This is a genomic window from Streptomyces sp. NPDC104831, assembly GCF_055583025.1.
The window spans coordinates 1-57,671 of record NZ_JBVJOT010000033.1 but is presented as its reverse complement, the minus strand read 5'-3'; the positions used below and the strand labels follow the sequence as shown (position 1 = coordinate 57,671).

Genomic DNA, 57,671 nt, shown 5'->3' with positions numbered 1-57,671 from the left:
CTGCGGGCGCTGCCGGCCGCGCGGCTGGGGCTGCTGCGGGCGGGGCTGGGGGGCCGGGCGCGGCTGCTGCTGGGGCCGGGGGGCGACCTGCCGCTGGGGGCGGCGGCGCAGCGGGTCCTCGTCCGGGCCGAGGTACTGGACCTGCGTCTGGTCGTTGCGGTCCCGGGCGGCGCGCAGCTGCGTCTGCCAGGGGTGCGGCTGCTCGGGCTGCTGCCCCTGCTGGTCCGGCGGCACCGGGGGCAGGACGGCCGTGGGGTCCGCGGCGCCCGTGTGGGGCAGCACGGCCGTCGGGTCGGCGGCGCCGGCCGGGCCGCCGGTGTGCGGCAGCACGCTGGTCGCGGCGTTCGGGTCGTACGCCCCCTGCGGCGCGTTCGCCGGCAGCACCTGGGTGGGGTCGGCGGCGCCGGGCACGTCCGGGACGGCGGTCGGGGCCGGGTCCGGGGCGAGGAGCGCGCCGACGCCGTCGGCGGCCGCGATCTGCGCGGCGTTCGCGTGCACGCCGACGCCCTCGGCGACGACCCGCAGGGCCCGGGCGAGGTTCTCCGCGCCGGGCCGCTCGTCCGGGTTCTTGCGCAGGCAGCGCTCTATGACCGTCCACAGCGGGTCCGGGACGGTGGAGGGGCGGCGCGGCTCGGCGCTCAGGTGCTGGTGCAGCACCTCCAAGGCGGTGCTCCCGGCGAACGGCGGACGGCCGGTGACCAGCTCGTACAGCAGGATGCCGGCGCCGTAGACGTCCACGGCGGAGGTCTGCGGGCGGCCCTCGGCGGACTCCGGGGCGACGTAGGCGGGCGTGCCGACGAACTCGTGGGTCCGGGTCAGGCCCGGGGAGTCGGCGAGGCGCGCGATGCCGAAGTCGGTCAGCATCGGGTGCATCTCGCCGCCGTGCTGCCGGAGCAGCACGTTGGCGGGCTTCAGGTCGCGGTGGACGACGCCGTCGGCGTGGCTCGCGGCGAGGGCGTCGGCGATCTGGGCGGTCAGCAGGGCGGCGGCGACCGGGGTGAAGGGGCCGTTCTCGCGCAGGTAGCGGTGCAGGTCGGGGCCGTCGACGAGGTCCATGACCAGGGCCAGCAGATCGCCCTCGACGACCAGGTCGCGGACCCGGACGATGTTCGGGTGGGTGAGCCGGAGCAGTACGGAGCGCTCGCGCAGGAAGCGCATCACGATGTCCGGGTCGCTCGCCAGCTCCTCCTTGAGGACCTTGATCGCGACCGTTTCCCCCGGCTGTCCGGGCACGGCGGCCTCGGCGCCCGCCGTCTCCCTCTGGCGGGCACGCCAGACAGTGCCTGTGGCGCCGCGTCCGAGCGGCTCCTCAAGCAGGTACTTGCTGCCGACTGGCCGCACGTCACGCGCTCCCTGCTGGTTGCTGTCGCTTGCTTCCCGGTCCCGGAGTCCCGGTGTTCCGCCCCACTGTAGTGCCGTGCTACGGGGCACCACGTACGCGTTCCCGGGCATCCTCGGGCGTCCGGGACGGGGTTCGACGGGAAGACGCGGGACGCGGTCCTCCGGTTGCCCGGGACCGGACGTGACCGATCTCAACTGATCGCCGACGGGTTCCGGGTCCGGCACTTTTGGGGGCAGAGCCGACCAATCAAGATCACTTGTCACCGGGTTCCGGGCGCGTGGCCGACGGCAGGTGCGAGGATGCCTCCAGCAGTCCGCCGGGACGGTGCCGGCGGCTGCTGGCCGACGTGCTCGTGTGGGGTGGGGGGAAGTCCGCGCCCGCGCAGACCCGCGCAGAAGGGACCGCTGACGCCGATGCAGATCCGGCTGACCGTCGTAGACCCGCTCGGTCCGCCCCCGCAACGGGGCCGCGCCGTGTGCCGCGACGTGCTGGTCACGGCGCCCGTGGGCACGGAGCTGGGCGCGGTGGCGTCGGCGCTGGCCGGGGCGGTCGCGGGCGAGGGGGGCGCGGGGCGGGAGGCCGGCGCGTCCGTGGTGCTGTACGCGGGCGAGGAGCGCCTCGATCCGCGCCGGTACACGCTCGGTGAGCCGCCGCTGGTCGACGGGGCCGTGCTGTCCCTGGGGGTTCCGGCGGCGCCCGAGCCGCGTCCCGAGCTGGACGACGCGCCGACGCGGCTGCACGTGGTGGCGGGGCCGGACGCGGGCGGGGTCCATCTGCTGCACGGCGGCCGGATCACCGTGGGCCGCTCCGCCGACGCGGACGTACCGCTGGACGACCCCGACGTCTCCCGGCTGCACTGCGCGGTCACCGTCGGCGCGGACGGCCGTGTCTCGGTCGCCGACCTCGGCTCCACGAACGGCACGTCCCTGGACGGCACCCGGGTGACCGGCCGGCCGGTCCCGGTCCCCGCGGGCGGCCTGCTGCGGGTCGGCGAGTCCGCCCTGCGGGTGACCGCGTCGGGCGGGGCGGCGATACGGGTGCGGGCGGTGCCGGACGGGGAGGGGTGCGTACGGGTCGCCGTGGGCGGGGCCGGGGCCTCCTCGGCGGACGCGGGCGGCCCCGGCGGAGGGGTCGCGCCGTCGGCGACCGCGGCGCCGGGCGCGGACACGGTGCCGTCCCCGGGCGCGGGGCACCGCGGTGGGGCGGCGGGCGGCGGCCGGATTCCCTCCCCCGCCGGGGAGGCCCGCCACGGCTACGGCTCGTGGGGCGCCGCGGCCGGGGCGCAGGAGCACCGGCGCGGGCAGTCCCCGGTGGTGCCGGGGCAGGCCGGGGCGCCGGACGTGGAGAACCGGGGCACGGGCTCCGCCGCGCCGGGCAGGGCGTCCGGCCGTGACACCACCCACGCGGGACGCTTCGGAGCGCACGCCGGAGCACCCTGCGTCGAGAACGCGCGCGCGGACCGGGACCCACGCCCCGGCGCACGCAAGGACACCCCGGTCAGGGGCACGGACGCGCCCAGGGGCACCCACCCCGCGCCCGCCGACCCCGCCCGAGGACCCCGCCCCGGATCCCCCGACGCGCCGTACGGCGGCCACCCCGGGCACGCCGACGCCTCACCCGGCGACCACCCCGGATACGCCGGCCCCTCCTACGGCACCCCTCCCGGACCCGCCGCCGGGTCACCGGGCACGCACCCGGGCCCCGCCGACGCTCCCTACGGCCACCGCCCCGGACCCGCCGACGCCTCACCCGGCAGCGGACCGGGGTACGCCGACGGGTCCCGGGGCACCGTCCCCGGCCCCGGCGACCACCCCGGATACGCCGGCCCCTCCTACGGCACCCCTCCCGCGCCCGCCGCCGGGCCGCGCGGGGCGTACCCGGGGTCGGGCGACGCCCCGCAGGGAACCCGCCCCCGGTCCGACGCCCCGCAGGGCGCCCGTGACAAGCCGGCCGGCGCCCCGCAGGGGGGCCGGCGGCGCGGGTTCGGGGCCTGGGCGCGGCGGCTGGCCGGCGGGCGTGGGGAACAGGCGGCCGGTGCCGAGGTGTACGAGAACGCCCCCGGTCCCGCCGCCGTCGGCGCCCCCGCCGCCGATGCCGCGGGCCGGCCGGACACCTGGCCGGACCCGGCGGCGCTGCTGCTGACGGCGCTGGGGCCCGGGCCCCGGCTGTGGGAGCGCGGGCCGGGTCACCCGGAGGCGCTGACCGTGCGGCTCGGCACGGCGGACCGGAGCGCGCCGGACGGCTCGGGCCTGCTGCCCGCCGTACCCGTGACCGCCGCGCTGCGCGAGGCCGGCGCGCTGGGCCTCGCCGGTCCGCGCCCCCGGCTGTCCGGGCTGGCCCGCGCCGTGCTGGCCCAGCTCGCCGCGCTGCACTCCCCCGACCTGCTGGAGATCGTGCTGATCAGCGCGGACCACTCCCGGCCGGTGGAGGACCGTACGGCGGAGTGGGCCTGGCTCGGCTGGCTCCCGCACGTCCGGCCGGGCCACGGCCAGGACTGCCGCCTGCTGCTGGCCTACGACCGCGAGCAGGCCGCGGCCCGCACGGAGGAGCTGCTGCGCCGGCTGGACGACCACACGGCGACGGCCGGGGAGTACGGGGCGGCCCGGTCCCGGGACGCCGCGACGGGCCCGGCCGGCATATCCGTACCCGCCCCCGCTCCCGCCCCCGTCCCGGGCGGCCCCGGCGGTTTCGCCCCCGCCGGTTCCCACGGCCCGTTCACCCTCGTCGTCGTGGACGGGGACCCGGGCGGCCCCGCCCTGCGGGACGCCCTCGCCCGGCTGGCCGTGGCCGGGCCGGAAGCCGGGATCCACGTGGTGTGTCTCGCCGAGACCGAGCCCGCCTCCCCCGTCTCCCCCGTGGCCCGGACCTACGAGACCGCGTGCGCGGTGACGCCCGCCTTCCGGCACTGCGGTGCCGTCGCGCTGCTCAGCGGGGACGTCGCCACCGCGCTGCAACTGCTGCGGGTCGGCCCCGGCGGCCCGGTCGGACCGGGCACACACGCCACCGTGGACGCCGTCTCCGCGGCCTGGGCGCAGCGGTTCGCGCGGGCCCTGGCGCCGCTGCGCCCGGACGGCCCGGACGACGAGCCGCACGCGCGCGTTTCCGCGCCGCTGCCCCGGTCGGCCCGGCTCCTGGACGAACTGGGGCTGGCCCGCGCCACCCCGGCGTCGCTCATGGCGCGCTGGGCGGACGCGGCGGACGACACCGAGTCGCCGGGCGGCCGGGCGCGGGCGGTGCTCGGTGCGGGGCCGCGCGGCCCGGTCACCGCCGACCTCGTGGCGGACGGGCCGCACCTGCTCGTCGAGGGCCCGCCCGGCAGCGGCCGTACCGAGCTGCTGCGGACCGTGGTCGCCTCGCTGGCCGCCGCCGAGCGGCCGGACCGGCTGGCCGTGGTGCTGCTCGACGGCCGGGACGGCGTCGGCACGGGCGCCGGCCGCGGCGAGGGACTGCGGGCGTGCACGGACATCCCGCACGTGACCACCCACCTGATCGCGGGCGACCCCGTGCGCATGCGGGAGTTCGCCCAGGCGCTGAGCGCCGAGCTGAAGCGCCGCGCGGAGCTGCTGGGCCGGACGGACTTCGCCCGGTGGCACGCCGGACGCGAGGTGTCCGGCCGGCTGGTGGCCCAGCGCACCCACGCCCCGGGGCCGGCCTCCGGGGACATAGAGGCACCGCCCAGCTCCACCATCCGGCTGCGGCCGGGCGCGGCGGCCCGCCGCCGCGCCGCCGCCGCGCCGCCGCTGCCCCGCCTGGTGGTGGTCGTGGACGACCTCGACGCCCTGGTCTCCCCGGCGCTCGGCTCGCCGGGCCGGCCCGCCGCCGGTTCGGTGGTCCGGGCGCTGGAGGCGGTGGCCCGCGACGGCGACCGGCTCGGGGTGCACCTGGTGGCGGCGACCGGGGCCGACGGCCGTACGGCGGAGTCGGAGCCGGCCCGCCGGGCGGCCCTGCGGGTCGAGCTGGACGCGCCGCAGCCGGGGCCGGAGCAGCCGGCGCCGGGGCGGGGCCGGCTGGCGTACGCGGACGGCCCCGCCGTGGGCTTCCAGGGCGGGCGGGTCACCGGCCGCATCCCGCGCACCGCGACCCAGCGGCCCACGGTGGTCCCGCTGGACTGGCAGCGCATGGGCGACCCGCCGGCCCGCCGGCCGGTACGGGAGCTGGGCAACGGCCCGACCGACCTGGCGCTGCTGGCGAGCGCGGTGGAGCGGGCGGCCCGCGAGGTCGCGGCGACGGAGGTCCCCTCGCTCCTCTAGAGCTGTCGACTCCCCGGCATACGGCCCCGGTCACGAGCCGATCACGATACGCCGGTCGGTGCCGCAGGTGCTCTTGCCCGTGTCGAGCGGCCCGGCGTACACCGGACCGCACGGGACAGAGTTCTTACGTTCAACGAGCGTTCAGCGAAGAACGACGAACGGGGAAGTGATGCACAGCAAGAGCAGCACATTCCGGGCCCCCAGGGCCGTCACCGCGCTCGCCGCCCTGCTCGCGGGGGCCCTGGCGCTCACCGCGTGCTCCAGCGGTGACGACGAGAAGAAGGACACCGGGGGGAAGACCGGCGCGGCCACCGGTTCCACCGTCCGCCTGCCGAAGCTGGACGGCGCGAAGCTGGAGGTGTCCGCCGTCTGGACGGGCGGCGAGCAGGCCAACTTCAAGAAGGTCCTGGCGGAGTTCGAGAAGCGGACCGGCGCGTCGGTCACCTTCGTGCCCGCGCAGGACCCGATCATCAACTTCCTCGGTTCGAAGATCGCGGGCGGCCAGCCGCCGGACGTCGCGCTGCTGCCGCAGCCCGGCGCCATCAAGCAGGCCGTGCAGAAGGGCTGGGCCAAGCCGCTGGGCGCCGAGGCGCAGAAGGAGCTGGCGGAGAACTACTCCCAGGGCTGGCAGGACATCGGCAAGGTCGGCGGCAAGCAGTACGGCGTCTACTACAAGGCCGCCAACAAGTCGCTGATCTGGTACAACGCCCAGGTCTTCGAGAACGCGGGAGCGAAGGAACCGAAGACCTGGCAGGACCTGCTGACCGCCTCGCGGGCCGTGTACGACTCCGGGGTCACGCCGTTCTCCGTGGCCGGCGCGGACGGCTGGCCGCTGACCGACTGGTTCGAGAACATCTACCTCTCCCAGGCGGGGCCGGAGAAGTACGACCAGCTGGCCCAGCACAAGATCAAGTGGACCGATCCCTCGGTGAAGCGGGCGCTGACCACCCTCGCCCAGCTCTGGGGGAAGAAGGAGTACCTGGCGGGTGGTCAGAACGGCGCCCTGCAGACCGAGTTCCCGCAGTCGGTCACCCAGACCTTCACCGGCGGCGACCAGCCGAAGTCCGCGATGGTCTACGAAGGCGACTTCGTGCAGGTGAACATCGGCGAGACCAAGGCGAAGGTGGGCACGGACGCGAAGGTGTTCCCCTTCCCGGCGGTCGGCGACGCCGCGCCGGTGGTCTCCGGCGGTGACGCGGCGGTCGTCCTGAAGGACTCCAAGGCGGCGCAGGCCCTGGTCACCTTCCTCGCCTCCCCGGACGCGGCCGCCGTCCAGGCCGCGCTGGGCGGTTACCTCTCCCCGAACAAGAACGTGCCGTCCTCCGCGTACCCGAACGCGGTGCAGCGGAAGATCGCCGAGGCGCTGGTCGAGGCCGGCGACGACTTCCGCTTCGACATGTCCGACCAGGCCCCGCAGGCCTTCGGCGGCACGCCGGGCAAGGGCGAGTGGAAGGACCTCCAGGACTTCCTGAAGAACCCGTCCGACGTCGCGGGCGCCCAGGCCAGGCTGGAGCGGGACGCGGCGGCGGCCTACGGGAACGGGGGCTGATCCGCGCATGGCGTCGGCAGCGGCGGCCGGGGCCCCACCGGGCCCCGCCGCGCCCCGCGGTCGCAAGAGCGTGACCGGCACCCGCAAGACCGTGGCAGCGCTGTTCCTGCTGCCCGCGCTGGTGCTGCTCGGCGCGCTCGTGGTCTACCCGATCGGGTACTCGGTCGTCCGCAGCTTCTCGGGCTCCTCCGGTGAGGGCTTCGTCGGCTTCGACAACTACACGACGCTGTTCACCGACGACGGCATCCGGACGGCGCTGAAGAACAACGTCATCTGGGTGGTGTTCGCGCCGACGGTCGCCACCGCGCTCGGCCTGGTCTTCGCGGTGCTGACCGAACGGGTGCGCTGGGGAACGGCGTTCAAGCTCGTCGTCTTCATGCCGATGGCGATCTCGATGCTGGCCGCCGGGATCATCTTCCGGCTGGTGTACGACCAGGATCCGGACAAGGGGGTCGCCAACGCGGTCTGGGTGGGCGTGCACGACACGTTCGCGCAGTCGTCGGCGTTCCCCAAGGCGCATCCGGGCCGCCGGTCGCCGCTCGTGGCGGACGGCGGGGGCTTCCTCACCAAGGACGCCGTGCACGCCGGGCAGCCGGTCGCCCTGCCGCTGGTCGGCGTGGCCCCCGACCGGCTCCCGGACGGCGTGCGGAAGGCCGCCGCCGCGCGGCCGGAGCCCGGCAGGGTCACCGGCACCGCCTGGCAGGACTTCACCCGGGGCAAGGGCGTCGGCAGGCTCGGCGCGCCCGATCCGTCCGAGGTGGGGTACGCCGGGATGCGGATCGAGGCGGTGAAGGACGGCAAGGTGGTGGCCTCCGCCAAGGCGTCCGGCGACGGCACGTTCACCCTGCCCGCCGCCGCCGACGGGGCCCGGCTCCGGCTGCCGGCGGACAACTTCCGGGAGCCGTACGACGGGGTCGGCTGGCTCGGCCCGGCGCTGGTCACCCCGGCGATCATCGGGGCGTACGTGTGGATGTGGGCCGGCTTCGCCATGGTGCTGATCGCGGCCGGACTCGCGGGCGTGCCCCGGGAGCTGCTGGAGGCGGCACGAGTGGACGGCGCCTCCGAGTGGCAGGTGTTCCGCAAGGTCACCGTGCCGCTGCTGGCACCGGTGCTGGCGGTCGTCGTCGTCACACTGATGATCAATGTGCTGAAGGTGTTCGACCTGGTCTTCATCATCGCGCCCGGCTCCTCCCAGGACGACGCGAACGTGCTGGCGCTGGAGCTGTACCGCAAGGGCTTCTCGGAAGGGCGGCCGGGCGTCGCGAGCGCGATCTCGGTGTTCCTGCTGCTGCTGGTGATCCCGGTGATGCTGTTCAACATCCGCAGGCTGCGGCGGGAGGTGCGGCGATGACGGTGACCGCCTCACGCGTCCGGAAGGCCGGTCCGGTCCGGGCGGTCCCCGCCCGGCGGTCGGTCGGCTCCCGGATCGCGGAGAAGCTGGGCGGCGGGCTGGTCCGCGTGGTGCTGATCGTCGTGGGCCTGTTCTGGCTCGTGCCCACCATCGGCCTGCTCGTCTCCTCGCTGCGCTCGCCGCAGGACATGAGCGCGAGCGGCTGGTGGACGGTGTTCACCGAGCCGTCCCAGCTCACCGTGGACAGCTACCGGAAGCTGCTGGAGAACCCCGACATCACCGGCTCGCTGGTGAACACCGTACTGATCACGGTCCCGGCGACGCTCCTGGTCGTGGTGATCGGGGCGCTGGCCGGATACGCGTTCGCGTGGATGGAGTTCCCGGGCCGGGACTGGTGGTTCCTGGGCGTGGTGAGCCTGCTGGTGGTGCCCGTGCAGGTGGCGCTGATCCCGATCGCGGAACTCTTCGGGAAGATCGGCCTGTTCGGGTCGATCCTCGGGGTGATCCTGTTCCACACCGGGTTCGGGCTGCCGTTCGCGGTGTTCCTGCTGCGGAACTTCTTCGCGGAGATCCCGCGCGAACTGCTGGAGGCGGCCCGCCTGGACGGCGCCGGCGAACTCCGGCTCTTCGCACGGGTGGTGCTGCCGCTGGGCGGTCCCGCGATCGCGAGCCTCGGCATCTTCCAGTTCCTGTGGGTGTGGAACGACATGCTGGTCGCGCTGGTGTTCACCAAGTCGGGCACCCAGCCGATCACGGTCGCCCTGCAGACGCAGGTCCGGCAGTTCGGCAACAACATCGACGTGCTGGCGCCCGGCGCGTTCCTCTCCATGGTGATCCCGCTGGCCGTGTTCTTCGCGTTCCAGCGGCAGTTCGTGACCGGTGTGATGGCGGGCGCGGTGAAGTAACCGCGTCCACGCGTCACTTCAGGGGGCGGGCCCGTCGCGGCCCGCCCCCTTCGCGTCGGCCGGTGTAGCCCGAATGCCGTACCCGCCGTAACCGATTCACTCCTTCGGCCGTTCCCGGACCACCACGCCCGCGCCGAGCGACCCCTGGATGTCCCGTGCCCCGGTTCCGTCTCACCGTCCCCGCGTACCAGGTCCGGGCGCGTCCCCCCGGGGAGCGCGCGTCCGCGCCGCCGGGCCACGCGCTCGCCCCGGCGCGCCGGGGCCCGGTCACCGCGCCACGACCCGCCGGTCCGCTCCCCGTCACCGGGAGCCGCTGAACACCGTTGGACCTTCCGGGAGTTCCCATGCCCCTCGGCTCGACCCGGCCCGCCCCGAGCCGGCCGTCCACCCGGCGTCCGGCGGGACGGCCCGGCCGTGCCGCATGACGCCGGAAAGACTCGACGACAGAAAGAACGGAATGCCCCGCTTCAGCATCATCGTCCCCTCCCACGGAGTCGCCGGGCGGCTGTCCCAGGCGCTGGACTCGGTCCTCGGCCAGTCCTTCGACGACCTCCAGCTGATCCCGGTCTGCGACGGCCCCGACGCCTCCGCGGCCGAGGTCGCCGCCGGGTACGCCGGGCGGGACGCCCGGGTGACCCCCGTCCACTCGCCGCCCTCCGCCGGGCTCAGCGGGGCGCGCAACGCCGGGATGCGGGCGGCGACCGGCACCTATGTGCTGTTCCTGGACGGCGACGACCTGCTGCTGCCGGGAGCGCTGGCGGCGGTGGACGCCCGGCTGTCGGAGGTCGCCGGGGTGGACGTGCTGTACTGCGGGCACGAGCGCGCCCCCTGGTGGGAGGGCGAGCCGGTCAGCCCGGCCGGACCGCTGCCGGCGCAGGCCCCGGGCGGCGCCTTCGCCCCCGCCGAGCTGCCCGGGCTGACCGGCGTCCGGCTGCCCGCCTGGAGCGCCGTGTACCGCGGGGCCTTCCTCGCCGAGCGGGACCTGTCCTTTCCCGACGGGCACTTCACCGACCTCGGCTGGGGCGGGCTGGTGACCGTCGCGGCCGGGCGGATCGCGGTGCTGCGCCGGGCCGTCGTACGGCACCGGCCGCGCCGTCAGGGCAGCCGGCTCCGGCTGCCGGGCCCGCACCAGCACACCCTGCTGGACCAGGTGGAGCGGGTGCTGACCCGGGCGGCCGAGCAGGGGCTGGGGGCCGAGCGGACCGGGCCGCTGTTCGACCAGGTGTTCGCCGTGGTGCTGAAGACGGCGTCCTGCCCGGAGCGGCTGCCCTCCGGGCACCGGGCGTTCTTCCGCCGCGCGGCCCGGCTGTACCGGCTGCACCGGCCGGCCGGCCACCGGGTGCCGGACGGCCGCCTCGGTGTGCAGCACCGGCTGCTGGCGCTGGGGGCGTACGACGCGTTCCGCGCGCTGCGCGGCGCGCACCGCGCGGCCGGTGGCGCCGTCGCGCGGCTGCCGCGCCCGCGCATGGCCCGCACCCGGCTGCGCTACGCCCGCGACCTGCGCCGCCCGCTCGACGCGAACCTCGCCGTGTACTGCGCCTACTGGGGCCGGGGCTACACCTGCAACCCGGCCGCGATCCACGCCAAGGCCCGGGAACTCGCCCCGCACCTGCGCTCGGTGTTCCTGGTCGAGGCCGGCCGGGAACACACCCTGCCGGACGGCGTCGAGTACGCGGTGATCGGCTCGCGCCGCTCCTGGGAAGTGCTGGCCCGGGCCGCGTACCTGGTCAACAACGCGAACTTCGCCGAGGGCGTCGTCAAGCGGCCGGGCAGCGTGCACCTGCAGACCCAGCACGGCACCCCGCTGAAGACGATGGGCGTGGACCAGTCGACGTACCCGGTGGTGGCCGCGCGGTCCGGGAGCTTCGGCAGACTGCTGGGCCGGGTCGACCGCTGGGACTTCAACCTGTCCGCCAACCGCCACTCCACCCAGATGTGGGAGCGCGCCTTCCCCGGCTCCTACGAACACCTGGAGTACGGCTATCCGCGCAACGACGTCTACTACACGGCGACCGCCCGTGACGTGGCCCGGATCCGCCGCGAGCTGGGCGTCCCGGAGGGCCGCACGGCCGTGCTGTACGCGCCGACCCACCGCGACCACCACACCGGTTTCGAGCCCGGCCTGGACCTGGAGGCGTTCTGCCGGGCGGCCGGGAAGGACGTCGTCGTGCTGCTGCGCGCCCACTACTTCTACGACCGGGGCGGCTCGCGCGGCTCGGACCGGATCATCGACGTCACCGCGCACGGCTCGGCGGAGGACGTGTGCCTGGCCGCCGACGCGCTGATCACCGACTACTCGTCCATCATGTTCGACTACGCCAACCTGGACCGGCCGATCGTGATCTACGCCGACGACTGGGAGGTGTACCGGGAGACCCGGGGCGTCTACTTCGACCTGATGGCCGAGCCGCCCGGACCGGTCGCCCGGACCCCCGAGGAGCTGGCCGCCGTGTTCCGCGACGGTTCGTACGCCGGTCCCGCGGCGCGGGCGCTGCGGGCCGCGTTCCGGGAGCGGTTCTGCCAGTTCGACGACGGGCGGGCCGCCGAGCGGGTGGTGCGCCGGGTGCTGCTCGGCGAGCCGCCGGAGGCACTGCCGCCCGTGCTCCCGCTCGCGCAGCGCGTTCCCGCCCCCGCCGCCGCGACCCTCGTGAGGAGCTGACCCGCCGTGCCCCGCTTCAGTGTGATCGTGCCCTGCTACAAGGTGCAGGGCTTCCTGCGCGAGTGCCTGGACTCGGTGCTCGGGCAGTGCTTCGGGGACTTCGAGCTGATCGCCGTGGACGACCGCTCCCCGGACGGCTGCGGCGCGATCCTGGACGAGTACGCCGGCCGGGACCCGCGCGTGAAGGTGCTGCACCTGCCGGAGAACGTGGGCCTGGGCATGGCCCGCAACGCCGGGCTCCCGCACGCCACCGGGGACTACCTGCTCTTCCTGGACAGCGACGACACCCTCACCCCGGGCGCGCTGCGGGCCGTGGCCGACCGGCTCGCGGAGAGCGCCGACCCGGACGTGCTGGTCTTCGACTACGCGCGCGCCTACTGGTGGGGCGGTACCCGGCGCAACGTCCTCGCGCACCTCCTGGCCCGTCAGGAGGTGTTCACCGCCGCGGAGTACCCGGCGGTCCTGGACCTGCTGATGGTGGTCTGGAACAAGGCCTACCGCCGGGACTTCGTCACGGAGCACGGCTTCGTCTTCCCGCCGGGCTACTACGAGGACACCCCCTGGACGTTCCCGGTGATGCTCAGCGCCCGCCGGATCGCCGCCCTGGACCGGATCTGCCTGCACTACCGGCAGCGCCGCCAGGGCAACATCCTGTCCACCACCAGCCGCAGGCACTTCGACATCCACGACCAGTACGAGCGGGTCTTCGCGTTCGTGGCCGAGCGGCCGGAGCTGGCGTCCTGGCGGCCGTACCTGCACCGCAAGATGGGCGAGCACTGCCTGGACATCCTGGCCAAGCCGGACCGGCTGCCGCCCGCCGACAAGGCCGAGTTCTTCCGGCGTACGGCCCGGATGTTCCGCGCCCACCGGCCCCCGGGCGCCCGGGTGGACGGCGAGGTGGCCGTGCTGACCGGTTCCTGGACCGGGTACCGGCTGCGGCGGCAGACGGCGCGGGCCGGGCGGGAGGCGGCCCGGCGGGCGGGCCGGGCGCGCCGGGCCGCCGCCGCGCGGGCCGGCACCGGCTGGGCCGCGCTGCACGCCCGCCGCCCGCTGGACGAGAACCTCGTGGTGTACTCGGCGTCCTCGCACCGGGGCGTGCTGGGCGATCCGGCGGCGATCTACCACGCGGCGCGCGAGATCGCGCCGGGGCTGCGCGGGGTGTGGGTGGTGCGGGACCGGGAGACGGCCGCGGCGCTGCCGGACGGCGTCGAGCACGTGGTCGTCGGCTCGCGGCGCTATCTGGAGGTCACCGCGCGGGCGAAGTTCTTCGTCAACGACGTCAACTGGCCCGGCACCCTGGCCAAGCGGCCCGGCAGCGTGCACATCCACACCCACCAGGGCACCCCGCTGAAGTACGCGGGCGCCGATCTGCGGGACAAGCCGGGTGCCCGGCTCGGCTTCGACGTGCCGCAGATGCTGCGCCGGGCCGACCGCTGGGACTACAGCCTGGTCGCCTGCCGCCACGCCGAACTGGTGTGGGAGCGGGCCTACCCCTGTCACTTCACCTCGGTGCGCACCGGCAGCCCGCGCAACGACGTGCTGGTCGCCGGGGCGCCCGGCGGCTTCCGAGAGCGGCACGGCATCCCGGCGGACCACACGGTGGTGCTGTACGCGCCGACCCGCCGGGACTACCGCCGCGGCGGGCACGTGGACCGGATCGACCTGGCCCGGTTCGCCGCCGACCTCGGCGAGGGGCACACGCTCGTGGTGCGGCTGCACCCGTCGCTGGCGAACGGCCCCGCGCGGGGCATGGGCCTGGCGGAACTGGCCCGGCGCCGGATCGTGGTCGACGCGACCGACGAGCCGCACCTGACGGACGTGCTGCTCGCGGCGGACGCGCTGGTCACCGACTACTCGTCCGTGATGTTCGACTACGCCGTCCTGGACCGGCCGGTCGTCGTGTACGCCGACGACTGGCCGGTGTTCACCGCGAGCCGGGGCGCCTATCTCGACATCACCGCCGAGCCGCCGGGCCGGGTCGCCCGCGCCTATCCGGAGCTGGTCGGGCTGTTCGGCTCCGGTGACTGGCGCGACGAGGAGTCCGCGCGGCTGCGCGCCGCGTTCCGGGACCGGTTCTGCGAGTTCGAGGACGGGCGGGCCGCCGAGCGGGTGGTACGGGCCCTGCTGCTGGGCGAGCCGCTGCCCGGGCCGGCGTCCCGGATCCCGGGCCAGTCCGGGTCCCGGGACGCGCTGTCGCGGGCGTAGCGGCCGCTGCCCGACGACTACTCGACGACGAGGTCGACGTCGATGTTGCCGCGGGTGGCGTTGGAGTAGGGGCAGACCTGGTGGGCGGCCTCGACCAGCTCGCGGCCGGTCGCCTCGTCCACGGTGTCGGGCAGTTCTATGCGCAGGGTGACCTTCAGCCCGAAGCCCTCGCCCTGCTTGCCGATGCCCACCTCGGCGGTCACCGCGGCGTCGCTGACGTCGACCTTCGCCTGCCGGCCGACCAGGCCGAGGGCGCTGCCGAAGCAGGCGGCGTACCCGGCGGCGAAGAGCTGCTCGGGGTTGCTGCCCTGGCCGTCGCCGCCCAGCTCGACCGGCATGGCCAGGGGGAGGTCGATCCGGCCGTCGGAGGAGACGGCACGGCCCTCGCGGCCGTGGGTCGCGGTGGCGACGGCGGTGTAGAGCGCGTCCATGGGGACCATCCCTCTCGGGTGCGGGGTTCGTTACGGCCATAAGTAGAGCACACAATTAAGTTGTGCACAATCAAATGTCCCGCAAGGGCTACCCTGGAGGCATGACCGACACCGACACGGAGTGGCTCCGCCTGGACCGCCAGATCTGCTTCTCCCTGCACGCGGCGTCCCGCGCCTTCAACGGCGTCTACCGCGTGCTCCTCGGGGAGCTCGGGCTCACCTACCCCCAGTACCTGGTGATGCTGGTGCTGTGGGAAGAGGGCGACCTGCCCGTCAAGAAGCTCGGCGAGCGGCTGCGGCTCGACTCGGGCACGCTGTCCCCGCTGGTCAAGCGGCTGGAGTCGGCCGGCCTCGTACGGCGTGAGCGCAGCGCCGAGGACGAGCGGTCGGTCCTGGTCCGCCTCACCGGGGAGGGCGCGGCGCTGCGCGAGCGGGCCGCCGGGGTGCCGCGCCGGATCATGTCGGCGACCGGCTTCGACCCGGCGGAGATCGGCGAGCTGCGCGAGCGGCTCGACCGGCTCACCGCCGCCCTGGACGCGGCGGCGGTGGCGGAGGCCACCCGCTGACCGGCCGGACGTAGAGCCGTACGGTCGGCACGCCCCGCACGGCCTCCTCACGGCCGGCGAACTCCTGCCACAGCACCGAGACCTTCGCCCGCTCCACGGGGTCGCGCGGCACCCAGCGGCCGCCCAGCACCCGGCGGTCCCCGACGACCCACACCCGGTCCAGCCGCGCCAGCCGGCGCCGCAGCTCCGCGACGGGGGCCTCCCGCCCGTACAGCGTCCCGGACTCCGCGGCCCCCGCCACCCGCAGCACGTCCCGGGTGCCCCGGAACGGCCCCGGATAGGCGAGCGCCACGTTCCGCATGGCGGCCGGCAGGTACACCACCGCGTCCCCGGCCGCCAGCTCCCGCCCGGCGGCCCGGGAGACGGCCCCCAGGTCGTCCGCCCGGCCGGCGGGGTCCCGGTCCTGCCGGAGGAGGGGGAACTGGTGGCACAGCGCGAGCGTGACGGCGGCGGCGCCGAGGAGGGTGAGGGAGGGGTTCAGCAGGGAGCGCCCGCCCGGCCCGCCGTCGCGCCACAGCCGCCCGGCCGCGCCCGCCACCCGCTCCGCCCCGCACGCCACCAGCAACGGGGCTCCCGACAGGGCGTACAGCACATAGCGGTCGACGTACAGCGGCGACGCCTGGGACACCAGCATCAGCACCGCCGGCGGCACCACCGTCAGCGGCAGCGCCACCCCCGCGCAGGTCGGCTCCCCCCGCCGGCCGACCAGGCGCAGCAGCCCGAGGCAGCCCAGCGCGCAGCACACCCAGAACACCGAGTCGGCCGGCCCCAGGAACTTGCGCAACAGCCCCCCGGCCGTCTCCGCCGTGGGCGCCCGCAACCACGCGAGCTGCGCCGACTGCCCCCGCGACACCAGCACCATCGGCGCCAGCGCGACGACGACCGCCACCGCCGCGCGCCCCCACCCGCGCCACACCCGCCCCCCGGCCCGGGCCAGCGCCAGCGACGCCGCGTGGGCGAGCAGCAGCAGCACGGCGAACTCGTGCAGCCAGCAGGTGAGCGCGAGGACCGCGCCGTAGGCCCACCAGGAACCGCCGCGCACGGCCCGGACGAACAGCAGCGTCGCCGCGGTGGCGCCGGCCGCGACCAGGGCGTAGGAGCGGCCCTCCTGCGCGTAGTGCCCGGCCATCGGCGTGACGGCGTAGAGCAGGCCGGCCCACAGCCCGGCCCGCGGCCGGAGCAGCCGGCGGCCGAGCGCGGCCACCAGCGCCGCCGTGCCGGCCGCCGCGCACACCGACGGCAGCCGCAGCACGACCTCCCCGGGGTGGACGGCGAGGACGGCGTGCACCAGCAGGTAGTACAGGCCGTGCACCGCGTCCACGTCGTGCAGCAGGCGCCAGATCTGCGGCACCGTACGCCGCCCCACCTGGAAGCTGACGGCCTCGTCGCGCCACATGCCGTCCCGGTCCAGCCGCCACAGCCCGAGGACCAGCATCACCAGCGCGGGCACGCCCCAGACGGCGGCCCGCCGCAGCCGTTCCCGGGCGGGCGGCCGGCTCGTTGCACCGGCCGGAGCGCCCGTGGGCGTGCCGGCCGCTCGACGCGACTGCGGTTTCGCAGGAAGCCCGACGTTCACCATGGCCCGATCTCTTGCGATTAGCCAACATTTGCGACTTTTGACGGCGTATCAGCAGAGATACACCATCCGCACCGCTTAGGCTCCCATGTGATGAACCGTCTCCGTGTCACCCCCGGACCGCTCGTCACCCTCACCGCCCTGTGGCTCGTCACCCGCGCCCTGATGCTGTGGCTGACCGCCCACAGCGGCTCCTGGCCGCTGGGCGGGGGCGCGGTGACCCGGGAGGTGTGGCGGCTGTACTTCCACTGGTACGGCGTGCTCGCGCACGGCTCCTTCCCGGCGCACGACACGCTGTGGCAGTACCCGCCGGGCGCGGGCGCGGTGCTGCTGGCGCCGGGCCTGCTGCCGGGCCTGACCTACTTCCAGGCGTTCGTCCTGCTCACCCTGGCCGCGGACGCGCTGACGGTGGCGGCGCTGCTGCGCGCCGGCACCCGGCCCGGCCGCAGCCCGCTCGGCGCGGCCGTGTGGACGGGCGGCCTGCCGCTGCTGCTGCACCTGCCGCTCGCCCGCTACGACGTCCAGGTCACCGCCCTGGCCGTGCTCTCCCTGCTGGCCTCGGCGCGCTCCCCGCGCGCGGGCGGCGTGTTCGCAGCGCTGGGCGCGCTGGTGAAGGTGTGGCCGGCGCTGGTGCTGCTGGGCACGCCCCGGGGCCGCCCGACGCGCCAGGCGTGGCTGTCGGCGGCGTGGACCGGGGCCGGGTGCCTCGCCGTGCTCGCGGTGTTCTTCACGCATCCGCTGTCCTTCCTGCGGGAGCAGGGCGGCCGGGGCGTGCAGATCGAGTCGCTCGGCGGCACGGCGCTCAACCTGGCCCGGCGCCTGGGCTGGCCGGGCCGGTCCCGCTACCAGTACGGCGCGGTGGAGATGGTCGGCCCGCACGTACGGGCGGTCGCCGTCGCCTCCCTGACGCTGACGGCGCTCTGCCTGGGGCTGCTGGTGCTGTGGCGGGTGCGGGCGCGGCGCTGGAGCGAGGCCACGCCGTTCGACGCGGCGCTGAGCGCGGTGCTGCTGTTCACGGTCACCAGCCGGGTCATCAGCCCGCAGTACATGATCTGGCTCATCGGGCTGGCCGCCGTCTGCCTGACCTCCCGGCACACCTGCCAGCGGCCGGTGGCGGTGCTGGTCCTGGCGGCGTCCGCGCTGAGCACCGTGGCGTTCCCGATGTACTACCGCGAGGTGATCGACGGCACCTGGGCGGGCTGCCTGCTGATGCTGGGCCGCAACGGGCTGCTGGCGGGCGCCGCCGTGCTGTCCTTCGTCCGGCTGTGGCGCTCGGCGCGCCCGCCGGCCGGCGAGAGCGCGCCCGCGGCGCGCCCCCGGCCCGGTGCCGGCCGCCTCCCGGACCGGGCACTGAGCACCCCTTGACGGGGTGAACCACGTTTCCGGCTCACTTCTCTCCCCCCCGTGGACCCATGCACCCAGAACAACGAGACCCGCCCCCGGCACCGGCGTCCCGGGTCGCCGTCGTCGTCATCGGCTACAACGACCGCGCCCACGTCGCCGACGCGGTGCGCTCGGCGCTGGCGCAGGGACCGGCGGTCGCCGAGGTGATCGCCGTGGACGACTGCTCCACGGACGGCAGCGACAGGCTGCTGGCCCGGCTGGCCGCCGGCGAGCCCCGGCTGCAGGTGGTGCGCCGGGGCACGAACAGCGGCGGCTGCGGCAGTCCGCGCAACACCGGGATCGACGCGGCGACGGCGCCGTACGTGATGTTCCTGGACAGCGACGACGTCCTGCCGCCCGGCGCGGTGGACGCGCTGCTGACGGCGGCGGCCGAGGGGAGCGCGGAGGTGGCGGGCGGTCTGTGCGTGCGCCGGGAGCTTCCGTCGGGGCGCGAACAGCCCTGGCAGGCGGCCCTGTACGCGGCGCCCGCGGTCCTCGCGCACCCCGCCCGGCGCCCCCGGCTGGTCCACGACACGCTGTGCGTCAACAAGCTGTACCGCACCGGCTTCCTGCGCGCGCACGGCATCCGCTTCCCCGAGGGCCGCTTCCTCTACGAGGACTTCGTCTTCACCGCCCGCGTCCTGGCCGCGAACCCGCGCGTCGCGCTCGTCCCCGACCGGGTCTACGTGTGGCAGGTGCGCCGGTCGGCCGGGCGGCTGTCGCTCTCGCTGGACCGGGAGCACATCGGCAACTGGGCGGCGCGCGTCGAGGCGTGCGCGCTGGCGTACGACATCCTGCTGGGCGCCGGGCAGAAGGAGCTGGCGCGGGCGGCGCGCGCCAAGTTCCTCGACCACGAGCTGCGGATGTACGCGCGCGAACTGCCGCTGCGCGACGCGCGCTACCGGCGCGCGTGGTGGGCGCGCACCCGGGAGCACCTCGCGGGCTGGGACGCCGCCGACTGGGAGACCGACCCCACCGCGCCCGGTCGGCTGCTCGGGCGGGTGGTGCTGGCCTGTGCCGAACCCCGCGACCTGCCCCGGCTGCGCGAACTGGCCGCCCGCCCGGCCCGCCTGCTCCCGCCCTACGCCCGCGCCCCCGACGGGACCCCGGTCTGGGCCCCGGACCTGCCCCAGGTGTCCCTGGCGCCGCTGCTGACCCGGCCCGTCCCGGAGCTCCCGCTCGCGGTGGACGCCGCGCTGCGTCCCCGCGCGCGTGCCTCGCTGCTGTGCCTGCGGCTGCACGAGCTGTACGGGAGGGTGGCCGGGGCGGGCGGTTGCGCGGCCGACGTGGAGTGGCGGGCGCGCGAGGACGACCGCACGCGGGGGCGCACGACCGTCCCGTTCACGCCCTCCGGCGCGGACGCCTGGGCGGCGCGGGTGCCCGTGGACCTGGGGGGACTCGGCTCCGGCACCTGGGACCTGCGCCTGACCCTGCGGTTCGCGGACGGTTCCCGGCGGGAGGTGACGGCGCACGCCCTGCCGGGCACCCTGCGCCGGCACGCCGTCCCGAGCGCCGCGCACGGCGTGCTCCTGGTCCGGCCGTACGCCACCCACTCCGGTGCCCTGGCCGTACGCGTGGCGGCGGGCCCGCGCGGAGTGCTCCGGGTGGCCCGCGCCCGGCTGGAACGCCTGCTTGACTGAGGGCCGGCCGACGTCGTGGGACGGGGGCCGACGGACGAGCCGAGACGAGCTGACGAGGGGACGGTCGCACATGACCTGGCTGATCACCGGCGGTGCCGGATACATCGGGGCGCACGTCGTACGGGCGATGACCGGGGCGGGGGAGCGCGCGGTCGTCTACGACGACCTGTCCACGGGCGTCGCCGAGCGGGTACCGGCCGAGGTCCCGCTGGTGCGCGGCTCGGTCCTGGACGCGGACCTGCTGGCCGCCGCGCTGGACCGGCACCGGATCACCGGAGTGGTCCACCTCGCGGGGAAGAAGCAGGTGGGCGAGTCGGTGGACCGCCCGCTGCACTACTACCGGGAGAACGTGGAGGGCCTGCGCGTCCTGCTGGAGGCGGTGACGCGGGCGGGGATCGACGCGTTCGTCTTCTCCTCCTCCGCCGCCGTCTACGGCATGCCCGACGTCGACCTGGTGACCGAGGAGACGCCCTGCCGCCCGCTGTCCCCCTACGGCGAGACCAAGCTGGCCGGCGAATGGCTGGTGCGCGCCGCCTCCCGGGCGACCGGCCTCGCCACGGCGTCGCTGCGCTACTTCAACGTGGCCGGGGCCGCGGCGCCCGAGCTGGCCGACACCGGGGTGTCCAACCTGATCCCGATGGTCTTCGAACGGCTCACCGAGGGCGCGGCGCCGCGCGTCTTCGGGGACGACTACCCGACGCCGGACGGCACCTGTGTGCGTGACTACATCCACGTGGTCGACCTGGCCGAGGCCCACGTGGCCGTCGCCCGCGCGCTGCGCTCCTCCCCCGGCGCCGGGCTGACCCTCAACATCGGGCGCGGCGAGGGCGTCTCCGTGCGCGAGATGATCGACCGTGTCAACGCGGTCACCGGCTACGACCGGCCCCCCACCGTCACCCCGCGCCGCCCCGGCGACCCCGCCCGGGTCGTCGCCTCCGCCGCCCGCGTCACCGCGGAACTGGGCTGGCGGGCCAAGTACGACGTCCAGGACATGATCACGTCGGCGTGGGAGGGCTGGATCCGCCGGCACCCCGAGGCGGCGCGGCCGTAGCCCGCCTCACAGCGCCTTGAGGGCGCCCGCCGTGGCCCGGGCCAGTCTCTCCAGGTAGCCCTTCGGCGGCTTCGGGGCGCGGATCACCACCGAGCGCCAGTAGAGCGGACCCGAGATCAGGTCCAGGGCCAGGTCCGGGTCGAGCCCGGCGCGCAGTTCGCCCCGCCGCTCCGCCGCCGCCACGATCCGGCTGGCCACGCCCTCCTGGCCGTCCCGCAGCGCCTTCTGGAAGGCCTCGGCGAGGTCGGGGTTGCGGGCGGCCTCGGCCTGGAGGTCGGGGATGATCTGGGACGCGACCGGGTGGCGCAGGGCGCGCGAGCTGACCTCGTACAGCAGGCGCAGGTCGCCCTCCAGGGAGCCGGTGTCGGGCGCCGGGAAGCCGGTCACCGCCAGCGCGGACACCACGTCCAGGACCAGGTGGAGCTTCGAGCGCCAGCGCCGGTACACCGCCGTCTTGCCGACGCCGGCCCGGCGCGCGATCCCCTCGATGGACATGCGGGCGTAGCCGACGGCGGCCAGTTCCTCGAAGACCGCCGTCCGGATGGCCTCGGTCACGTCCTCGCGGAGCACGGCCGCCCCGGCGGGCGCCCGGCGGCGCGGACGCGCCGGCGGCTCGTCGGCGGAGGCGGCGGCGTTCGTCGTCATACCGCACAGCATAGGCCGCGACGACGAAACGGTTGCGTTCCGACGTCCATTGGGCCTACGCTCACGTCACGACGATACGGTCCCGTCCCGTCGTAAGAGAACGTGAAGAGAAACGTAAGGAAACGCCGGACGACGGGACGGACGCGGCGACTTCCGGCGAGAGTCGGCGCGGCACCCCCTCCCCCGAGCGAAAGCAGCGGATGTGAGCCAGGTCCTCCACACACCGCCCCCCACCCGGGCCCCGGCCGGCGACGACCTCGCGGCGCTCGCGGCCCGGCACGGCCTGTCGGTCAGCGGCGCCCGCCCCTCCCTGCCGGAGTACGTCCGCCAGCTGTGGGCCCGGCGCCACTTCATCGGCGCCTTCGCCACCGCCAAGCTCACCGCGCAGTACAGCCAGGCCAAGCTCGGCCAGGTCTGGCAGGTCATGACCCCGCTGCTGAACGCGGCGGTCTACTACTTCATCTTCGGCGTGCTGCTCGGCACCAAGTCCAACGTGCCCGACTACGTACCGTTCCTGGTCACCGGCGTGTTCGTCTGGACGTTCACCCAGAGCTCGATCATGGCGGGCACCCGGGCGATCTCCGGCAACCTCGGCCTGGTCCGCGCCCTGCACTTCCCGCGCGCCGCCCTGCCGATCTCCTTCGCGCTCCAGCAGCTCCAGCAGCTGCTGTTCTCGATGTGCGCCCTGGTCGTCATCCTGCTCTGCTTCGGCGTGCCGGTCGCCGCCTCCTGGCTGCTGGCCGTCCCCGCGCTGGTGCTCCAGTTCACCTTCAACGCGGGCGTCTCCATGATCGTGGCGCGACTCGGCGCCAAGACCCCGGACATCGCCCAGCTGATGCCGTTCGTGCTGCGCACCTGGATGTACGTGTCCGGCGTGATGTGGAGCATCGACAAGATCGCCAAGCACGACGACCTGCCGCACCTCGTCACCGTCCTGCTGCAGGTCAACCCGGCCGCCGTCTACATCGACCTGATGCGGTTCGCGCTGATCGACAGCTTCCGCGCCCACCAGCTGCCCCCGCACGTGTGGGCGGCGGCGGTCGGCTGGGCCCTGCTCGCCGGCGTCGGCGGCTTCATCTACTTCTGGAAGGCTGAGGAGACGTACGGCCGTGGCTGAGCACATCGCTGAGAAGGTCCCCACCGTCGTCGCCGACCGCGTCGACATCGTCTACCGGGTCAACGGGACCGGCGCGGGCCGCGGCTCCGCCACCGCCGCCCTCAACCGCATCCTGCGCCGGGGGAAGGCCGAGAAGGCGGCCGGCGTGCGCCGGGTGCACGCGGTGAAGAAGGTGTCCTTCGTCGCCCACAAGGGCGAGGCCATCGGGCTCATCGGCACCAACGGCTCGGGCAAGTCGACCCTGCTGAAGGCGGTCGCGGGCCTGCTCCCGGTGGAGAGCGGGCACATCTACACCGACGGCCAGCCGTCCCTGCTGGGCGTGAACGCGGCGATGATGAACGACCTCACCGGCGAGCGCAACGTCTTCCTCGGCGGTCTGGCCATGGGCATGCCCCGGGAGCAGATCAAGGAGCGCTACCAGGACATCGTCGACTTCTCCGGCATCAACGAGAAGGGCGACTTCATCACCCTGCCGATGCGCACCTACTCCTCCGGCATGGCCGCCCGGCTGCGCTTCTCCATCGCCGCCGCCAAGGACCACGACGTCCTGCTCATCGACGAGGCGCTGGCCACCGGCGACCGCTCCTTCCAGCGGCGCTCGGAGGCGCGGATCCGCGAGCTGCGGCAGCACGCCGGCACGGTCTTCCTGGTCAGCCACAACAACAAGTCGATCCGCGACACCTGCGAGCGGGTCCTGTGGCTGGAGCGCGGCGAGCTGCGCATGGACGGGCCGACGGAGGAGGTCATGAAGGAGTACGAGGCCTTCACCGGGGAGAAGAAGCCGGCCGCCGCGAAGGCGTAAGCACATTATCCCTTTTATTCGCTTGGTGACATCATGTGGTGAAAGGTGTGCCCGGAGACGTCGATCCGAAGGAGTCCACCGCGATGCCCCAGCTGAGCGTGATCGTCCACGGGCCGAACGCACAGGGGCACCTGACCGCGCTGCTGGACTCCCTGGCGGCCCACCCCCTGCCGGACGCCGAGGTGATCGTCGCCGCCGTCGGCGACTGGGCGCGGGAGACCGCCGAGGGCCACACGCCCGAGACGGTCGTCGTTCCGCTGCCGGAGGGCACCGGTGACGCGGCGGCCCGCGCGGCCGGCGCCGCCCGGGCGTCCGGCCGGTGGCTGCACTTCGTCCACGCCAAGGACGGCCTGCCGGCCGGCGCGCCCCGGCTGATCGCCGAGCGGACCGCCGAACTGGACGCCGCCGCGGACGGCGCGGACCCCGTCGACGTCCTCCTCTTCGACCACGTCACCACCACCTGGCAGGCCGCCGCCCGGCCCTCCCCCGACGGGCGCCGCCTCGCCGCCGCGGGCCGCGCCGCCCGGCCTCTGGACGAGGCCGCCGACCTGCTGCGGCTCGCCCCGCTGCTCGGCAACCGCGCCCTGCGCGCCGCCTTCTGGCGCGCCCACGAGGAACTCCTCGCCACCGACGACGAACCGCGCGCCGCGCACGCCGCCCTGCTGTACGCCGGCCGGGTCGCCTGCCTGAACCAGACCGCGTACGACCACCGCGTGCTGCGCCCGCAGAGCCTGCCGCCCCGCGCCCCCGAGGAGCGGCTCGCGCTCGTCGACCGCTACGAGTCGCTGCTCCCGCTCACCCGGGACCGCCCCGCCGCCCACGCGGTGCTGTACGACCTGATGGTCCGCGACCTGGTCGCCACCTTCGCCCGCGAGGACCTGCCCGAGGACGTGGCCCGCGCGTTCTTCCGCCGCGCCTCGCTGGCCGCGGTCCGCTGGCGCCCCGCGGGCCACCGCCGCCCGGACGGCCTGGACGGCGTGCGGCACGCGCTGCTGGAGGAGGGCGCCTACACCCGCTACCGCGCGCTGCAGGCCGCCAACCGCGCCCGCCGCGCCGCCCGGACGGCCGTACGCGCCCGCAAGCGGCGGCTCGGCGCCAAGGTCCGCGACCACCAGTACCGGCGCGCGCTCGGCCGCCCGGTGGACCCGGACCTCGCCGTGTTCGCGGCCTACTGGAACCGGGGGGTGGCCTGCAACCCGGCCGCGATCGCCGCGAAGCTCGCCGAACTCGCCCCCCACGTCCGCCCCGTGTGGGTGGTGACCCGGCGGAACGCGGCCCTGCTGCCGCCCGGCACCGACCACGTGATCCCCGGCACCCGCCGCTACTGGGAGACCCTGGCCACCGCGAAGTACCTGACGAACAACGTCAACTTCCCGAACGCCGTGGTCAAACGCCCCGACGCGATCCACCTCCAGACCCACCACGGCACCCCGCTCAAACGCATGGGCCTGGACCAGCGCGAACACCCGGCCGCCGCCCAGGGCATGGACTTCGCCGCCCTGCTGGCCCGCGTCGACAAATGGGACTACAGCCTCAGCGCCAACAGCCACACCACCCGCATGTGGGAGCGCGCCTACCCGTCCCGCTACACCTCGCTGGACCACGGCTATCCGCGCAACGACGTCTACTACACGGCCGGCGCAGCCGACGTCCGCGCCGCCCGCGCACGCCTCGGCATCGCCCCCGGTCAGACCGCCGTGCTGTACGCCCCCACGCACCGCGACTACGAGGCCGGCTTCACCCCCCGCCTCGACCTGGCCGCCCTCGCCGACCGCCTCGGCGAGCACACCGTCCTCCTCGTCCGCGCCCACTACTTCTACGGCGGCGCCGCCTCCCCGCTGACCGGCCTGCGCCGCTCGGGCCGGATCGTCGACGTCTCCGCCTACGACCCCGTCGAGGAACTGTGCCTGGCCGCCGACGCGCTGGTCACGGACTACTCCTCGATCATGTTCGACTACGCCAACCTGGACCGCCCGATCGTGATCTACGCCGACGACTGGGAGACCTACCGCACCACCCGCGGCGTCTACTTCGACCTGACGGCCGACCACCCCGGCCAGGTCGCCCGCAGCCAGGAGGAACTCGCGGAGATCTTCCGCTCCGGCGCCTGGCGCGACGCGAACGCGGCCAAGGCACGGGCCGCGTTCCGGCGCCGGTTCTGCGAGTACGACGACGGGCGCGCCGCCGAACGGGTGGTGCGGCGGGTGTTCCTCGGCGAGCCGGAGGAGGCGCTGCCCCCGGTGCTCCGGATCGAGGACCGCACCCCCGCCCCGCCCCCCGAGGAGGCCACGGCATGACCCGCCCCGACGTCACGGTCACGGTCATCGTGCACGACGACGCGGCCCGCCTGCCCCGCGCGGTCGCCTCCGTCCGCGCGCAGACCCACGCGAACATCGAGATCGTCATCAGCGACGACCACTCCACGGACGACACGCCCGAGGTGGCCCGGCGGCTCGCGGCCCGGGACCACCGCGTCCGCGTCCTCCGGCTGCCGGAGAACAGCGGCGGGTGCAGCGCCCCGCGCAACCGGGCCGTCGAGATCGCCCGGGCGCCCTACCTGATGTTCCTGGACAGCGACGACGAACTCCCGCCGCGCGCCGTGGAGGTGCTGCTCGCCGCGCACCGGGAACGCGAGGTGGACTTCACCATGGGCGCGGTGCGCCGGGTCCGGGCCGACAACGGGCACCGCTCCACCTGGATGCCGCACCTGGTCGCCGAGCACCGCACCCTGGAGGGCATCGAGGAGGACCCCCGGCTGCTCTTCGAGCACCTGGCGACGAGCAAGATGTACGCCCGCGCCTTCCTCGACCGCCACCGGCTGCGCTTCCCCGAGGGCATCCACTACGAGGACCAGCTCTTCTCCGCGCAGGCCTACTGCCTGGCGAAGGCGTTCACGATCGTCCCGGAGCCGGTGTACGTCTGGTACATCGAGCCGTTCGCCGCGGCGGACTCCGCCTCCATCTCCAACCAGCGGCACCGGCTCTCCAACGTCCGCGACCGGGTGCGCGTCCAGCGGCTGATCGACGATTTCCTCCAGGACAGCGGGCACGCGGGGCTGCGGGAGGACAAGGACTACAAGTTCCTCAAGCACGACTTCCGCATGTACGCCGGCGACCTGCCCTACCGGGACGAGGAGTGGCTCGCGTCCTTCGCCGGGATCGTGAACCCCTACCTGGACACGCTGTCCCCCGGCGCGTACGCGAGGCTGCCGCGGGCCGAGCGGGTGGTGCTGGAGCTGCTGCGGCAGGGGCGCACGGAGGACGTCCGGGTGGCGGCGCGCGGGCTGGGGCACGGGGTGGCGCCGCGGCGGGTGACGACCGACGGCGCGGGCGTGCCGTACTGGGGCGACACCCCGCCGGCGACGGAGCGCGCCCGCCGCGAGCTGGACCTGTCCGAACTGGAGCCGGCCACCCGGCCGTTCCCCACGGCGTGGTTCCGCCACGAGATCACGCAGCTGACGCACGGACCCGGTACGGCCCTCACCCTGACGGTCCGCACCTACGACCCCGGCCTGCGGCTGCCCGTCGGCCCCCAGCGCGCGTCCCTCCTGCTGACCCCCGGCCGGCGCCGCACGACGGTCCCGTTCCGCCTGGACCCCGTGCGTCCCGGCGTCTTCACCGGCACGGTCCGCCTCGACCTCGCCGCGGTCCCGCTCCCCCTCCAGGGGTTCGACGGCGTCCGCCACCCCGTGCTCCGCCTGGACCAGCAGGGGCTGTCGAACTCCGCCCCGCTCCTCGCGCCACCCGGCTTCCCGCGCCACACGCTCCGCGTCCACCGCCACGAGGTCACCACCGAACCGGAGCCCCGCGTCCCCGGCCGCCTCCAGCTCCGCTGGCGCCCGGTCGGGGTCACGGCCCGCGTCCTCGGCCCGGCCCGCCGGGTGGTCCATCCCCGCGTCCGGAGCGCCGCGCGGCTGGTGGCGAGCGTGCTGAGGTAGCCCCTCAGGGGCGCTGTCATCACCCCCAAGGGGGGCTACGGCCGGCACCGGCTCACAGGACCACTCGGTACAGGGTCTGGTGCCCCGGTCCCACGGCCACCCGGTGGAGCCAGGGGGCCGCGGGGCCGTCCACGACCCACCGCACCCCGTACTCCCGCAGGATCGCCCGCCGTTCGGCCGCCCCCGTCCCTGCCGCGTAGTACCGCTCCACCGCCCGCTTCCTCGGCCCCGCGTCCCCGAGGAACACGTCCGGGTACCCGGGCGCCACCGTGTACGCCCCGTACGCGGGGATCTGCCGGGCCGCGGAGGTACCGGCCATCACCACGTCCCCGTACCGCACCCCGGCCCGGACGATCCACCGGTACCCCGGCCACGGCGCCCGGTACTTCGCCGCGACCGCCCCGGGCAGCGCGTCGGGCGGCACCACGTACCCGAGCGTCCCCGCCTGCGTCCAGGCCCCCGCCGCCAGCGCGGCGAGCAGCACGCACGCCCACCCCCGGCGCACCGCGCGCCGCCCCGCCGACACCACCTCCAGCGCGGCGGCGAGCTGGGCCGGCACGAGTGCGGCGGGCAGGGCGCGGCCCCAGGACCAGTGGCCGGTCAGGGCGCCCGCCGCCACCGGCAGGACGCCGAGAAGGAAGAACAGGGCCAGCGGGTCCCGGCGGTCGCGGCGCAGGCGGAACCCCAGTGCGACCACGCCGAGGAGCGCGTACCCGTACCGCCCGGCCGGGTCCCGGTACAGCGGCCGGTGGACGGCCTCCAGGTCCCCGCCCGCCGAGAACAGCGCGAAGAAGTCGTAGTACGGCCACAGCCACAGCACCAGCAGCCCGAGCGGCAGACCGGCGCCGAGGCGGAGCAGGGTCGCGCGGGCCGGGCGGGCCGCGATCACCGCGGCCGCCCCGCCCAGCGTCGCCACCACCCCGGTGAACTGGTGGCACAGCAGGATCGACGCCCACAGCAGCCCCAGGGCCGGCCCGCTGCCCCACCCGGCCGGTCCGCGCGCCGCACGGGTCAGCGAGGCCCAGAAGTGGAAGGCGAGACCGAGGGCGCACACGCTGGGGTACGACACCGTCAGCGCCAGGGACTGAAGGCCGAGGAACCCGCTCCAGGCGAACAGCGCCGGCCCCCACAGGAACAGCAGCGCCAGCAGGGCCAGGGCGGGGGCGGCGCGGTCGGCGGTGAGGGTACGGACGTAGCGCCGCACACCGGTCACCAGGAGGGCGAGTCCGGCGAGCGCGGCCAGGCGCAGCACGACGAAGACGGACAGGCCCGTCAGCCGGGCGACGATGCCGAGCGGCAGCGTCCACGGCGAGTAGTACGGGCTCGGCGTGCCGGCGTCGACCAGCGGATCGCCGGGATGCAGCGGACTGTGCCCGAGCCGCTGGAGCGTGGCCGCGTGCATGCCCAGGTCGCCCGCCCACGGCAGCCGGACGACGACCAGCAGCAGCCCCGCCACGACCAGCGCGGCGGCGGCCCGCGCCGCGATTCGGCCGGCGCGGGCCACCGGGCCGCGCGCCGCCGCCGTACGGCGCTCCCGTGCGGTGTCGGACGGCGCGGTGTGCATGGTCCACCGACCCTACGCCGCCCACCGCCCGCCCACGCGGAAGGCGCCCCGGGCCGCGACGGGCCCGGGGCGCCTTTCCCACCGGACGGCTACGAGTGCGTGCGCAGCAGCGTCCGCATCGTGCGCATCGCCACCGACAGGTTGGCGAGGTCGAAGGAGTCCGAGCCGCGGATCTCCTCCAGCGTGGTGCGGGCCCGGCCCAGGATCGCCGCGTTCTTCCGCTCCCACGCCTCGAACCGCTGCTCCGGCGTCGAGGTGCCGTCGCCCACCGCGAGGACGTCCGCGGTGAGGGCCGCGTGCGCCGCGTACAGGTCCTCGCGGATGGAGGCGCGGGCCATCGACTGCCAGCGGTCGGTGCGGGGCAGCTCGATGATGCGGTCCATGAGCTGGGTGATGTCCAGCCGGTCGGCGAGGTCGTAGTACACCTCGGCGACGTCCAGCGGCTCCTTGCCCGTGCGGTCGGCCACCGACACGATGTCGAGCGTCGGGAAGGCGGAGGAGAAACCGGCCACGCGGGTGGCCAGCTCGTCCGGGACGCCGGCCGCGGACAGCTCGTCGTACACGTGCTGGTACCACTCCAGGTCCGCGCCGCGCAGCAGCTTCGGCAGCTCCTGCCAGACCCGCTCGACCCGCTCGGCGAAGAACTCCACCGTCTCGGCGAGCTGGAGCGGCTGCGGCCGGTTGTTCAGCAGCCAGCGCGTGCCGCGCTCGACCAGACGGCGCGAGTGCAGCCGGATGCGGGTCTGCACGGCCGCGTCGACCTTGTTGTCCAGGGCCTCCACGGCGTCCCACACCGATGCCGAGCCGAAGATCGCGCGGGCCGCGGTCTGGGCGCGGACGATCTCCTCCAGGGAGGCGCCGGTCTCCTCGCGCAACCGGTGCAGATACGTCGTGCCGCCCGTGTTGACCGTGTCGTTGACCAGCACGGTGGTGGTGATCTCGCGGCGCAGCGGGTGGTTGTCGATGGCGTCGGCGAACCGCTCGCGCAGCGCCGTCGGGAAGTAGGCGTGCAGCAGACCGCGCAGGTACGGGTCGTCCGGCAGCGAGGTGTGCAGCAGCTCCTCGGCCACCGTGATCTTCGTGTACGCCAGGACGACGGCCGTCTCCGGGCTGGTCAGGCCCTGGTTCTGGGCCAGGCGCTCGCGGATCTGCCGGTCGGTCGGCAGGAACTCCAGCGCCCGGTCCAGGTGGCCCTCGCGCACCAGGTGGCGGATGAACCGCTGCTGGGCGTGGAGCATGTCCTTGGCCTGGGACAGGGCGTTGGCCAGGGCGGTGTTCTGCGCGTAGTTGTTGCGCAGGACCAGCGAGCCGACCTCGTCGGTCATCTCGGCGAGCAGCTTGTTGCGCTGCTTGACGGTCATGTCGCCGTCCGCGACCAGGCCGTTCAGCAGGATCTTGATGTTCACCTCGTGGTCGGAGGTGTCCACGCCGGCGCTGTTGTCGATCGCGTCGGTGTTGATCTTGCCGCCGTGCAGGGCGAACTCGATCCGGCCGAGCTGGGTCAGGCCCAGGTTGCCGCCCTCGCCGACGACCTTGGCCCGCAGGTCCCTGCCGTCGACGCGGATGGCGTCGTTGGCCTTGTCGCCGACGTCGGCGTTGGACTCCGTCGACGCCTTGACGTACGTGCCGATGCCGCCGTTCCACAGCAGGTCCACCGGCGCGCTGAGGATGGTCCGCATCAGGTCGGCCGGGGTCATCTTGGCGACCTTGCCGTCGATGCCGAGGGCCTCGCGGATGTGGCCGTTGAGCGGGATCGACTTGGCCGTGCGGGGGAAGATCCCGCCGCCCGCCGACAGCAGGGCGGTGTCGTAGTCGGCCCAGCTGGAGCGGGGCAGCTCGAACAGGCGGCGGCGCTCGGCGTAGGAGGTGGCCGCGTCCGGGGTGGGGTCGATGAAGATGTGCCGGTGGTCGAAGGCGGCGACCAGCCGGATGTGCTCCGACAGCAGCATGCCGTTGCCGAACACGTCACCGGACATGTCGCCGATGCCGACGACCGTGAAGTCCTGGCTCTGCGTGTCCACGCCCAGCTCGCGGAAGTGCCGCTTGACGGACTCCCAGGCGCCGCGCGCGGTGATGCCCATGCCCTTGTGGTCGTAGCCCGCCGAGCCGCCGGAGGCGAAGGCGTCGCCCAGCCAGAAGTCGTACTCCCCGGCGACCCCGTTGGCGATGTCCGAGAACGTCGCGGTGCCCTTGTCGGCGGCGACCACCAGGTAGGTGTCGTCGCCGTCGTGCCGGACCACGTCGCGCGGCGGCACGACCTCGCCGGCCACCATGTTGTCGGTGATGTCGAGCAGCGCCGAGATGAACGTCTTGTAGCTGGCGATGCCCTCGGCCAGCCAGGCGTCGCGGTCCACGGCCGGGTCGGGCAGCTGCTTGGCGACGAAGCCGCCCTTGGCGCCGACCGGCACGATGACGGTGTTCTTCACCATCTGCGCCTTGACCAGGCCGAGGATCTCCGTACGGAAGTCCTCCCGCCGGTCCGACCAGCGCAGGCCGCCGCGCGCGACCTTGCCGAAGCGCAGGTGCACGCCCTCCACGCGCGGGGAGTACACCCAGATCTCGAACGCCGGGCGCGGCGCGGGCAGGTCCGGGATGGCCTGCGGGTCGAACTTCATGGAGACGTAGTCGTGCGGCTCGCCGCCCGGCCCCTCCTGGAAGAAGTTCGTGCGCAGGGTCGCCTTGATGACGGTCAGGAACGACCGCAGGATGCGGTCCTCGTCCAGGCTCGCCACCTGCTCCAGGGCCGCGTCCAGCTCCTCCAGCAGGGCGTCGGTGATCTCCACGCCGGCCTGCTGCCGCTCCGGGGACATCCGGGCCTCGAACAGGGAGACCAGGAGCCGGGTGGTGTGGACGTTGTTGCGGAGGGTGTCCTCCATGTAGTCCTGCGAGAAGGTCGAGCCGGCCTGCCGCAGGTACTTGGCGTAGGCGCGCAGCACCATCGCCTGCCGCCAGGTCAGCCCCGCGCTCAGCACGAGCGCGTTGAAGCCGTCGTTCTCGGCCTTGCCGGTCCAGGTCGCGGCGAACGCGTCCTGGAACCGCTCGCGGCCGTCGGCGCCCAGGTAGTCGCCGTTGCCGCCGCCGAGCGACTTCGGCATGCGCAGACCGAAGTCGTAGATCCAGGCGGTGCTGCGGTCGGCGCAGCGCAGCTCGTACGGCCGCTCGTCGGTGACCTCGACGCCGAGGCGGCTCAGCACCGGCAGCACCTTGGAGAGGGAGACCGTGCCGCCCTTCTGGTAGATCTTGAAGCGGCGCTCGTCCGGCGCGGCGCCCACCGGCTCGTACAGGCTCAGCGAGAAGGCCTTGTCCTCGCTGAGCTGCTCCAGGTGGACCAGGTCGGCGACGGCGGCCCGCGGGCTGTGGTCGGCCTTGTAGCCCTCGGGGAAGGAGTGGTTGTAGCGGCGCAGCACCTCGGCCGCGCGCTCCTCGCCGCATTCGGCGGTCAGCGCCTCGGCGAACGCGTCGGCCCAGGAGCGGGCCGCCTCCACCAGGCGGGCCTCGATGCGCTCCTTGTCGGCGTCCGACAGCTCGGGCAGCTCGGTGCCCTGCGGGACGCGGACCACGAAGTGCAGCCGGGAGAGGATCGACTCGGTGTTCCAGGCGGTGAAGTCGACGCTGGTGCCGCCCAGCTCCTCCTTCAGGATGTCGATGATCCGCAGGCGCACGCCGGTGGTGTAGCGGTCGCGCGGGAGGTAGACGAGGGCCGAGTAGTAGCGCCCGTACTCGTCCTGGCGCAGGTACAGCCGCAGCCGGCGGCGCTCCTGGAGGTAGAGCACGCTGGTGACGATGGACTGGAGCTCGGCGACCGGCGTCTGGAACAGCTCGTCGCGCGGGTAGGTCTCCATGATCTGGAGCAGGTCGCGGCCGTCGTGGCTGTGCGGCGAGAAGCCGGCCCGGGCCAGGACCTCGTCCACCTTGCGGCGGATCACCGGGACCCGGCGCACGGACTCGGTGTACGCGGCGGAGGAGAACAGGCCGAGGAAGCGGCGCTCGCCGACGACGTTGCCGTCCGCGTCGAACTTCTTGACGCCGATGTAGTCCAGGTACGACGGCCGGTGCACGGTGGCCCGGCTGTTGGCCTTGGTCAGCACCAGCAGCTTGTGCTCGCGGGCCTTGGCGCGGGCGTCGGCCGGCAGGCGCTCGAAGGAGGGGCTGACCGGGTGCTGGTCCTCCTTGGCGTGGTGCGGGTCCGAGCGCAGTATGCCGAGACCGGTGCCGGGCACGGCGGCGAGCGTGTCGTCGTCGCGCAGCTGGTACTCGCGGTAGCCGAGGAAGGTGAAGTGGTCCGCGGACAGCCAGTGCAGCAGCTCGCGGGCCTCCTCGACCTCGGGGCGGGGCAGGTCGGCGGGGACGGGCTCGCCGCCGAGGCCGTCGGCGATCCGGGTCGCCGCCTCCCGCATCTTCTCCCAGTCCTCGACGGCCTCGCGCACGTCGGACAGCACGCGCAGCAGGTCGGCGGAGATCTGCTTCAGGTCGGCGCGGTCGGTCTCCCGGTCGATCTCGACGTGGATCCAGGACTCGATGTGCGCGTCGTGCGGGAGGTCCTCGCCGACGGGCGGGGCCGGCAGCGTCTCGATCAGCTTGCCGGTCAGGTCCCGGCGGACCACGAACTGCGGGTGGATGACGACGTGGATGCCCCGCCCCTGCCGCGTCAGCTCGTTGGTGACCGAGTCCACGAGGAAGGGCATGTCGTCGGTGACGACCTCCACGACGGTGTGGCTGCACGTCCACCCGTTCTCTTCCACGGTCGGGGTGTGCACCCGCACGTTGGCGGTGCCCTGCGGGCGGGTCTCGGCGAGCCGGTAGTGCGAGACCGCGGCGCCGAAGACGTCGACCGGGTCGCGGTCGGCGAGGTCTTCCGGGGCGGTGTGCAGGTAGTAGCGCTGGAGGAACGCGAGCACGGATGCGCTGTCCGGGGTGCCGGGGGTGCCCTCGCTCGTCGTCCCGGTCGGTAGGTGCCCCCCGACCGGGCTGTTCTCAGCTACCCGGGCGGCCCTCTCGAGCAGCTCGGCCTTGGCTTCGTCCAGCTTGGTCTGCATTGTCCTCTGACTCCTGTCGCGCGCCGTTGCGTGACGTAGAAGGAAGTTCTGTCTCTTCCCTTGCGACACAACGCCACGTCCCGGGGTGTCCGGTCGCTTCCGACGGTATGCCGCGAGGTGAGATGAGCGGGGAGAATTCGGCCAATTTCATGACGCCGGCCGGGTGTGACGCTGCTCTCGGCACCGTCGGGATCCGGACCGTCCTCGGCGCCCCGGGGGCGTCGGCGCCCCCGTCCCGCCCGCGAGGACCAGCGACCGCCGCCCGGTCACGGAGGTAAGCCGTGCAACCCGGGCGCGGGGCAGGGGCAGGATCGCCCCCGCGAGCTATCGCGCTGATCACGCCACAAGGCTATCGCTCTTGCCCCGGGGCGCGTCATGGGCCGCATGTGTACAAAACCGAACGGTGAAGTTTGACGTTCTGCACAGCGGTGGGGTGGGTAGGGGTGACGTATCCGGCCGTCCACCGGGGGCCGGTCACCCGGTCGCGCCCCGCGCGTCCGCCGCCGCACCCTGAAGAGCACCGGGCCCTCTTGGCAAGCGCGCCCGGCGGGGGCAGGGTGCCGGAGTCCGCCGCGGAGCCCGGCGCCCCGCCGCGGAGCCCTGGGTTCCCCCCCTCACGCACGGAGTCTGCGAGGAGCCGACATGCCCACGAAGATCCTCATCGTCACCGGAGACGCGGCGGAGTCCCTGGAGGTGCTCTACCCCTACCAGCGGCTGCGCGAGGAAGGCTACGAGGTCCACATCGCGGCCCCCACCCGCAAGACGCTCCGCTTCGTCGTCCACGACTTCGAGCCCGGCTACGACACGTACACCGAGAAGCCCGGTTACACCTGGCCCGCCGACCTGGCGTTCGCCGAGGTGGACCCCGGCGCGTACGCGGCCCTGGTGATCCCCGGCGGGCGGGCGCCCGAGTACCTGCGCAACGACGCCGAACTGCGCAAGATCCTCAAGGCGTTCTTCGACGCGGACAAGCCCGTCGCCCAGATCTGCCACGGCCCGCTGCTCACCGCCGCGGTCGACTCCCTGCGCGGCCGCCGGGTGACGGCCTACCCGGCGCTGGAACCCGACATGCAGGCGGCCGGCGCCGACTTCCAGGACACCGAGGCGGTCGTCGACGGCACCCTGGTCTCCTCCCGCGCCTGGCCGGATCACCCGGCGTGGATGCGGGAGTTCCTGAAGGTGCTGCGCACGGCCGCACCGGCGGACTGACCCGGCGCGACCGCTCCCGCCACGGGCCCTGGTCCGGCTCGCGGGGCGGTGACGGGGCGGCGGGCGCTCGCAGGGCCCGGGCCGCGTCGCGGGGCGGCGGAGGCGGCGGGAGCGTCGCGGAGACGGCGAGCGCGTCTCGGCCGGTCCGCACGGGCCGGCGGGCCCGCGCGGGCCCGCCTCGCCGCCCCGGTTACGCCACTGCCCGCCGCGCCTGCGCGACCGCCTCGGCCAGCGTGTCCACCACCGGTACCCCGGCCCCCTCCAGGCTGGCCCGGCTGTGCGACCCGCCGCTGTACAGCACGGCCCGCGCCCCCACGTGCCGGGCCGCGAGCGCGTCGTCCGCCGCGTCCCCGATCACGACGGTCCGCTCCGGCTCCGCCACCCCCGCCAGCGCCTCCAGGTGCCGCACCATGTGCTCGGCCTTGCTGCCGCCGGACGGCCCGGTACGCCCGTCGACCCGCAGGAAGTGCGTCTCGATGCCGAAGCCGCGCACCAGCGGCAGCAGCTCCTCGTGCCCGTACATGCTCAGCAGCGACTGGCTGTGCCCGTCCGACCGCCACCCGGAGAGCAGCTCCCTGGCCCCCTCGGTCAGCCCGCACCGCACCCGGTGCTCGGTGTAGTGCCGGTGGAAGGTGCCGTCCATCAGCTCCCACTCGGCGTCGCTCGGCAGCCTGCCGAGCAGCCGCTCGTAGAACTTCGGCACCGGCACGCAGTACAGCGCGCGGTACTGCTCCAGTGTGATCGGCGCGAGCCCCAGCTCGGCGAAGGCGGCGTTCGTCGCCCCGATGATCGCGTCGGTGTCGTGGAAGAGCGTTCCGTTCCAGTCCCAGACGATGTGCACAGCCTGCGTCCCCATGCGCAAGACCGTACCCCCCGCCACCGACAACCGGGGCATCGCTCCAGGTCAGCCCTGCCCGACCAGGTGGGGGATCTCCTGCGTGGCGTACCACAGCAGCTCGTGGTCGTCCGCCCCGTCCACGACGGACTGCGCGTCGTCGTCCCCGCCGTCCGCCGCCGGGAGCGCCCGCGCCGCCGCGGCCACGTCCGGCTCCGCGTCCTCGGCGTCGACGTGCACGGAGGCCGCCTTGGCCAGCGGCACCGAGACCCGCACGGTCACAGCGCCGAGGGCGGCCGGTTCGAGGGCGCGGTCCGGGTCGGCGCTCGCGGCGCCGTCGGCCACGTCCACCGCGACCACGACCCGGCGCCGTACCGCGTCCGGGTCCGCCGCCAGCAGCCGCAGGGAGGCCAGCGCGGCCCGGCCGAGCGCCGCGTACTCCAGTTCCTCGACGTCCTCGGAGACGTACCACTCGCGCAGGGCGGGCGTGACGGCGTACGCGGCGAAGGGGGCCTTCCCCAGCCCGCCCGTCCTGTGCGCCTCGGCGAGAGCGGTGAGGGTCAGGGGGACGTAGACGCGCATGCTGGCCGCTCTTTCCTGGTCAAAGGCTCCGCTGGGGCCCCGGGGAGAGCGGCGGGCGCGTCTCCCGGAGGGCCTTCAGGATACGTGCGCCCGTCCCCTTTCGAGCCCCCTCCCACCCCCGCCGAACCGTCACCCCCAGGCCCCCGATTCACCCCCTCCGCCCGCTTACCCCCGGGCTCCACGCCCCTCCTCTCACCCTGATAGGTGAACTTTCCGTGCCCCGTCCGCCGGCCGTGCCCCGCTTGCCCGCGCCTCCCGCACCCCGTACAAGATCCCCACCACCTGGTTACCGCCCGGTATCCCCTCCGGGCCCGCCGAACGGGGTTCCCCATGAACAAGGTCATGAGCCGTGCCGTCCAGCCCCGCCCGCGCCACCGTCCGCCGACCCGCCGGGACACCCGCCGCCCCGGCGGCGCCCCGCCCCGCATGCCCAGCCGCCCGGCGGCCACCCGCGCCGAAGGCCCCCGTCCGGCGCCGGAGACGGCCGTACGGCAGCCCCGCCCCACCGACGTCTTCGCCGACCGCCTGCTCGCCGTCCTGAGCGGCCAGCGGCCCGTCCACTGGATGCTCCGCCACACGGCCGGCCGCGCCTACGACGACCTGGCCCGCCTGGCCGAACGCAGCCCGCTGCGCACCCGCGGCACCCGCCCGGTCGTCCACGACATCGGCTACTACGTCGCGGGCGAGGGCTCCCTGGAGGTCTTCGCCCGCATCGCCACCGGCGACCGCCTGCGCGCCATGGCCTTCCGCCTGGAGCGGGGCCGCGACCTCCGCTGGCGCTGCACGGCGGTGGAGACGGGCCCCAGGTGACTCCCCCGCCGGCCCGCCGCCCCCGGACGCCGGAAGGGCCGGGCTCCCGAAACGGAAACCCGGCCCTTCCCGGAACGCCTGCCCTTCCCGGGCCCGCGCGCTACTTCTTGCGACGCCGGCCGCCCTTGGCCTGCCGCCGCCGCTCCGCGCGGGTGAGCCCGTCGGACTCCGACCGCACCGGCTCCTCGTCCTCCAGGTCCCGCTCGACGATGCCGCCCTCGCCGTCGACCGTCGGCGCGGAGAAGTGCAGTTCCCGGCGCTGCGGGACGTCCAGGCCCTTCGCGCGGATCTCCGGGCGCCCGCCCGACTGCGCCGGCACGGTGTCCTGGACGCCCTCGCCGGCGGGCTGCGCCTCGACGGGGACCTCCTCGACCTGCTGCTCGACCTGGACCTCCAGGTTGAACAGGTAGCCGACGGACTCCTCCTTGATGCCGTCCATCATCGCGGTGAACATGTCGAAGCCCTCGCGCTGGTACTCGACCAGCGGGTCCTTCTGCGCCATCGCGCGCAGGCCGATGCCCTCCTGGAGATAGTCCATCTCGTAGAGGTGCTCGCGCCACTTGCGGTCCAGGACCGACAGCACGACCCGGCGCTCCAGCTCCCGCATGATCTCGGAGCCGAGCTGCGCCTCGCGGGCCTCGTACTGCTCGTGGATGTCTTCCTTGATGGACTCGGTGATGAACTCGGCGGTCAGACCGGCGCGGTCGCCGGCCGCCTCCTCCAGCTCCTCGATGGTGACCTTCACCGGGTACAGCTGCCGGAACGCGCCCCACAGCCGGTCCAGGTCCCAGTCCTCGGGGAAGCCCTCGGAGGTCTCCGCGGTGACGTACGCCTCGATCGTGTCGTCCATGAAGTGCCGGATCTGCTCGTGCAGGTCCTCGCCCTCAAGGACGCGGCGGCGCTCGCCGTAGATGACCTCGCGCTGCCGGTTGAGCACCTCGTCGTACTTCAGGACGTTCTTACGGGTCTCGAAGTTCTGCGTCTCGACCTGGGCCTGCGCGGACGCGATCGCGCGGGTGACCATCTTGTTCTCGATCGGCACGTCGTCCGGCACGTTCGCCATGGACATCACGCGCTCGACCATCTGGGCCTTGAACAGGCGCATCAGGTCGTCGCCCAGCGAGAGGTAAAAGCGGGACTCGCCCGGGTCGCCCTGCCGGCCGGAACGGCCGCGCAGCTGGTTGTCGATGCGCCGCGACTCGTGCCGCTCGGTGCCGAGGACGTAGAGACCGCCGAGCGCCTCGACCTCCTCCTTCTCCGCCTTGACGGCCTGCTCGGCCTTCTGCAGGGCGGCGGGCAGGGCCGCGGCCCACTCCTCGATGTGCTCCTCGGGGTCGAGGCCGCGCTGGCGCAGCTCCGCCTCGGCGAGGTCCTCGGGGTTGCCGCCGAGCTTGATGTCCGTACCACGGCCGGCCATGTTGGTGGCCACCGTCACCGCGCCCTTGCGGCCCGCCTGGGCGACGATCTGCGCCTCGCGCTCGTGGTGCTTGGCGTTCAGCACCTCGTGCTGGATGCCGCGCTTGCTGAGCTGCTGCGAGAGGTACTCCGACTTCTCGACGGAGGTCGTGCCGACGAGGATCGGCTGGCCCTTCTCGTTCTTCTCGGCGATGTCGTCCACGACCGCCTCGAACTTGGCCACCTCGGTGCGGTAGATCAGGTCCGACTGGTCCTTGCGGACCATCGGCCTGTTGGTCGGGATCGGGACCACGCCGAGCTTGTAGATCTGGTGGAACTCGGCGGCCTCGGTCATCGCCGTACCGGTCATGCCGGACAGCTTCTTGTAGAGGCGGAAGAAGTTCTGGAGGGTGATCGTGGCGAGCGTCTGGTTCTCGTCCTTGATCTCCACCCCCTCCTTCGCCTCGATCGCCTGGTGCATGCCCTCGTTGTAGCGGCGGCCGGCGAGGATACGGCCGGTGTGCTCGTCGACGATCATGACTTCGCCGTCGATGACGACGTAGTCCTTGTCGCGCTTGAACAGTTCCTTGGCCTTGATGGCGTTGTTCAGATAGCCCACGAGCGGGGTGTTCACCGACTCGTAGAGGTTGTCGATGCCCAGCCAGTCCTCGACCTTGGCGACGCCGGACTCGTGGATGGCGACCGTGCGCTTCTTCTCGTCGACGTCGTAGTCCCCGGTCTCCTCCATGCCCTTGAGCGGGTTGCCGGCCTCGCCGCGCTTGAGGCGGGTGACCAGCTTGGCGAAGTCGCCGTACCACTTGGTGGCCTGGTCGGCCGGACCGGAGATGATCAGCGGGGTGCGGGCCTCGTCGATGAGGATGGAGTCGACCTCGTCCACGATGGCGAAGTTGTGGCCGCGCTGCACCAGCTCGTCCTTCGACCACGCCATGTTGTCGCGCAGGTAGTCGAAGCCGAACTCGTTGTTCGTGCCGTAGGTGATGTCGCACGCGTACTGCTCGCGGCGCTGGGCCGGCGTCATGTTGGCGAGGATGCAGCCGACGCTCAGGCCCAGGAACTTGTGGACGCGGCCCATCATCTCGGAGTCGCGCTCGGCCAGGTAGTCGTTGACCGTGATGAGGTGGACGCCGTCCCCGGACAGGGCGTTCAGGTACGCGGGCAGGGTACCGACGAGGGTCTTGCCCTCGCCGGTCTTCATCTCGGCAACATAGCCGAGGTGGAGCGCGGCGCCGCCCATCAGCTGCACGTCGTAGTGCCGCTGGCCGAGGACGCGCTTGGCGGCCTCGCGGACCGTGGCGAACGCCTCGGGGAGCAGGTCGTCCAGGCTCTCACCGTCGGCGTACCGCTGCTTGTACTCCTCGGTGAGGGCGCGCAGCTCGGCGTCGGAGAGGTCGACGAAGTCCTCTTCGATGGAGTTGACCTGGTCCGCGATGCGGTGCAGCTTGCGCAGGATCTTGCCTTCGCCTGCACGCATGATCTTCGAGAGGACGGACACGGGGGCTGGTCTCCTTGCCGGTCGGGCCTGGGACGGTCGGTTTTCCTTCTGACGTACTGAGCAACGGCCATCGTATGCGAGGACCCGGCCGCGCCGGGAGGCCTGGCGGCCCGGTGGCTGCTTCATCGAGGACAACGGCCGGGGCGTCCGGATGGTGCCGCGCCGGTGCCGGGAATTACGCGAATTGTGATCACGCGCTCACGCGGCGCGGAAATCCGTGGCCCCGGCCGGGTGCCCCGAGCAGAATCGGGCGATGGACCCTGTCACGCTCACCACGGACCGTCTGCTGCTGCGCCCGGTCGGCCCCGGGGACACCGACGCGGTGTACGCGGCCGCGCAGGATCCCGACATCCAGCGCTGGACGACGGTTCCCTCGCCCTACCTGCCCGAGCACGCGGTCGGCTTCACGGAGCAGATCGTCCCCGACGGGTGGGCGCAGGGCACCATGTTCACCTTCGGCGTGTTCCTCACCGGCGGGGAGCTGGCCGGCATGCTCGCCCTGACGGCGCGCTCGCCGGGCACGGCCGAGATCGGGTTCTGGGCGGCCAGGGAGCACCGCGGCCGGGGCTACGTGGTGGAGGCCGCGCGCGCCGCCTGCCGGTGGGGCTTCGCCCAGGCCGGCGTGGACCGGGTCGAGTGGCGCGCAGAGGTCGGCAACCACGCCTCGCGCGCGGTGGCCGAGCGCGCGGGCTTCACGGTCGAGGGCGTCCTGCGCTCCGGCGTCGTCAACAAGGGGGTGCGCCGGGACTGCTGGGTCGGCTCGCTGCTCCCCTCGGACCTCAGTCTGCCGTCCACGGCCCCGTACCTGCCCGCGCGTCCCTGAGGCGCCTTCGAGGCGGACGCGCCGCTCGTCGCGGACTGTCGGTGCCACCCTCTATCGTCCGGGGCATGACGACCCTTCCGCGTCCCATCGCCATCCTCTCCGCGGACGACGCCCGCCGGATAGTCCTGCGGGCCCAGGGCCTGCTCGGCGCGCCCGACCGGCGCGCGGGGGTCCGCGGGGTGCTGCGCCGTCTCGGCGCGGTCCAGCTCGACACGATCTCGGTCCTGGCCCGTTCCCATGAACTCGTGCCGTACGCCCGGCTCGGCGCGGTCGGCCGCAGGACGGTGGAGGACGCGTACTGGACGGACACGCACGCGTTCGAGTACTGGTCGCACGCGGCCTGCCTGCTGCCCGTCGAGGAGTGGCCCCACTTCGCCTTCCGCCGCCGCGCCTACCGCAACCGCCCGCACTGGCACCACGACCTCCCCGACGGCGTCTACGACCAGGTCGTCAAGCAATTGCGCGCGGAGGGCCCGCTGACCGCGACGGAGCTGGGCGGCGCGAAGAAGACGAACGACTGGTGGGACTGGTCCGGCACGAAGGTCGCCGTGGAGCGGGCCTTGATGTACGGCGAGGTGGTCTGCGTGGAGCGGCGCGGCTGGAAGCGGGTGTACGACCTCGCCGAGCGCGCGGTCCCGGCCGCCCTGCTGCACGACGAGCTGGACGACGCCGAGTGCCTGCGGCGCCTGGTGCGGCTGGCGGGCGAGGCGCTCGGCGTGGGCACGCGCGCGGACATCGCCGACTACCACCGGCTCAAGGGCGAGCAGGTCGACTCGGTGATCGCGGACTCGGGTCTGGTGCCGGTCGAGGTGGAGGGCTGGGGCCGGGCGGCGTGGGCCGATCCGGCGGCCCTGGCGACGCCGCCGCGCGGCCGGCACCGCACCACACTGCTGTCGCCGTTCGACTCCCTGATCTGGGAGCGGGCGCGCACGGAGCGGATCTTCGGCTTCACCCACCGGCTGGAGGCGTACGTGCCGAGGACCAAGCGGGTGCACGGCTACTTCGCGATGCCGGTGCTGGCCGGCGGCCGGCTGGTCGGCCGGGTCGACCCCGCGCGGCAGGGGCGCACGCTGGTGGCCAAGCAGGTCACCCTGGACGGCCCGAAGGCGGTCCCGGCGGTGGCCCGTGCCCTGGCCGAGGCGGCGTCGTGGGTGGACTGCACCGACGTCCGCGTCGAGCGCACCGACCGGCCGGAGCTGCGCGAGCCCCTCGTCGGGGAACTCGCCGCGCTGCTCGGTTAGGTGCTCCCGGGCGTCAGCGGATCTCCAGGATCTTCTCCCGCATCGCGTAGACCACGGCCTCCATCCTGGAGTGCAGCTGGAGCTTCTCCAGGATGTTGCGGACGTGGTTCTTCACGGTGTTCTCGGAGATGAACAACTCCTTGGCGATGTCCCGGTTGTTCATGCCCGTGGCGACGAGTTTGAGGACTTCCAGTTCCCGGTCGGTGAGCCGGGGCGCGGGCACCAGCCGGCGCTCGTCGGTGCGCTGGATCATCGACTTGAACTCGGTGAGGAGTTTGGACGCCATCGACGGGCTGATCTGCGACTGCCCGTCGGCGACCGCGCGAATGGCGGTGGCCACCTCGTCGGTGGAGATCTCCTTGAGGAGATATCCGGTCGCGCCCGCCTTGATCGCGTCGTAGAGGTCGGCCTCCTCGTCGCTGATCGTCAGCATGATGATCTTCGCGCTGGGGGCGACCTCCTTGATGGAGGTGCAGGCCTCGATCCCGCCGCGCTTGGGCATGCGGACGTCCATCAGCACGATGTCGGGCAGCAGGTCGGCGGCCTTGTCGACGGCCTCGGCCCCGTCGCCCGCCTCACCGACGACCTGGATGTCCTCCTCGGCCGCGAGCACGATCTCCAGGCCGCGCCGGAAGAGGGCGTGGTCGTCCACGACCAGGACTCTGATCGGCTCCTTGCGCGGCGCGTCCGCGCCCGGGTCCCTGCCGATGACATCGTCGCCGGCGTCCCCGTCCCGCATCGGTCCGAAGGTGTCCGCCATCGTTCCTCCCCCTGAAGGCTGTGGCCTGTGGTCCTGTGCCATCGCCAACCCAAGGCAACGGCCCACCGGTTGGGCCGGTGCGGCCATGATTTCATGCCCGCACGGCACCGAGGTGACGTGCGGGGCGCGAACTGGTCGCACGCCGGTGCCCCTGGGGGCGCACACGCGGTCCAGGGGCACCGGCTCAGCTTCAGCCGGGTGGGTCAGCCGCCCAGCGTGCCCCCCGCGGTGGGGGTCTGCGCCTCGGCGACCATCGGGTCGGTGCTGAGATGGATCACGCCGTAGTCGTAGGCGTGCCGCCGGTAGACGACGCTCGGTTCCTTCGTCTCGGAGTCGACGAACAAGTAGAAGTCGTGGCCGACCAGTTCCATCTCGTAGAGGGCCTGGTCCAGGCTCATCGGGGCGGCGACGTGGGTCTTCTCGCGGACGACGAGGGGGCCTTCACCCTTGACCTCCAGGGAGCCGATCTTCTTCGTCGGCACTCCGTCGGACTCCTCCTCCGGGGTGGCGAAGCCGTTGCCGTTCAGGGTCGCCGCGCCCGGGACGTGGTCGGGGACCTCGGCCGCCGAGATCCGGCGCGCGCCTCGGCGCGAGAACCGCTTGTCGTGCTGCTTGCGCAGCCGCGCGTCCAGCTTCTCGGCCGCCAGGTCGAGTGCCGCGTACGGGTCGCTGGCCGCCGCCTCCGCCCGGATCACCGGACCGCGGGAGCGGAGCGTGATCTCCACCCGGTCGCAGCGGTCGGCCTGTCGGGGGTTGGGCTCCTTGGACACCTCGACGTCGAGGCTGATCACCTTGGCATCGAGCCTCTGGATCTTCTCCAGCTTCAGCTTCTCGGCCACGTGCTTGCGGAACCGGTCGGGCACCTCGGTCTTGCGGCCTTTGACGACGATGTCCACGCAGAACTCCGTTCCCGGATCGCTCCACCGCCTCGGCGGAGCGTCTCCCTTTCGCACCAGGTCCGGTGAGCACCGGACCTTCGGACTCGGTGACTTCCACCTCCTCCTCCCCCATGGGCGAGATCTCCACCCCATCGCCACGGGTGATTGCGGAAAACCCGCGGCACGGCATTCGGATATGCGAGGCGTGGCCTGCGCCTTTCCTCACAACCGAACATATCTCGCCCGGAGCGGTGTCGTCACCCTCTCTGACGCCGCACCTCCGTTCAGCTGAATTGAGGCTCTCACTACCTGCAACGACGCACGTTGACGATCAGTTCCTGTTCATTTCGAAAGAATCGGCGGGAGCGGCGATCACAGCGGCGCGCAACATCGGCCCGAGGGCGTTCGACACCGCCTTTTCCGCTGCACCGTGCACCGGCTCCGTCCTCTCCTGCCGTTCACCGATCCGTCGTTCCTCCCTACCTTCCCGGGTTATGGCCCGATACACGGCCGTTCCGCCATTGGCACGGAACACCTCGGTCTCCCGCAGGGCGCGCGCCGCCTCCGCGAGACTGGCGCCCGTCGTCATGAGGTCGTCGACGAGCACGACGTGCCGTCCGTCGCCGAGCAGCCGGTCCCCGCCCGCGGTCACCTCCAGCGCCCCGGCGAGGTTCGCCAGCCGCCGCGGCGCGTCCAGCCCCGCCTGGTCGGCCACGGCCCGCCGCTGCCGCAGCACGGCCGCCACCCGGGCCGGCGTCCCGGTGCGCCGCAGCTCCCGCGCCGCCGCGAGCGTCATCCGCCGCACCGGATCGTGCCCACGCGCCCGCACGGCCCACCGGGCGGAGGGCACGGGAACCAGCAGCACGGGTTCCCGCCAGGAGGGCGCCGCCGGTCCGCCGCCTCCGCCGCTGCCACCGGCACCGACGGCGGCACCGGCATTCCTGCCGGCGGCACCGAAGCGGTCTCCCCCGTGACCGCCGCCCGTACCGGGGTCGTGCGCGTCGAGGGCCTCCGCCCCACGGCCGCCCCCGTGCGGCCCACCCCCAGCCGCCGTCCCGTCCGCGCCGAGGCCCGCCCGCACGGCCCGCGCCAGCGCCGCGCCCAGCGTTGCCGCGAGGGCCAGCGCGCCGCGCTCCTTGTGGGCGAGGAGCAGCGCCCGCACCTCCGCCGCGTAGGGAGCCACCGCGTGCACCGCCGGCAGCCCGGCCGGCTCCGGATCCGGCCGCGCCCGCCGCGGCACACCCCCGTTGAGCGTGGCCCGGCACCGCGGACACAGTGCCGTTCGAGGTGCCCCGCAGCCCGCGCAGTCGGCCGGCAGCACCAGGTCGGTGAGGTCCTGCCACCAGCCCCGCATGACCACCACTGTGCCCGCGCCGCCACCGGCCCGCCACCCCTGTGGAAAACCGCCTGTGGAAAACTCCGGAACAGCAGGTCGGAGCTGATATCAGCCCGGGTAGACCGGCGCCGATCCGTCCTTGTCGACCTTCTGCCACTGCGCCCCGGACGGCAGCCGGACGATCCCGTCCTCCGAGTAGGCCACCAGCGGCACCCGCTCGTCCTCGGACGCGGCGACCGCCTTGACGCTGGTGAGCGCGCCCGGGGCCGGGCCGTCCAGCGTGGACCCGTCGACCTGGACGTACCGCATCTGCTGCACGCCCCCCTGCTCCTGGCCGACGACGAGCAGCCTGCTGTCCCCGGCCCAGGAGATGGCGCTGACCTGCTCGAGGTCCGGGGTCGCCGAGCGCAGCCCGTCCACCGAGATGCCCTGCCCGGTGCCGTCGTCGCGCTGGATCCGGCCGATGTACAGGGACTGCTTGCCGTCCCTGGCCACGACCAGCGCGATCCGCGCCCCGTCGGCGGCCACCCGGGCGTCCGTGATCCGCCCGGGAAGGCCGGGGACGGCGACGCGCACCGCTTCCTTCTCCCCCTCTTCCAGGACGTACAGGCCGGGCCGGCGGTGGTCGCGGTCGGCCACCCACAGGTCGCCCCGGGCGTCCCAGCTCGGGGTGGCCAGCCGCTCGTCGGGGGTGGCGCCGCCGCTGGTGACCAGCGGCGCGTCGAGCGAACCGCCCGACGCCAGCGAGGCGACGTACAGCGACCCGCCCCCGTCGGCGACCCCGGCCGCGGTGTGCTCGTCCCGCGACACGGCCACCGACCGCAGCTCCTTGCCGCCCTCGCCGAGCGGACCGGGCACCGGGACCGAACCCGTACCGGTGCTCCCGGTCGGCATCCGCACCGCCCGGTGCCTGCCGTCGACGAAGTACACGTACTCGGGGCGCTTGGACGACCCGTGCCAGGCGGCGGACTCGGCGCGTTCCTTGGACAGTTCGCACAGCCGGTCGCCGCCGGTGCCGCGCAGCTCGACGGACTCCAGCGTCGGCGCCAGGTCCCGCAGGGTGAACAGCACCTGTGCCGCCATCTCGGTGCACTTGCCGGACGCGACCCGGGACGCCTTGAGGTTGAGCGGCACGGTCAGCTTGTTCTGGTCGTCCGGAGCCAGCCCGGACGCGCCCTTCCGCAGCTCCGTACCGGTCGGGAAGCTGGACCTGACCACCGGCCCGAGCCAGTCCGTGGGCCCGTTCAGCAGCGACCGGACCATCTGCGTCATCGGGTCCACCTTGCTGCGCACGAACACCGGATCGGCGACCGCCACCGGCTGCCCGCCCGCCCCGACCGACGTGTGGGAGGCGAAGTAGTACTTGTCGACGGACGTGTAGTTGCGCTGGAAGTCCGACTTGCCCATGACGACGCCGTCGGGCAGCCCGTCGATGCGCCACTGCCTGCTCTTGGGGTCCTTCGTGAGGTGCAGCTTCGTGCGGTAGGAACCGCCGGCGGGCTGGTAGGCCTGCTGGGCGTCGACCGTGGCGACCCGGGTGCCGGTCAGCACGCAGGTGACGCTGTTGGTCTCCTCCCGGCCGCCCGGGCTGCAGTCGGTCTCGATGCTCGGCCCGTTCGCCAGGACGGTGGTCGACCGCTCCGGCCGCCAGCTGCCCGCCGTCTCGGCCGTCAGGTACTTGCGCGCCGTGTCGTACTCCGGGTCGTCGCTGGTCAGCGCCTCCAGGAAGCCCTGCATGATCTCGCCCGGCCCGGCGCCGTCGGCCGGCGGCATGGCGAAGACCCGGACCCCGGTGTCCCGCCGCGGCGTGGACTCCACATCCCGCAGGTCCCCGCTGTCGGGCATCGAGGCACAGCCGGCCAGCAGGACGACGCCCAAGGCGGCGTACGCCACCGCGCGCCCCGGCCGCCGCCGTGCGCCCCCCTCGCGGTCAGCGGCCACGAAATGCCTCCCCTGGCTCGGTCGAGTCCTGCGGCGCGGCCTCCGGCCCGGCCGGTCCCGCGCCGGACGCCGGACGCGCGGCCGGGCCGTCGGCGGGACGCCGGGCACCGCCGGTGGGCCGGGGCACCACGCGCGCGCCGTTGCCGGGCAGGGCGGTCGGGTCGGCGGCCGGGGCGCCGCCGCCCAGCCCCGGCGCGATCGGCGCCCGCGGCGGCAGCGCGGACGCCTGGGCGGCCTGCTGCACCGGAACGGTCGCCCGCTTCTCCTCGCTCCCGCGCGCCCGGCCGGCCTCGTCGAGGCCGCGGTTGCGGCGGGAGTCCTTCGGCTCCAGCGGTATCGGCGAGCCCCGCAGCGGCTCGTCCGCGGTCCTCGGCAGCGTCAGCCGGAACTGGGAACCGCCGCCGGGCTCGCCCCAGGCCTGCAGCCAGCCGCCGTGCAGCCGCGCGTCCTCCAGCGCGATCGACAGCCCGAGGCCCGTACCGCCGGTGGTCCGCGCGCGTGCCGGGTCGGCCCGCCAGAAACGGCTGAAGACCCGGGTCGCCTCGCCCGGCTTCAGGCCCACGCCGTAGTCGCGTACGGCGACGGCCACCGCCCCGCCCGCGGCGGCGAGCTTGACGACGACGTCCCTGCCCTCGCCGTGCTCGACCGCGTTGACGACCAGGTTGCGCAGCACGCGCTCCACGCGCCGGGCGTCCGCCTCGGCGACGACGGGCTGCTGGTCGCCGACCACCCGTATGCGCGTGCCCTTGCGCTCGGCGAGCGGCTCGGCGCCGCTCACCACCCGCCGGACGACCTCCCTGAGGTCTATCGGCTCGGCCTCCAGCGCGGCGGCGCCGGCGTCGAACCGGCTGATCTCCAGCAGGTCCGCGAGCAGCGACTCGAACCGGTCCAGCTGGTCGGCGAGCAGCTCGGCCGACCGCGCCGTCACCGGGTCGAAGTCCTCGCGCGCCTCGTGGATGACGTCCGCGGCCATCCGGACCGTGGTCAGCGGGGTGCGCAGCTCGTGGGAGACGTCGGAGACGAACCGCCGCTGCATCCGGGACAGATCCTCCAGCTGCTGGATCTTGACCTGGAGGTTCTGCGCCATCTTGTTGAAGGCCTCGCCCAGGCGCGCGATGTCGTCCTCGCCGGTGACCTTCATCCGCTCCTGCAACCGGCCGGCGGACAGCCGCTCCGCGATCCCGGCCGCCATCCGCACCGGCGTGACGACCTGCCGCACCACCAGCCAGGCGATGGCGCCGAGCAGGACGACGACGAACAGCCCCGCCGTGGCCAGGGTGCCCTTGACCAGGCTCAGGGACTTCTCCTCCTGCGTGAGCGGGAAGAGGTAGTACAGCTCGTACGGGCGGCCGTTGGGGTCGTTGACCTGCTTGCCGATGGCCAGGCCCGGCTGCGACTCCTTGCCGCCGAAGTAGACGATCCGCGTGTTGCTCTGCACGGCAGTCGTACCGCCGTTGACGCGCTCGCGCAGCTCGGCGGGCACGCTGGACGTCGGGTTGACGTTCCCGGAGCCGCGCGGGCTGCGTCCGCCGCCGCTGTCGTCGCCGACGGGCAGCGTCACCACGTCGAAGGCGCCCGCGCCACCGCTGGACAGCGACTCCACGAGGTCGCTCATCCACTGGATGACGTTCTGCGACTGCCGTCCGTCCGCGGTCGCCGTGCCGTCACCGGTACCGGCCGTCCCGCCGGCGCCCGTGCCGCCCGCCGCCTCGTCGGCCTTCTGCCTGGCCACCGCGAATCCGCCGGTGGCCTGGCTCTGCGACGCCTTCACCTTCGCGTCCAGCAGTCCGTTGCGGACCTGCCCGATGACGACGAAGCCCAGCAGCAGGACGACGCCCAGCGACATCACCAGGGTCGTGGCGACCACCCTGAGCTGGATGTTGCGCCGCCACAGCCGCATCACGGGCAGCAGCGGACGGCGCACCCAGCGCAGGATCAGCCGCAGGACCGGGCTGCCCTGCACCCCGCCCCGCACCAACCCGCCCTCGAACAGCCTCCTCAGGCGCGCACCCATCGCCGTCGGGCCGACAGGCCGCCCCGGACGGTTCCCGGGCCCGCCGGGAGCCGAAGCGGCGCTGTCCCCGGACATGTCAGCTCGGCCCGGCCTTGTAACCGACACCACGGACGGTCACCACGATCTCCGGCCGCTCCGGGTCCTTCTCGACCTTGGACCGCAGCCGCTGGACGTGCACGTTGACGAGCCGCGTGTCGGCCGCGTGCCGGTAGCCCCAGACCTGCTCCAGCAGCACCTCACGCGTGAACACCTGCCACGGCTTGCGCGCGAGCGCCACCAGCAGGTCGAACTCCAGCGGGGTCAGCGCGATCGACTGCCCGTCCCGCTTCACCGAGTGCCCGGCGACATCGATGACCAGGTCACCGATGGTGAGCTGCTCCGGCGCCGGCTCCTCCGACCTGCGCAGCCGCGCCCGGATCCGCGCCACCAGCTCCTTCGGCTTGAACGGCTTGACGATGTAGTCGTCGGCCCCCGACTCCAGGCCCACCACCACATCGACGGTGTCGCTCTTGGCCGTGAGCATCACGATCGGCACCCCGGACTCCGCCCGGATCAGCCGGCACACCTCGATGCCGTCCCGCCCGGGCAGCATCAGGTCGAGCAGCACCAGATCGGGCTTGTTCTCACGGAAAGCGGCCAGCGCCTTGTCGCCGTCGGCTACGAAAGACGGCTCAAAACCTTCACCACGCAGCACGATGCCGAGCATCTCGGCCAGTGCGGTGTCGTCGTCGACGACAAGGACTCGTCCCTTCATAAACGACATCATCCCATTCTCGTAACAGTGACAGGCGTGCTGGTGAGGGAGGTCACTGGCCCGTGACGATAGTCGTAGGGAACCGTCACTGTCTGCCCCTGTCCGCCGGCGCCGATGTCAGCGGTGGATGTCGGGACCGGGCGCCGGAACACCGGCTCCTCCCGACCGACCGGACGGGCCCCACCCGGGCCCCCTGGCCCCAGCCGCCTCCGGGCACGCCCCGGTGCACTGATCGATCACGGAACTGGTCGAACTCCTCATCCGACAAGGGACCGTCGTCCCACTCGCCGGGATGGTCATGCCACGCAGGCCGGCGCCCGGCCGACGGAGTGGGCTGGAAGCCGATCGGAGGTCACGGCCCCTCTCCTCACGCACCGTCGCAGGCAGAGGGGCCGTCCATTGCCAGGGGCGAGAGCAGCCCGTTCACATGACAGCGACAGGCGCCCTGCCGACGCGGGTCACCGGCGTCAGGCGGGGTCCGCGGCGCGGCGTGAACGGGCGCAGACCTCGGCGAGGGACTCCGCGGTCACTGGGGAGACGATCCCCTCCTCGGTGACAATGGCCGTCACCAGTTCGGGAGGCGTCACGTCGAACGCCGGGTTGTACGCCTGTGTCCCCAGCGGCGCCACCGCGATCCCGCCCGCCGCCCCGGCCGCCGCCACCTGCGGTGCCACGACCTCGGTGACCTCGAAGCCCGGGCGCTGCTCCACCTCGATGGACGCCCCGTCGGGGGTGTCCCGGTCGACCGTCGTCACCGGCGCCACCACGATGAACGGCACGTGGTGGTAGCGGGCGAGCACGGCCAGCGGATAACTGCCGACCTTGTTCGCCACCGATCCGTCGGCCGCGATCCGGTCCGCCCCGATCAGCACCGCGTCCACCTCGCCCGCCGCGAACAGCGAGCCCGCCGCGTTGTCGGTGAGCAGGGTGTACGCCATACCGCTGCGGGCCGCCTCGTACGCCGTCAGACGCGCCCCCTGGAGCAACGGCCGCGTCTCGTCCACCCACAGCCGCCGCAGCCGCCCCGCCCGGTGCGCACCGAGCGCCACCGCGAAGGCCGTGCCCTCCCCGCCCGACACGAGCGAGCCGGTGTTGCAGTGGGTCAGGATCCGGTGCCCGCCGGCCGGCAGCAGCTCGTCCAGCAGCGCCAGCCCGTGGGCCGCCATCCGGGCGCTGGCCTCGGCGTCCTCCCGGTGCAGCGCCCGTGCCGCCGCCAGTGCCGCCACGGCCGCCGCGGTCGGGTCACCGGTCCGGGCGAGCGCCGCCTGGTGAGCGGTCTCGGCCCGGCGCACGCCGACGGACAGGTTCACCGCGGTGGGCCTGGCCCCTTCCAGCACCCGCGCCGCCTCCGGCACGTCGAAGCCGCGCGCGGCGGCGAGCGCGACACCGTACGCACCCGCGATCCCGAGCAACGGCGCACCGCGCACGGCGAGCGAGCGGATCGCCTCCACCAGCGCCGACGCGTCCGTGCACACCAATTCGACCTCTTCGGCCGGAAGCCTCGTCTGATCGAGGAGGACCAGTACGGGACCCTCTGGTGGTTCCTCCCATCGGATCGCCGGTATCCCCGTCGGCCGTTTGTCCACGCCGGTTCGCGCCTGCTGCTCAGCCATGCCGTCAGTCTGCCCCGGATCCGGCGGACAATTGAAGAAGTCCCGCCCCCACTGCGGCCGGTACCCCGCTGACCGGCCCATGGCACGATGGCTGCCAACCCGCCGCCGCGACCGCGGACGGGCACCGAGAAGGAGTTTCGATGACTGACACTCCGGGCTGGGCCTCGCCCGGATCCGCCCCGTCGTCCGAGGGGCGGGAACCCGGTGCGTCCGGCCCCGCCGAGCCCGCCGACCGCCCCGGCCCCGCCGAGCCCGCGCCACAGCCGGGCCCGGATCCGCAGGGCCCAGGCGGCACATGGTCCAAGGAGCAGCCGCCACCCGGTCGGTGGTCGGCGCCCACCGGTGCCCCCGGCCCGCACCAGGCACCACCGCCCCCGCCGCCCGGTCCCGGCTGGGGCGGACAGCCCCCCGGCGGCCACGGAGGCCAGGGCGGCGGCTACGGCGGCCCTCCCGGCGGCTACGGCGGTTACCCCGCCTGGGGCGGCGGCTGGGGCGGTCCGCCCCCCGCCGCCAAGCCCGGTGTCATCCCGCTGCGCCCGCTCGGCGTCGGCGAGATCCTCGACGGCGCCGTCTCCACCATGCGCACCTACTGGCGCTCGGTCCTCGGCATCTCGCTGGCGGTCGCCCTGCTCACCGAGGTCGGCCTGGTCCTCCTGCAGGGCTTCGTCCTCAACGACGCCCTCACCGACACCACGCTCGACAGCCGGACCGCCACCCCCGGCGAGGTGCTCCGCAGCCTGCGCGACACCATGATCGGCACCGGACTCCTCACGGTGGTCTCCGCGGCGGCCATGATCGTCGCGACCGCCCTGCTCACCACCATCACCAGCCGTGCCGTACTGGGCAAGCCGGTCAGCACCGGCGAGGCGTGGCGTGAGGCCCGTCCGCAACTGCTCAGGCTGTGCGGTCTGCTCCTCCTCCTCGGCCTGATCGTCTTCGGTGTCCTCGCCGTCGGGGCACTGCCCGGCATCCTCGTCCTCGCCGGCGGCGGCAGCGATGCCGCGGGGGCCGCGCTGCTGGTCCTCGGCATCCTCGCCGCCATCGTCGTCGCGGTGTGGCTGAGCGTCCGCTTCTACCTGGCCGCTCCCGCCCTCATGCTGGAGCGGCAGGGCATCAAGAAGTCCATGAGCCGCTCCGTCAAGCTGGTGCGGGGCTCCTGGTGGCGCGTCTTCGGCATCCAGCTGCTCGCCGGCCTGATCACGAACATCGTCTCGGCGATCGTGACCATCCCCTTCGCCGTCATCGGCGCGGCGGCGGGCGGCGACGGCATGGCCGACTTCCTCGCCACCAACAGCGGCCACGTCGGCTGGGCCTTCCTGATCATCCGGGGCATCGGCTCCCTGGTCGGCACCACGCTCACCCTTCCGATCAGCGCCGGCGTCACCGCGCTCCTCTACATCGACCAGCGCATCCGCCGCGAGGCCCTCGACCTCGAACTGGCCCGCGCCGCCGGTGTCCAGGGCTACGGCAACGGCGCCCCCGGCCCCGTCCCCGGGAGCTGATGCGGTGGGCCTCGCGGGGGGAGTCCTCACGGCGGCGCTCCCATCGGGCGCCGCCACGATCGCTCGCCTTTCACGCGCGCCAGGCCGTGCGGTTGTGGCGGCCGGCGGCTCGGGCGACGAGCCACCGGTGACCGTCCCGCGCGATCCCGCGCGGGAGGCGGCCCGGCGCGAGCTGTCCAAGGGGATGTACCACGAGAACGACCCCAGCCTGTTCCAGCGCGCCCTGAACGCGTTCTGGGACTGGCTCGGCCGGCTGTTCGGCACGGCCGCGTCGGCCACGCCGGGCGGTGTGGTCGGCCTGGTCGTCGTCATCCTGGTCGTCGCCGCCGTCCTGGCCGCCCTCTGGTGGCGCCTCGGCACCCCCCGCCGCCGGCCCGCCACCGCAGCGGTCCTGTTCGACGACCACGTCCGCAGCGCCGTCGAACACCGCGCGGCCGCCCAGGCGCACGCGGCCCAGGGCCACTGGAACCAAGCCGTCCAGGAGCGCATGCGAGCCGTGGTCCGCTCCCTGGAGGAACGCGCCCTGCTCGACGTACGCCCCGGCCGCACCGCCGACGAAGCCGCCGCCGAGGCCGGCCGTGCCCTGCCCGCGCACGCGGACCGGCTGCGTACCGCGGCCCGCGAGTTCGACGACGTCACATACGGCGGGCGAAGCGCCGACGAGCAGTCGTACCGCCGTCTCGCCGACCTCGACCACGACCTGGCGAACACCCGTCCGGTCCTCGCCGACAGTGCCACCAGCACGGCCCACAGCACCCGCCAGGGGGCAGCCGAGTGACCACCGAGGCCCCGCCGGCCACCACCTCCACCGCACCCACCGGCCGCCAGGTGTGGACCCGCACGCGCGGCCTCGCACTCGCCGCCGTCCTGATCCTGGCCGCGGCCGTCGCCATGGCCGCCATCCGCTCCACCGCCCGTCACGGCGAACTGGACCCGCGCTCCGCCGACCCCTACGGCAGTCGCGCCGTCGCCGAACTCCTCGGCCGGCGGGGCGTCACGACGCGCGTGGTGACCACCCTCGAAGCAGCACGCTCCGCCACCGGCCCGGACACCACCCTGCTGGTCGCGGTGCCCGACCGGCTGTCCCACGGTCAACAGACGCGGCTGCACACGGCCACGGCGACCTCCGGCGGGCGCACCGTCCTGGTCGCGGCCGGCAGCTGGTCCGTCGAGCGACTCGCCCCCGGGGTCACCGCGGACCCCGCCACCAGCGGCGACTCCACGCTCGCCCCGCACTGCGCGCTGCCCGAGGCCCGGCGCGCGGGCACCGCCGACACCGGCGGCGTCCGCTACACCACCACCCACCTCGACGCCGAATCCTGCTACCCCAGCGAGCGCCTCGCCACCCTGCTGCGCGTCCCCACGCCCTCCGGAGGCGGCGACACCGTCGTGCTCGGCGCACCCGACATCCTCTACAACGACCGCCTCGACGAGCAGGGCAACGCCTCGCTGGCCCTCCAACTCCTCGGATCCCGCCCGCATCTGGTCTGGTACCTCCCCTCGCTGTCCGACGCCTCCGGTGCCCGCACGGACGACCGGAAGGGCCTTTTCGACCTGCTCCCCCCGGGGTGGCTCTGGGCCACCCTGCAACTCTTCGTCGCAGCGGCACTCGCCGCCTTCTGGCGGGCCCGCCGCTTCGGCCCCCTCGTGGCCGAGAAACTCCCCGTCGTCATCCGCGCCTCCGAGAGCACCGAAGGCCGCGCCCGCCTCTACCACAAGGCAAACGCCCGCGACCGCGCGGCAGACGCCCTGCGCTCCGCCACCCGCGCCCGTCTCGCCCCCCTGGTCGGCGTCCCCGCCACCCAGGCGCACACGCCGGAAGCCCTGCTCCCGGCCCTCTCCGCCCGTCTCTCCGACGACGGACGGACCCTGCATCCCCTCCTCTTCGGACCGCCGCCCGGCGACGACGCGGCCCTCATCGCACTCACCGATCAACTCGACGCCCTCGAAAGAGAGGTACGCCGTTCATGATGGAACCGACCGCCGACAACGCCGGGCAGAGCGGGGACGCGGCCACCGCCCGCGCCGCGCTGGAAACCCTGCGTGCCGAGATCGCCAAAGCCGTGGTCGGCCAGGACCCCGCCGTGACCGGCCTCGTCGTCGCCCTCCTCTGCCGCGGACACGTCCTACTGGAAGGAGTCCCCGGGGTCGCCAAAACGTTGCTCGTCCGCGCCCTCGCATCCGCCCTGGAACTCGACACCAAGCGCGTCCAGTTCACCCCCGACCTGATGCCGAGCGACGTCACCGGCTCCCTCGTCTACGACACCCGCACCGCCGAGTTCTCCTTCCAGCCCGGCCCGGTCTTCACCAACCTCCTCCTCGCGGACGAGATCAACCGCACTCCGCCCAAGACCCAGTCCTCGCTGCTGGAGGCCATGGAGGAACGCCAGGTCACGGTCGACGGCACCCCGCGGCCGCTCCCCGATCCGTTCCTGGTAGCCGCGACCCAGAATCCGGTGGAGTACGAGGGCACCTACCCGCTCCCGGAAGCCCAGCTGGACCGGTTCCTGCTGAAGCTGACGATCCCCCTGCCCTCCCGCCAGGACGAGATCGACGTCCTGACCCGGCACGCCTCAGGCTTCGACCCGCGCGACCTGCGCGCCGCCGGCGTACGACCGGTCGCCGGCCCCGCCGATCTGGCGGCGGCCCGCGCCGCGGTCGCCAAGACCACCGTGTCTCCCGAGATCACCGCCTACGTCGTGGACGTCTGCCGCGCCACCCGCGAGTCGCCGTCCCTCTCCCTGGGCGTCTCGCCGCGCGGCGCCACCGCCCTGCTCGCCACCTCGCGCGCCTGGGCCTGGCTCACGGGCCGCGACTACGTCATCCCCGACGATGTGAAGGCCCTGGCCCTGCCGACCCTGCGGCACCGCGTGCAGCTTCGCCCCGAGGCCGAGATGGAGGGCGTCACCGCCGACTCGGTCATCAACGCCGTCCTCGCCCACGTCCCGGTCCCCCGCTGATGGCGCTCACCGGACGCACCGCTCTCCTCGCGGCCCTCGGCTCGCTCCCCGTAGGACTCCTGGAACCGGGCTGGACGGGCGTGCTCACCGTCAACGGCTCCCTCGCCCTGGCCTGCGCCTGCGACTACGCCCTGGCCGCGCCGGTGCGTCACCTGCGTCTGACCCGCTCCGGCGACACCGCCGTCCGTCTCGGCGACACCGCGAGCGTCACCCTGACGGTCACGAACCCGGGCCGCCGGCCCCTGCGAGCCCGGCTCCGCGACGCCTGGCCACCGAGCGCCTGGCAGCCGGGGACCGAGAGCGGGGCATCCCGGCACCCGCTCACCGTTCCCCCGGGGGAGCGCGGACGCGTGACGACCACACTGCGCCCCAGCCGTCGGGGGGACCGCGAGGCCGACCGCGTGACCGTTCGCTCCTACGGCCCTCTCGGACTGTTCACCCGCCAGGGCACTCACCAGGTGCCCTGGACCGTACGAGTCCTGCCCCCGTTCACCAGCCGCAAGCACCTCCCGTCGAAACTCGCCCGATTGCGTGAACTCGACGGCCGCACCAGCGTGCTGACGCGGGGTGAGGGAACGGAGTTCGACAGCCTGCGCGAGTACGTCCCCGGGGACGACACCCGCTCCATCGACTGGCGTGCCACGGCCCGGCAGTCCGCTGTCGCCGTCCGCACCTGGCGCCCCGAACGCGACCGGCACATCCTGCTGGTGCTGGACACCGGCCGTACCTCGGCCGGCCGGGTGGACGACGCTCCGCGCCTGGACGCCTCCATGGACGCGGCCCTGCTGCTGGCAGCTCTCGCCTCACGCGCCGGCGACCGGGTGGCGTTGCTGGCCTACGACCGCCGGGTGCGCGCTCTCGTCCAGGGTCGTACGGCCGGGGACGTGCTGCCTTCTTTGGTCAACGCGATGGCCACGCTCGAGCCGGAGCTGGTGGAGACCGACGCGCGTGGTCTGAGCGCCGCTGCGCTGCGCACCGCGCCTCGGCGTTCCCTGATCGTGCTCCTCACGTCGTTGGACGCGGCGCCGGTCGAGCAGGGCTTGCTGCCCGTGCTTCCCCAGCTCACGCAACGCCACACGGTTGTGGTCGCGGCGGTGGCGGATCCGCACATTGCCCGTATGGCGCGGGCCCGGGGGAACGTGGAGGCCGTGTACGAGGCGGCAGCAGCGGCTCGCGCCCAGGAGGAGCGCCGACGCACCGCAGAGCAGCTCCGACGTCATGGGGTGACGGTGGTGGATGCGACCCCGGAGGATCTCGCGCCGGCGCTCGCGGACGCGTATCTGGCGTTGAAAGCGGCGGGTCGTCTTTGAGCGCTTTTCCCGCCTCGTTCTCTTCGGACGGGTCATGGGAGGCCATAACGCAGAAAACCCCCGCACCAGAAGGTGCGGGGGTTTCCCCAAAAATTGTTCGGCGGTGTCCTACTCTCCCACAGGGTCCCCCCTGCAGTACCATCGGCGCTGTGAGGCTTAGCTTCCGGGTTCGGTATGTAACCGGGC

General features: G+C 74.0%; 39 protein-coding genes and 1 rRNA gene (1 of these 40 running past the window's edge). 23 read left to right on the top strand and 17 right to left on the bottom strand.

Annotated elements, in window-relative coordinates; translation table 11 throughout:
• Window positions 1-1,341, bottom strand: partial view of a serine/threonine-protein kinase gene (locus ACZ63H_RS22615; RefSeq protein ID WP_469867688.1) — the 5' portion only. 366 nt of this gene lie to the left of the window's left edge; 1,341 of the gene's 1,707 nt are visible here — the first part of the coding sequence; its start codon is at window positions 1,339-1,341; its stop codon lies off the left edge, out of view.
• A gap of 414 nt (window positions 1,342-1,755) precedes the next feature.
• Between ACZ63H_RS22615 and ACZ63H_RS22610 the strand changes: the two genes are divergently transcribed.
• The 6 genes from ACZ63H_RS22610 (at window position 1,756) to ACZ63H_RS22585 (ending at window position 14,261) form a co-directional block, all read left to right on the top strand.
• A complete protein-coding gene (locus tag ACZ63H_RS22610) occupies window positions 1,756-5,592 on the top strand; it encodes an FtsK/SpoIIIE domain-containing protein (protein ID WP_469867686.1) in 3,837 nt (1,278 codons plus the stop codon).
• A 169-nt stretch (window positions 5,593-5,761) separates the two neighbouring features.
• Complete coding sequence (locus ACZ63H_RS22605; protein ID WP_469867684.1) at window positions 5,762-7,141, top strand: ABC transporter substrate-binding protein; 1,380 nt, start codon at window positions 5,762-5,764, stop codon at window positions 7,139-7,141.
• A gap of 70 nt (window positions 7,142-7,211) precedes the next feature.
• A complete protein-coding gene (locus tag ACZ63H_RS22600) occupies window positions 7,212-8,492 on the top strand; it encodes a carbohydrate ABC transporter permease (protein ID WP_469867682.1) in 1,281 nt (426 codons plus the stop codon).
• On the top strand, window positions 8,489-9,397 hold the full coding sequence (locus ACZ63H_RS22595) for a carbohydrate ABC transporter permease (RefSeq protein ID WP_469867680.1): 909 nt from the start codon (window positions 8,489-8,491) through the stop codon (window positions 9,395-9,397). The genes ACZ63H_RS22600 and ACZ63H_RS22595 overlap by 4 nt, the downstream gene beginning before the upstream one ends.
• A gap of 457 nt (window positions 9,398-9,854) precedes the next feature.
• On the top strand, window positions 9,855-12,056 hold the full coding sequence (locus ACZ63H_RS22590) for a bifunctional glycosyltransferase/CDP-glycerol:glycerophosphate glycerophosphotransferase (RefSeq protein ID WP_469867678.1): 2,202 nt from the start codon (window positions 9,855-9,857) through the stop codon (window positions 12,054-12,056).
• Between the two features lie 6 nt (window positions 12,057-12,062).
• Window positions 12,063-14,261 (top strand): bifunctional glycosyltransferase/CDP-glycerol:glycerophosphate glycerophosphotransferase, encoded by a 2,199-nt coding sequence (locus tag ACZ63H_RS22585; RefSeq protein WP_469867676.1) that lies wholly within the window; start codon window positions 12,063-12,065, stop codon window positions 14,259-14,261.
• A 17-nt stretch (window positions 14,262-14,278) separates the two neighbouring features.
• Here the strand turns inward: ACZ63H_RS22585 and ACZ63H_RS22580 are convergent, their stop codons facing one another.
• The gene (locus ACZ63H_RS22580; protein ID WP_469867675.1) at window positions 14,279-14,692 is read right to left on the bottom strand and encodes an organic hydroperoxide resistance protein; all 414 of its coding nucleotides are present in this window, start codon (window positions 14,690-14,692) and stop codon (window positions 14,279-14,281) included.
• A gap of 101 nt (window positions 14,693-14,793) precedes the next feature.
• Between ACZ63H_RS22580 and ACZ63H_RS22575 the strand changes: the two genes are divergently transcribed.
• Window positions 14,794-15,258, top strand: a complete 465-nt coding sequence (locus ACZ63H_RS22575) for a MarR family winged helix-turn-helix transcriptional regulator (protein ID WP_469867673.1) — start codon at window positions 14,794-14,796, stop codon at window positions 15,256-15,258.
• On the opposite strand, the gene ACZ63H_RS22570 is transcribed toward ACZ63H_RS22575, so the two are convergent.
• On the bottom strand, window positions 15,212-16,708 hold the full coding sequence (locus ACZ63H_RS22570) for a glycosyltransferase family 39 protein (RefSeq protein WP_469867671.1): 1,497 nt from the start codon (window positions 16,706-16,708) through the stop codon (window positions 15,212-15,214). The two genes, ACZ63H_RS22575 and ACZ63H_RS22570, sit on opposite strands and share 47 nt — an antisense overlap.
• A 219-nt stretch (window positions 16,709-16,927) precedes the next feature.
• Here ACZ63H_RS22570 and ACZ63H_RS22565 point away from each other — a divergent pair, with 219 nt between their 5' ends.
• The 3 genes from ACZ63H_RS22565 (at window position 16,928) to galE (ending at window position 20,908) form a co-directional block, all read left to right on the top strand.
• A complete protein-coding gene (locus ACZ63H_RS22565; RefSeq protein ID WP_469867669.1) occupies window positions 16,928-18,199 on the top strand; it encodes a glycosyltransferase 87 family protein in 1,272 nt (423 codons plus the stop codon).
• Between the two features lie 47 nt (window positions 18,200-18,246).
• A complete protein-coding gene (locus tag ACZ63H_RS22560; protein WP_469867667.1) occupies window positions 18,247-19,857 on the top strand; it encodes a glycosyltransferase family 2 protein in 1,611 nt (536 codons plus the stop codon).
• 70 nt (window positions 19,858-19,927) lie between these two features.
• Entirely contained in the window at window positions 19,928-20,908 is a 981-nt protein-coding gene (gene galE / locus ACZ63H_RS22555) for a UDP-glucose 4-epimerase GalE (protein WP_469867665.1), read from the top strand.
• A 6-nt stretch (window positions 20,909-20,914) separates the two neighbouring features.
• Here the strand turns inward: galE and ACZ63H_RS22550 are convergent, their stop codons facing one another.
• Complete coding sequence (locus ACZ63H_RS22550) at window positions 20,915-21,553, bottom strand: TetR/AcrR family transcriptional regulator (protein ID WP_469867663.1); 639 nt, start codon at window positions 21,551-21,553, stop codon at window positions 20,915-20,917.
• A 202-nt stretch (window positions 21,554-21,755) separates the two neighbouring features.
• Here ACZ63H_RS22550 and ACZ63H_RS22545 point away from each other — a divergent pair, with 202 nt between their 5' ends.
• The 4 genes from ACZ63H_RS22545 to ACZ63H_RS22530 all read left to right on the top strand — a co-directional run bounded on the left by ACZ63H_RS22545 (window position 21,756) and on the right by ACZ63H_RS22530 (window position 27,409).
• The gene (locus tag ACZ63H_RS22545) at window positions 21,756-22,670 is read left to right on the top strand and encodes an ABC transporter permease (protein ID WP_469867661.1); all 915 of its coding nucleotides are present in this window, start codon (window positions 21,756-21,758) and stop codon (window positions 22,668-22,670) included.
• Complete coding sequence (locus tag ACZ63H_RS22540) at window positions 22,663-23,472, top strand: ABC transporter ATP-binding protein (protein ID WP_469867659.1); 810 nt, start codon at window positions 22,663-22,665, stop codon at window positions 23,470-23,472. Before ACZ63H_RS22545 ends, ACZ63H_RS22540 begins: the two co-directional genes overlap by 8 nt.
• A gap of 83 nt (window positions 23,473-23,555) precedes the next feature.
• Window positions 23,556-25,769, top strand: coding sequence for a CDP-glycerol glycerophosphotransferase family protein (locus ACZ63H_RS22535; RefSeq protein WP_469867657.1), 2,214 nt, complete (start codon window positions 23,556-23,558; stop codon window positions 25,767-25,769).
• On the top strand, window positions 25,766-27,409 hold the full coding sequence (locus ACZ63H_RS22530; RefSeq protein WP_469867655.1) for a glycosyltransferase family 2 protein: 1,644 nt from the start codon (window positions 25,766-25,768) through the stop codon (window positions 27,407-27,409). The genes ACZ63H_RS22535 and ACZ63H_RS22530 overlap by 4 nt, the downstream gene beginning before the upstream one ends.
• A gap of 52 nt (window positions 27,410-27,461) precedes the next feature.
• Here the strand turns inward: ACZ63H_RS22530 and ACZ63H_RS22525 are convergent, their stop codons facing one another.
• On the bottom strand, window positions 27,462-28,973 hold the full coding sequence (locus ACZ63H_RS22525) for a hypothetical protein (protein WP_469867653.1): 1,512 nt from the start codon (window positions 28,971-28,973) through the stop codon (window positions 27,462-27,464).
• Window positions 28,974-29,062: 89 nt separating this feature from the next.
• Window positions 29,063-34,009: an NAD-glutamate dehydrogenase gene (locus tag ACZ63H_RS22520; protein WP_469867651.1), complete on the bottom strand. Its 4,947-nt coding sequence runs from the start codon at window positions 34,007-34,009 to the stop codon at window positions 29,063-29,065.
• A 642-nt stretch (window positions 34,010-34,651) separates the two neighbouring features.
• Between ACZ63H_RS22520 and ACZ63H_RS22515 the strand changes: the two genes are divergently transcribed.
• Window positions 34,652-35,218 (top strand): DJ-1/PfpI family protein, encoded by a 567-nt coding sequence (locus ACZ63H_RS22515; RefSeq protein ID WP_469867649.1) that lies wholly within the window; start codon window positions 34,652-34,654, stop codon window positions 35,216-35,218.
• A 190-nt stretch (window positions 35,219-35,408) separates the two neighbouring features.
• On the opposite strand, the gene ACZ63H_RS22510 is transcribed toward ACZ63H_RS22515, so the two are convergent.
• Together ACZ63H_RS22510 and ACZ63H_RS22505 are read right to left on the bottom strand one after the other, a co-directional pair.
• Entirely contained in the window at window positions 35,409-36,074 is a 666-nt protein-coding gene (locus tag ACZ63H_RS22510; protein ID WP_469867647.1) for an HAD family hydrolase, read from the bottom strand.
• Between the two features lie 48 nt (window positions 36,075-36,122).
• Window positions 36,123-36,635 carry a DUF6912 family protein gene (locus ACZ63H_RS22505; RefSeq protein ID WP_469867645.1) on the bottom strand — a complete coding sequence of 171 codons (513 nt, stop codon included), beginning with the start codon at window positions 36,633-36,635 and terminating at the stop codon, window positions 36,123-36,125.
• 330 nt (window positions 36,636-36,965) lie between these two features.
• On the opposite strand from ACZ63H_RS22505, the gene ACZ63H_RS22500 reads away from it, so the two are divergent.
• The gene (locus ACZ63H_RS22500; protein WP_469867643.1) at window positions 36,966-37,445 is read left to right on the top strand and encodes an Rv3235 family protein; all 480 of its coding nucleotides are present in this window, start codon (window positions 36,966-36,968) and stop codon (window positions 37,443-37,445) included.
• 100 nt (window positions 37,446-37,545) lie between these two features.
• Here the strand turns inward: ACZ63H_RS22500 and secA are convergent, their stop codons facing one another.
• Window positions 37,546-40,353, bottom strand: a complete 2,808-nt coding sequence (secA, locus tag ACZ63H_RS22495) for a preprotein translocase subunit SecA (RefSeq protein ID WP_469867641.1) — start codon at window positions 40,351-40,353, stop codon at window positions 37,546-37,548.
• Between the two features lie 253 nt (window positions 40,354-40,606).
• On the opposite strand from secA, the gene ACZ63H_RS22490 reads away from it, so the two are divergent.
• Together ACZ63H_RS22490 and ACZ63H_RS22485 are read left to right on the top strand one after the other, a co-directional pair.
• Window positions 40,607-41,176, top strand: a complete 570-nt coding sequence (locus ACZ63H_RS22490) for a GNAT family N-acetyltransferase (protein WP_469867639.1) — start codon at window positions 40,607-40,609, stop codon at window positions 41,174-41,176.
• A 65-nt stretch (window positions 41,177-41,241) separates the two neighbouring features.
• Entirely contained in the window at window positions 41,242-42,417 is a 1,176-nt protein-coding gene (locus ACZ63H_RS22485) for a winged helix-turn-helix domain-containing protein (RefSeq protein ID WP_469867637.1), read from the top strand.
• 13 nt (window positions 42,418-42,430) lie between these two features.
• Here the strand turns inward: ACZ63H_RS22485 and ACZ63H_RS22480 are convergent, their stop codons facing one another.
• The 7 genes from ACZ63H_RS22480 to mtnA all read right to left on the bottom strand — a co-directional run bounded on the left by ACZ63H_RS22480 (window position 42,431) and on the right by mtnA (window position 51,713).
• Window positions 42,431-43,177, bottom strand: coding sequence for a response regulator (locus ACZ63H_RS22480; RefSeq protein WP_469867635.1), 747 nt, complete (start codon window positions 43,175-43,177; stop codon window positions 42,431-42,433).
• Between the two features lie 203 nt (window positions 43,178-43,380).
• Window positions 43,381-44,073, bottom strand: coding sequence for a ribosome hibernation-promoting factor, HPF/YfiA family (hpf, locus tag ACZ63H_RS22475; protein ID WP_469867633.1), 693 nt, complete (start codon window positions 44,071-44,073; stop codon window positions 43,381-43,383).
• Between the two features lie 313 nt (window positions 44,074-44,386).
• Complete coding sequence (locus ACZ63H_RS22470) at window positions 44,387-45,409, bottom strand: ComF family protein (RefSeq protein ID WP_469867631.1); 1,023 nt, start codon at window positions 45,407-45,409, stop codon at window positions 44,387-44,389.
• Between the two features lie 90 nt (window positions 45,410-45,499).
• Entirely contained in the window at window positions 45,500-47,332 is a 1,833-nt protein-coding gene (locus tag ACZ63H_RS22465; protein ID WP_469867629.1) for an LpqB family beta-propeller domain-containing protein, read from the bottom strand.
• Window positions 47,322-49,421, bottom strand: a complete 2,100-nt coding sequence (mtrB, locus tag ACZ63H_RS22460) for an MtrAB system histidine kinase MtrB (RefSeq protein WP_469867627.1) — start codon at window positions 49,419-49,421, stop codon at window positions 47,322-47,324. The genes ACZ63H_RS22465 and mtrB overlap by 11 nt, the downstream gene beginning before the upstream one ends.
• Before the next feature lies 1 nt (window position 49,422).
• On the bottom strand, window positions 49,423-50,112 hold the full coding sequence (gene mtrA / locus ACZ63H_RS22455) for a two-component system response regulator MtrA (protein WP_469867625.1): 690 nt from the start codon (window positions 50,110-50,112) through the stop codon (window positions 49,423-49,425).
• A gap of 455 nt (window positions 50,113-50,567) precedes the next feature.
• Window positions 50,568-51,713 (bottom strand): S-methyl-5-thioribose-1-phosphate isomerase, encoded by a 1,146-nt coding sequence (gene mtnA / locus ACZ63H_RS22450; protein ID WP_469867623.1) that lies wholly within the window; start codon window positions 51,711-51,713, stop codon window positions 50,568-50,570.
• 140 nt (window positions 51,714-51,853) lie between these two features.
• On the opposite strand from mtnA, the gene ACZ63H_RS22445 reads away from it, so the two are divergent.
• The 5 genes from ACZ63H_RS22445 to ACZ63H_RS22425 are packed head-to-tail and all read left to right on the top strand — an operon-like array spanning window position 51,854 to window position 57,485.
• On the top strand, window positions 51,854-53,215 hold the full coding sequence (locus tag ACZ63H_RS22445) for a DUF7847 domain-containing protein (protein ID WP_469867621.1): 1,362 nt from the start codon (window positions 51,854-51,856) through the stop codon (window positions 53,213-53,215).
• 58 nt (window positions 53,216-53,273) lie between these two features.
• Window positions 53,274-53,993 (top strand): DUF4129 domain-containing protein, encoded by a 720-nt coding sequence (locus tag ACZ63H_RS22440; RefSeq protein ID WP_469867746.1) that lies wholly within the window; start codon window positions 53,274-53,276, stop codon window positions 53,991-53,993.
• Window positions 53,990-55,186 carry a DUF4350 domain-containing protein gene (locus ACZ63H_RS22435; RefSeq protein WP_469867619.1) on the top strand — a complete coding sequence of 399 codons (1,197 nt, stop codon included), beginning with the start codon at window positions 53,990-53,992 and terminating at the stop codon, window positions 55,184-55,186. The genes ACZ63H_RS22440 and ACZ63H_RS22435 overlap by 4 nt, the downstream gene beginning before the upstream one ends.
• On the top strand, window positions 55,186-56,175 hold the full coding sequence (locus tag ACZ63H_RS22430; RefSeq protein ID WP_469867744.1) for an AAA family ATPase: 990 nt from the start codon (window positions 55,186-55,188) through the stop codon (window positions 56,173-56,175). The genes ACZ63H_RS22435 and ACZ63H_RS22430 overlap by 1 nt, the downstream gene beginning before the upstream one ends.
• On the top strand, window positions 56,175-57,485 hold the full coding sequence (locus ACZ63H_RS22425) for a DUF58 domain-containing protein (RefSeq protein ID WP_469867617.1): 1,311 nt from the start codon (window positions 56,175-56,177) through the stop codon (window positions 57,483-57,485). Before ACZ63H_RS22430 ends, ACZ63H_RS22425 begins: the two co-directional genes overlap by 1 nt.
• Window positions 57,486-57,580: 95 nt before the next feature.
• Here the strand turns inward: ACZ63H_RS22425 and rrf are convergent.
• Window positions 57,581-57,671: ribosomal RNA gene (gene rrf / locus ACZ63H_RS22420) — 5S ribosomal RNA — on the bottom strand; the annotation flags it as partial.

What these genes read in the sequence shown, in the direction of transcription:
- ACZ63H_RS22575 (WP_469867673.1), top strand. Translation starts at nt 14,794, where the DNA reads ATGACCGACACCGACACGGAGTGGCTCCGCCTGGACCGCCAGATCTGC.
- ACZ63H_RS22525 (WP_469867653.1), bottom strand. Translation starts at nt 28,973, where the DNA reads ATGCACACCGCGCCGTCCGACACCGCACGGGAGCGCCGTACGGCGGCG.
- galE (WP_469867665.1), top strand. Translation starts at nt 19,928, where the DNA reads ATGACCTGGCTGATCACCGGCGGTGCCGGATACATCGGGGCGCACGTC.
- ACZ63H_RS22565 (WP_469867669.1), top strand. Translation starts at nt 16,928, where the DNA reads ATGAACCGTCTCCGTGTCACCCCCGGACCGCTCGTCACCCTCACCGCC.
- ACZ63H_RS22480 (WP_469867635.1), bottom strand. Translation starts at nt 43,177, where the DNA reads ATGGCGGACACCTTCGGACCGATGCGGGACGGGGACGCCGGCGACGAT.
- mtnA (WP_469867623.1), bottom strand. Translation starts at nt 51,713, where the DNA reads ATGGCTGAGCAGCAGGCGCGAACCGGCGTGGACAAACGGCCGACGGGG.
- ACZ63H_RS22445 (WP_469867621.1), top strand. Translation starts at nt 51,854, where the DNA reads ATGACTGACACTCCGGGCTGGGCCTCGCCCGGATCCGCCCCGTCGTCC.
- ACZ63H_RS22510 (WP_469867647.1), bottom strand. Translation starts at nt 36,074, where the DNA reads ATGGGGACGCAGGCTGTGCACATCGTCTGGGACTGGAACGGAACGCTC.
- ACZ63H_RS22425 (WP_469867617.1), top strand. Translation starts at nt 56,175, where the DNA reads ATGGCGCTCACCGGACGCACCGCTCTCCTCGCGGCCCTCGGCTCGCTC.
- ACZ63H_RS22590 (WP_469867678.1), top strand. Translation starts at nt 9,855, where the DNA reads ATGCCCCGCTTCAGCATCATCGTCCCCTCCCACGGAGTCGCCGGGCGG.
- ACZ63H_RS22515 (WP_469867649.1), top strand. Translation starts at nt 34,652, where the DNA reads ATGCCCACGAAGATCCTCATCGTCACCGGAGACGCGGCGGAGTCCCTG.
- ACZ63H_RS22490 (WP_469867639.1), top strand. Translation starts at nt 40,607, where the DNA reads ATGGACCCTGTCACGCTCACCACGGACCGTCTGCTGCTGCGCCCGGTC.
- ACZ63H_RS22560 (WP_469867667.1), top strand. Translation starts at nt 18,247, where the DNA reads ATGCACCCAGAACAACGAGACCCGCCCCCGGCACCGGCGTCCCGGGTC.
- ACZ63H_RS22505 (WP_469867645.1), bottom strand. Translation starts at nt 36,635, where the DNA reads ATGCGCGTCTACGTCCCCCTGACCCTCACCGCTCTCGCCGAGGCGCAC.
- ACZ63H_RS22580 (WP_469867675.1), bottom strand. Translation starts at nt 14,692, where the DNA reads ATGGACGCGCTCTACACCGCCGTCGCCACCGCGACCCACGGCCGCGAG.
- ACZ63H_RS22610 (WP_469867686.1), top strand. Translation starts at nt 1,756, where the DNA reads ATGCAGATCCGGCTGACCGTCGTAGACCCGCTCGGTCCGCCCCCGCAA.
- ACZ63H_RS22520 (WP_469867651.1), bottom strand. Translation starts at nt 34,009, where the DNA reads ATGCAGACCAAGCTGGACGAAGCCAAGGCCGAGCTGCTCGAGAGGGCC.
- ACZ63H_RS22470 (WP_469867631.1), bottom strand. Translation starts at nt 45,409, where the DNA reads ATGCGGGGCTGGTGGCAGGACCTCACCGACCTGGTGCTGCCGGCCGAC.
- ACZ63H_RS22500 (WP_469867643.1), top strand. Translation starts at nt 36,966, where the DNA reads ATGAACAAGGTCATGAGCCGTGCCGTCCAGCCCCGCCCGCGCCACCGT.
- ACZ63H_RS22595 (WP_469867680.1), top strand. Translation starts at nt 8,489, where the DNA reads ATGACGGTGACCGCCTCACGCGTCCGGAAGGCCGGTCCGGTCCGGGCG.
- mtrB (WP_469867627.1), bottom strand. Translation starts at nt 49,421, where the DNA reads ATGTCCGGGGACAGCGCCGCTTCGGCTCCCGGCGGGCCCGGGAACCGT.
- ACZ63H_RS22605 (WP_469867684.1), top strand. Translation starts at nt 5,762, where the DNA reads ATGCACAGCAAGAGCAGCACATTCCGGGCCCCCAGGGCCGTCACCGCG.
- ACZ63H_RS22550 (WP_469867663.1), bottom strand. Translation starts at nt 21,553, where the DNA reads ATGACGACGAACGCCGCCGCCTCCGCCGACGAGCCGCCGGCGCGTCCG.
- ACZ63H_RS22485 (WP_469867637.1), top strand. Translation starts at nt 41,242, where the DNA reads ATGACGACCCTTCCGCGTCCCATCGCCATCCTCTCCGCGGACGACGCC.
- ACZ63H_RS22430 (WP_469867744.1), top strand. Translation starts at nt 55,186, where the DNA reads ATGGAACCGACCGCCGACAACGCCGGGCAGAGCGGGGACGCGGCCACC.
- ACZ63H_RS22535 (WP_469867657.1), top strand. Translation starts at nt 23,556, where the DNA reads ATGCCCCAGCTGAGCGTGATCGTCCACGGGCCGAACGCACAGGGGCAC.
- mtrA (WP_469867625.1), bottom strand. Translation starts at nt 50,112, where the DNA reads ATGATGTCGTTTATGAAGGGACGAGTCCTTGTCGTCGACGACGACACC.
- ACZ63H_RS22530 (WP_469867655.1), top strand. Translation starts at nt 25,766, where the DNA reads ATGACCCGCCCCGACGTCACGGTCACGGTCATCGTGCACGACGACGCG.